The organism is Kitasatospora xanthocidica, assembly GCF_014656195.1.
Taxonomy (GTDB): Bacteria; Actinomycetota; Actinomycetes; order Streptomycetales; family Streptomycetaceae; genus Kitasatospora; species Kitasatospora xanthocidica.
In genome coordinates this window covers 124,718-176,021 of the sequence record NZ_BNBY01000018.1, presented here as the reverse complement: position 1 = coordinate 176,021, position 51,304 = coordinate 124,718, and the positions used below count along the sequence as shown (strand labels likewise).

The window sequence follows — 51,304 nt, the reverse complement described above, 5'->3', positions numbered from 1 at the left end:
CGGGGGTGGCCGCTCCGAGGGGCTGGATGATTTTCAGACTGCCGACTCTGTGGGTGGGGGTCGGGCGCCGTTGGCAGTCTGAAAATCACCCGCAACGCCCCTCTCCGCGCCCACCCCCTCCACCGCCCCCTCCCGCAGCGCGTCCCTCTCGCCTGGTGGGGTGTGGGGGAGGGTAGGTGGTGGGCGCGCGGGGCGTTGCCCGCGCGCCCACGGTGGGGGTCGGGGCAGACTGGGCGCATGCCGGAGTTGCCTGAGGTCGAGGCGTTGAGTGCGTACCTGTCCGAGCGGTTGACCGGGCGGGTGATCGCGCGGGTGCAGCCGGTGGCGATCAGTGCGTTGAAGACGTACGACCCGCCGGTGACGGCGTTGGAGGGGCGGACGGTCGGGCCGGTGACGCGGCGTGGCAAGTTCCTGGACATCGAGGCCGGCGGGTTGCACCTGGTGGTCCATCTGGCCCGGGCCGGCTGGCTGCGGTGGAAGGACGGCCTGCCTGACGAGCCGCCGCATCCGAGCCCCAAGAACCCGCTGGCGTTGCGGCTGCGCCTGGAGGGCGAGGCCGGGGACGGGTTCGATCTGACGGAGGCCGGGACGAAGAAGGGGCTCGCGGTGTACGTGGTCCGGGACCCGGCGGAGGTGCCGGGTGTGGCGAGGTTGGGGCCCGACCCCTTGGACCCGGGGTTCACGGTGGAGGCCTTCGCTGCTCTGGTGCGGGAGGACCGGCGCCGGATCAAGGGGCTGCTGAGGGACCAGAGCACGCTGGCGGGGGTGGGCAATGCCTACTCGGACGAGGTGCTGCACGCGGCCCGGATGTCGCCGTACAAGATCGCGGCCAGTCTGACGGAGGAGGAGACGGCCCGGCTGTACGGGGCGCTCGGCAGCACGCTGCGGGACGCGGTGGAGCGTTCGCGCGGGCTGGCGGCGGGGGAGCTGAAGGCGGAGAAGAAGCTCGGGTTGCGGGTGCACGGCCGGACCGGCCAGCCCTGTCCGGTCTGCGGGGACACCGTGCGGGAGGTGTCCGTCGCGGACTCCTCGCTGCAGTACTGCCCGACCTGCCAGACCGGGGGCAAGCCGCTGGCGGACCGGCGGATGTCGCGGTTGTTGAAGTGAGGCGGGGCACGGGGCCCCGCCTCGGCCGGCGGGCGTCCGGTCAGCGCTTGACGGCGACGCCGCCCCAGTAGTAGGCGGCCTTCGGGTCGGCCGGGGGTTCGCCGTCCGGGCGCCAGGCCAGGACCGGGGCGACGCCCGGCTCGATCAGTTCCCAGCCGTCGAAGAAGCGGACCACGTCGTCGTAGCCGCGCGGGACCAGGGTCATCCCGCCGGCCCTTGCGGCCTCGGCGACCTTGCCGACGGCCTCCGGGTCGAAGTCCGGGGTGGGGGTGGTGAGGGCGATGCAGCTGCCGGCGGGGAGGGCGTCGCGCAGTGCGGCGACCCGGCCCCACGGGTCGTCCTCGTCGGCGATCAGCATCAGCACGGCGATCATCAGCAGGCCGACCGGCTGGGTGAGGTCGAGGGTGGAGGTGAGCGCCGGGTCGGCGAAGAGCTCCTCGGGCTTGCGCAGGTCGGCGTGGATGTAGGTGGTCCGGCTGGCCGGGCTGGAGACCATCAGTGCCCGGGCGTGGGCGAGCACGATCGGGTCGTTGTCGACGTAGACCACCCGGGTGCCGGGGCTGACCGTCTCGGCGATCTCGTGGGTGTTGGGCGAGGTGGGGATGCCCGTGCCGAGGTCGAGGAACTGGCGGATGCCGTGCTCCCGGGCCAGGTGGCGGACGGCCCGGCCCTGGAACGCGCGGTTGGCCTTGGCCATCTCCTTGACGCTCGGCACGGCCTGCTCGATGGCCTGGCCCATGGCGCGGTCCGGCGGGAAGTTGGTCTTGCCGCCCAGCCAGTAGTCGTACACGCGCGCCGAGTGCGGGGCGGTGGTGTCGACTCCGAACCGTTCCCACTGGCTCAGCTCGGTGGCGTCGTCCTGCGGGGCGTGCTCGGGGAAGTCCTGACTTGTCGTCATGGCCACGTCCTCTGATGGCAGATCATCACACTGGGGAGGCACAGCGTAGCGGTCCTGACGGGTGGTCTGGCGTCCGGTCGGGGAAGGTGGGGGAGGGTCGGGGGCGGGGTGTGCGTACGGGGGTCCCGGGCTTCCTTTCGGGTGTGCCCTTGGGCTGTCGGAGTGGTGATCGGGGCCGTAGGGGGCGCCTCCGGGGAGCGGCGGTGACGGCCGGGGGAAGTATTCCGCATGCTGTCAGATCGTCAGATTACTTCGCGAAGATTGTTGCTGGTCGCGGCCGGGATGTCCCTGCTGGGGGCGGCCGCCGGCTGCCGGAGCCCCTGGAGCGGTGGCGGGGAGGTCGCGGCCGAGGCGGGGGTGGACGAGAGCGCCCTGCCGGTGGCGCCGCCGGCGCCGGGTGCCTTACCGGCCACGCCGCCGCCGGCCCCCTCGGCCGCCGCGCCGAGCGTGGTGCCCGTGCACAAGGTGCTCACGGCGGCGGAGGCCAAGCCGGTGTACGAGCTGGACGCCGAGCGGCGGGTGGTGGCGCTCACCATCGACGACGGCCCGGACCCCCGGCACACGCCCACCGTGCTGGCGCTGCTCCAGCAGTACGGGATCCGGGCGACGTTCTTCCTGATCGGGGAGAACGCCGTCGAGCACCCGGCGCTGGTGCGGGAGATCGCCGACCACGGCCACCACATCGCCAACCACACCTGGACCCACCCGGACCTGCGGCACATGTCCGATGCCAAGGTGCGGGACGAGCTGGAGCGCACCTCCGACCTGCTGCACAAGACCACCGGGCGGCTGCCCACCTGGTTCCGCGCGCCCGGCGGGGACTGGTCCGACGCCTCGCTCAAGGTGGCCGCGGACCTGGGGATGCGGAACATGGCCTGGTCGGTGGATCCGCGGGACTGGGCCCGGCCGGGGACCTCGGTGATCACCGACCGGATCCTCAAGGACGTCCGGCCCGGGGCGATCGTGCTCAACCACGACGGTGGCGGGGACCGCTCGCAGACGGTGGCGGCGTTGAAGACGTACCTGCCGGTGCTGATCGACTCGGGGTACTTCTTCACGGCTCCGCCCAACTGAGAGCACTCGTGCGGGCGGTGAGGTAGCGGCTTTTCCGGCTAAACCACTCGAATGGGTGGATTGGGAGAACCGTTTCTGCGGATTTTGGGCCTCTAGGGTGATCTCGCACCAATTAATCAGGTACCGCCGCGTACCACCTGAAAGGCCCTCACCCATGCGTCTCCGCAACACCTTTCTCGCCGCCGTCAGCGCCGCCGCCCTCGTCCTCGCCGTGCCGACCTCCGCCAACGCGGCCACCGGTGACTTCCTCTACAAGGTCGGCCCCCTCCCAGGCGTTCCGGCCGGGATGGCCGACCCGGAGAGCGGCAAGTGCATCGACCTGTTCGGGGCCACCGAGCAGGACCCGGCGTTCGCGCCGGAGAACTTCACCACCTCGACGGCCACGGTCTTCCTCGAGGCCGAATGCAACGGGGACGTCTACCGCGTCATGAAGCCCGGCGACAGGCTCGGCAAGACGCTGAAGCTGCGCTCCGTCGTCTTCTCCTGAGGTCGGGACCGCCGCCGACGCGCGGGCGGCCCGGTGACCGGTGGTGACCGGTCGGCGGGCCGCCCGTTCTGTTGGGGCGGCCACGGCGGCGGCGTAGCGTGAAGAGGGGAGGATGCCGCTGGTCCCGCCGACGGAGGAGGAAGCGATGTCCGTACGGGAACTGGACGCGGAGAGGCAGGAAGCCTTCGCCGGGCGCGTGGTGGACGTCCTGAACGACGCCTGTCTGGGGCTGATGACCAGCCTCGGCCACCAGACCGGGCTGTTCGACCTGATGGCGGGCCTCGCCCCGTCGAGCAGCGAGGAGATCGCGCGGGCCGCCGGGCTCAACGAGCGCTACGTGCGCGAATGGCTGGGCGGGATGGTCGTCGGCGGGTTCGTCGAGTACGACCCGGAACACGGCACCTACACGCTGCCGCCCGAGCACGCGGCGTCACTGACCACGGCGGCCGGGCCGGACAACCTGGCGGGGATGATGCCCTTCCTCGCGATGATGGGCGAGGTCGAGCAGGAACTGCTCGGCCACTTCCGTACCGGGGGCGGGATGCCGTACTCGGCGTACCCGCGCTTCCAGCAGCTGCAGGCCGAGGAGAGCGCGCGGGTGTACGACCTGGCGCTGGTGGACGCGATCGTGCCGCTGGTGCCCGGGCTCACCGAGCGGCTGCGGGCCGGCATCGACGTGCTGGACGTCGGCACCGGGGAGGGGCACGCCGTCACGGTGCTGGCGAAGGCCTTCCCGGCCAGCCGGGTCACCGGTATCGACATCGCCGAGAACGGCATCGCCGCCGCCCGTGCCTCGGCGGCCGAACTCGGGCTGGACAACGCCCGGTTCGAGGTGTCGGACTCGGCGGAGATCAGCGGTTCGTACGACCTGGTCACCGCGTTCGACGTGATCCACGACCTCGCCCGGCCGACCCGCACCCTGGCCGCCGTCGCGGGCGCGCTGCGGCCCGACGGGGTCTTCCTGATGGGCGACGTCGCCGCCAGCAGCAGGCTGGAGGAGAACGTCGAGCACCCGCTCGCCCCGGCGCTCTACGCCTTCTCGACCTTCTACTGCATGACGGTCTCGCTCGGCGAGGGCGGCGAGGGGCTCGGGACGGTCTGGGGCGAGCAGACCGCCCGGCGGATGCTGGCCGAGGCCGGGTTCCGGTCGGTCGAGGTGGAACGGGTCGAGGGGGACATCCTGAACCTGTACTACGTGGCGCGGCTCGACGGCGCCGCGGCGGCCTGACACGGCCGGGGTGGCCCGGGCCGGGCGGTCGGCGTACGTTCGAAGGGTCCGGCCCGTTCGCGGTGCGCCGGTGCGTGCGCGCCCGGAGGTCCGGTCCGTGCAGCCCTGGGCGGAGTGAAGGAGGCACGGGATGACCGGCAACGGCTACGCACACCCCGAGGCGCTGGTCCACACCGAGTGGCTGGCCCACCACCTGGACGACGGCACCGTCCGGGTGGTCGAGGTGGACGAGGACACCACCGCGTACGACCGCGACCACATCCCCGGCGCGGTCGGCTGGAACTGGACCACCGACCTGCACAGCAGGGTCGGCCGAGACTACGCCGACCGCGACGGCGTCCAGCACCTGCTGCGGGCGGCCGGGGTCGAGGACGACACCACCGTGGTGCTGTACGGCGGCAACAACAACTGGTTCGCCGCGTACGCCTACTGGCTGCTGCGGCTGCGCGGCTTCGGGCCGGTGCGGCTGCTGGACGGCGGGCGCAAGAAGTGGGAGCTGGAGGGCCGCGAACTCACCCCCGAGGTGATGGACTACCAGCACACCGGGTACCGGCTGACCGGGCCCGAGCGGCCGGAGCTGCGGGCGCTGCGGGACGAGGTGCTGGCCAAGGCCGAGGTGTTCGCCAAGCCCGGGGCGGACGCGGTGCTGGTGGACGTCCGGTCGCCGGCCGAGTTCCGGGGCGAGCTGATCGCGCCCCCGCACCTGCCGCAGGAACAGGCGCAGGTGCCCGGGCACATCCCCGGCGCGGTGAACATCCCCTGGTCGCAGGCGGCCAACGACGACGGGTCGTTCCGGTCGGCGGAGGAGCTGCGGGCGCTCTACGCGGGCAAGGGCGTGTCGACGGAGCGCGAGGTGATCGCCTACTGCCGGATCGGCGAGCGGTCCGCGCACACCTGGTTCGCGCTCACCGAGCTGCTCGGGTACCCGCACGTGAAGAACTACGACGGCTCGTGGACGGAGTACGGCTCGCTGGTGCGGGCGCCGGTGACGCTCGGGTCCTGAGGTACTGGTGGGGTGGGTGTGGTGATGTGACACCGTCGCGGCCTTGCTGCGACGGTGTCATTTCGGCGCGTTTCTTTTCATGAACATCTCACAATCAGGGAGTGGAACAGGCGCCTCCGGGACAAGGATCGATCCGACCCATCGTTCCGGTGATCCCTGGAGGACCACGTGCGCAAGAGGCTGATCGTCTCCGCCGCCAGTGCCCTGAGCCTGTTCCTGGCCGTCCCCGCCTCGGCAGCAGACTTCCAACCCGGCGCGGCCGGCGCGGGCGACTCCTACTACCCGACCTACGGCAACGGCGGATACAACGTCTCGCACTACGACATCCGGCTGAAGTACCAGCCCGCCACCGACGAACTCGAAGGCACCACCACCATCCTGGCCACCGCCACCCAGGACCTCTCCCGGTTCAACCTCGACTTCGCGCTGAACGTCTCCGAGGTCCGGGTCAACGGGCGGCCCGCGGCGTTCAAGACCAGCGGCGAGCAGGAGCTGGAGATCACCCCCGCCCGGCCGCTCGCCAAGGGCAGCCAGGCCACCGTGGTGGTCCGCTACAAGGGCGTGCCGTCCACCGTGAAGAAGTACGGCTTCACCGCGTGGCTGCGCACGCCGGACGGAGGGGTGGCGGCCGGCGAGCCCGAGGGCGCGTGGTGGTGGTTCCCGAGCAACGACCACCCCAGTGACAAGGCCACCTTCGACGTCTCGGTGCTGGTGCCGGACGGCAACCAGGTGATCAGCAACGGCATCCTGACCGGCACCTCCTCCTCGGCCGGCTGGACCCGCTACAGCTGGCGCGAGAACAAGCCCCAGGCGACATATCTGGCCACGCTCGCGGTCGGCAAGTTCGACGTCTCCACGGACACCACGGCCGGCGGGCTGCCCGTCTACACCGCGTACAGCAAGGACCTCGGCGAGAACGCGGACGCGGCCAGGGCCAGCGTCGAGCGCACCGGCGAACTGGTCGACTGGCTGAGCGGCTACTTCGGCGACTACCCGTTCAGCTCGATCGGCGGCTACGTCCCCAACGTGCCCACCGGCTACGCGCTGGAGAGCCAGACCCGGGTCTTCTACAGCCCCCGGCAGTTCGCCAAGGGCACCAACACCTCGGTGGTCGTGCACGAGCTGGCCCACCAGTGGTACGGCGACAGCGTCTCGGTCGCGCGCTGGAGCGACATCTGGCTGAACGAGGGCTTCGCCCGGTACTCGCAGCTCCTCTGGTCCGAGCACGAGAACGAGGGCACCGCTCAGGAGCTGGCCGACTACATCTACGCCTCGCACCCGGCCGACGACGCGTTCTGGACCGTCAAGCCGGGTGACCCGGGTGCCGACAACCAGTTCTCGGGCGCCGTGTACGACCGGGGCGCGGTGGCCATCCAGGCGCTGCGCAACACCGTCGGCGACGAGAAGTTCTTCCAGATCCTGAAGGGTTGGCCCACCGAGCGCCGCTACGGCAACGCCACCGTCCAGGACTTCCAGGCGTACGCGGAGAAGGTCTCCGGCAAGAAGCTCGGTGACCTCTTCCAGACCTGGCTGTTCACCCCCGCCAAGCCGGCCGTCGGACCGGTGCCGGCGGGCACCGCCGCCGCTGCGGCCTCGCTGGCGCCGGGCGCGGACCGGGCCGACGGGCAGCTGCCGGCGGAGCCCAAGTCCTGGAAGAAGATCCAGGAGACCAACTCCCTTCACGACAGCAGGCACTGACGCCCGGGCGCGGGGTGGGGTGACGTGAGGTGAGGTGAGGTCCGGGGGTGGCCCGGCGGGCCGTTCGGGAACGGGCGGGCGGCCGGGCCACGCCGTTGGTGGGCCTGGCTCCTGGCGGGCTACGCCGGGGTCGGGCCGTCCGCGGCCAGCAGCTCGGTGAGGCGGCGGACGGCGAAGGGTATGAGGTCGCGGACCGGGACCAGCCGGCAGGACGCGGCCCCGACCGGCACCGCGCGGATGCCCGCCCGCTCCTCGAACTCCCGCCCCACCACCGGGAAGTGGGTGTCGTTGTCGTCCCCCACGTCCGGCGCCTCGATCCAGACCCGCTCGCCCTGGATCGCCATCGGGAAGCGGCGGAGCTTCAGCCGGCGGTTGGGCGCGAAGGTCTCGGCGTAGTGCAGGAAGGTGTTGCGGTTGTGCCCGACACCGACCAGCAGCACATGGCCGCCCAGGTCGTGCAGGGCGCCGAACGGCGACTCCCGCCCGACCGCGAAGCCGAGCGACCGGCGGGCGGTCACCTCCCGGGCGTGCGCCCCGACGGCGGCCACCGAAACCTGCGGATGGGTGCTGCGCAGGCTCTCCGGCAGGGCGCGCAGGGCCTCCGCCACCGCGCCCGTCCGGGAGGGCAGGCCGGGATGGAACAGCGGGACGGCGGCCCGGAGTTCGGCGAGCTCGGGGCCCGGCGGGCCGCCCTGCCCGGGCGCCGGGTCGCGGACCGTGTCGGTGGTGAAGGTGGGCGCCGCGACGGTGCCGGCCGGCCCGACCGCCTCGCGCAGGCTGGCCACCACGGCCGCCGCGCCGCCCTCGACCCGGCCGAGGCTGGAGAGCGAGGAGTGCACGATCAGCGCCATGCCCGCACGGACGCCCACCCGGCGCCAGCCTTCCACGAGGTCGGCGGTGGTGAGCGGGGTGGTGCCCGGTGTGGTCATGGTGCCCCCTGATGGTGCGGGTGGTGGTGTTGGTGGCGCCGGTGGTGGTGCCGGGCCGGTGCGTTGGTGGTGCTGGATCGTTCGGGGCCGACCATAGCGGGTGGCACTGACAACGGGTCAGGAAGGGGGTGTGCCGGGTCAGTCCACGGCCGGGCTGCGCCGCTCCAGCAGGAGGACGTCACGCCAGCGGCCGTCCAGCCGGCCGATCCGCTCCCGGGTGCCGACCACCCGGAAGTCGGCCCGGCGGTGGAGCGCGAGGCTCGCGGTGTTCTCGGGGAAGACACCGGCCTGCACGGTCCAGATCCCGGCGGCGTCGGTGGAGGCCACCAGGGCTTCGAGCAGGGCGTGTCCGACACCCAGGCCCCGCGCGGCCGGGTCGACGTAGACGGAGTGCTCGACCACACCCGCGTAGGCGCGACGGCCCGAGACCGGGGAGACGGCGGCCCAGCCGAGGACGTGGTCGGGGGCGTCGGGGGCGTCGGGGGTTTCGGGGACTCCGGGGACTCCGGGGGTTCTGCGGGTTGCGGGGGTTGCGGGGCCGAGGGCCACCAGGCGGTGGTCCGGGAGCTTGGCGGCGTCGAAGGCCGCCCAGGTGGGGGCGGTGGTCTCGAAGGTGGCGTCGCCGGTGTCGATGCCGGCGCGGAAGATCGCCAGGACGGCCTCGGCGTGCTCGGGGCGCATGGCGGTGATGCGCGGGGAGAGGGGCCCGGTGGTCATCGGGCGTCCGCCTCGGCCAGGGCCCGGGCCTCCTGCTCGACGGTGAAGCCGTGGCCGAGCGGCGGCTCGCCGCGGCCCCGGTCCCAGGCGAGCACGTCGGCGACGGTGACGGCGAGCGGCGTCGCCGGCAGGCCGGCGGCCCGGGCTCTGGCCGGGTCGCGCTGCTGGCCCGGCCAGAGCGGCTCGGCCCGGACCAGCGGGAAGAACGGCGGCGGCGCCGTCTCCGGCGGCACCGGGACGACCTCCACCTCGGTGCCCGCGACCTCCGCGCAGGTGGCGATCAGCCCGCCCAGGGTGGTCGGCTCGGCCGGGCCGACGGCGTGGAAGGCGCCCGGCCGGCCGTCCTCGACCAGCCGGAGCACCAGCCGGGCCAGGTCCCGCGCGTCGACCAGCTGGACCGGCTGCTCCGGGCGGCCGGGCAGGGCGGTCCGGCCGCCCCGCGCCGCCCGGCGCGCCCAGTACGTGAGCCCGCGTTGCCCGTCGTGCGGCCCGGCCACCTTTCCGGGCCGCACGATCGTCGCCCGGTCGCCGTAGCGGGCGGTGACGGCCTCCTCGCAGGCGACCTTGAGCCGGCCGTAGGTCTCCTCGGTGAGCTCCTCGGCCTCGCGCAGCGGGGCGCGGAGCGGGGCGGACTCGTCCGAGCCCGGGGCGAGCCCGTCCTGGGCGTAGACGGCGTGGCTGGAGACGAAGAGGTAGCGGCCGACCCGGTCGCCGAGGACGGCCGCGGCCCGGTCGACCTGGTGCGGGTGGTAGCCGCTGACGTCCACCACGGCGTCCCAGTGGCCCTCGCGCAGGGCGGTGAGGTCACCGGTGTCGCGGTCGCCGAGCAGGTGGCGGGCGTCGGGGAACAGGCCGGGGTTGGTCCGGCCGCGGTTGAACAGGGTGACCTCCGCGCCGCCGCGCAGGGCGTCGTCGGCGATCGCGCGGCCGACGAAGGAGGTACCGCCGAGGACGAGGATCCGCATGGGCTCCAGGGTAGGACCGGGCGGCGGGTCTTCTGGTGGGTCTTCGGCGGGTCGGTGGGCTCCGGTCAGTCGGTGAGCTTCGGGTAGTCGGTGAAGCCGGTCGCCGTCTGGCCGTAGAGGTGTGTCGGGTCGACGGGGGTGAGTGGGGCGTGGGCGGCGAACCGTTCCGGCAGGTCGGGGTTGGCGATGAAGGCGCGGCCGTAGGAGACCAGGTCGGCCAGCCCGGCGGCCAGTACCGCCTCGCCGCGCTCCCGGTCGGTGGGGGCGCGGTTCTCCCCGACGTTGGCGATCAGTGGGCCGGACCAGCGGGGGCGCAGGTCGGCCAGCGCCGGGTAGTCGTCGTTGTCGGTGAGGTGGAGGTAGGCCAGGCCGAGGCCGTCCAGCTCGGGGAGCAGCGCCCGGTAGACCGGCGCCGGGTCGGCCTCGTGCATGCCGAACTGCGGGTTGCCGGGGGAGAGTCGCAGGCCGAGCCGGTCCGGGCCGATCGCGTCCGCGACCGCCGTGACCAGCTCGATCGGGAAGCGCAGCCGGCCGGTGAGGGTGCCGGGGCCGTACTCGTCGGTGCGCAGGTTGGTGTTGTCGGCGAGGAACTGGTGGATCAGGTAGGAGTTGGCGCCGTGCAGTTCGACGGCGTCGAAGCCGGCGTCGAGTGCGTTGCGGGCGGCGTCGACGTGGTCGGCGATCGCCTGGCGGATCTCCTCGCGGGTCATCTCGCGCGGGGTGACGGCCGCCGCCTTGGCGCCGTCCTTGACGTGCACCGGGCCCGGCGCGGGGACGGCCGAGGGGCCGGCCGGCAGGTCGCCGAGCAGCCGGTTGAGCGGGTGGCCCTGACGGCCGCCGTGCATCAGCTGGGCGACGACGCGCCCGCCGGCCGCGTGCACGGCCTGGGTGACCGTGCGCCAGCCGGCCGTGTGCGCGGGCGTCTCCAGGCCGGGCAGCCGCCAGCCGGACTGGCCCCGGCTGCTGGGCCAGATGCCCTCGGTGACGATCAGGCCGGCGCTCGCGCGCTGGGCGTAGTACTCGGCGACGACGGGCAGCGGCGTACCGTCCTCGGCGGCCCGGTAGCGCGTCATCGGGGCCATGACGACGCGGTTGGGGAGGTCGAGCGAGCCGAGGCGGTACGGGCTGAGCAGGGATTCCGTGGTGGTGGTCATGCCGGTACGGTAAAACTTGACACCGGTGTCAGGTTCAAGCCTCGGCGGCTGCTCCGGTGGCTGCCGTCGCGGCCGTGGCCGCCGTCTCCGTTCCGGCTGCCGCGCCGGCCTCGGTGAGGATCAACTCTTCCATGCCGTACAGGAATCGCTCCATCGCGGGGCGCGGGAGCACGGACGGGTCCGCCGTCATGGTGAGGCTCAGCGCCTCGGGGGACTGCAGGGCGTCCAGGGCGTAGGTCAGGCCGGGGCGCGGTTCGAACTCCACCGGCCAGCTGAGTGTGGTCCGGTCGTCGCCGGGGTCGGGGGTGGGGCCGTCGCCGGGGTCGGGGGCGGCCGGGACCAGCTCCCGGGTGTCGTTGAACACGCAGGAGCGGTCGGCGAGTTCGACCCCCTCGGCGGTCGCGGCCGCGATCTCGGCGGCCAGCGCGAGCTTGTCGTAGTAGGCGTGGCGGTAGGTGCCGATCGCGGCGGCGTGGGTGCGGCGCACCACCTCGCCGAACTCCGCGCCGGCGTCCGGGAGGTGGAACAGGCCGTCGCCGGCGACCACGCTCACCGCGTTGGTCAGCTCGGGCAGGAAGCGGTTGTTGACCACGACGTTCAGCACGGCCTCGGTCGTCCCGGCGAGCCGGGCGGTCATCGTGGCCGCCGCGGCGAGCAGGACGGAGGAAGTGCTCACCCGGTGAGCGCCGGCCACCCGCTCGACCGCCCGGGGCAGGGCGGGGGAGCGGAGCACGGCGTTCGGGAACGTGGCGGCCGGGGGTGGGGAGAGCGGGTCCTGGGCGGTCGGTGGGAACAGTCGCGGCGGTCCGAGCCGCAGCTTGCGGACGAACTGCTTGCGGGCGCCCACGTCCCGGCGGACGCCGCGCTCGGAGGTCTGGAACTCGGCCTCCTCCAGCGGCTGTCGGCCGGGTTCGCGGAGCTTCGCCAGCTCCTCCGGGGAGGTGCCGAGGCTGAGTGCGGTCAGGTCCGCGACCAGCCGGCTCATGCCGGAGCCGTCGACCGCGGTGTGGGAGAGCACCAGGCTGATGTGCCGGGCCAGTCCGTCCACTGTCACCACGCCGACCCGGATCGGCCACTGCTCGCCGGTGTCGAACGCGCGGGCCGCCAGTTCCGCGTGCAGCCGGGCGCCGAGCTCGCCCGGGTCGTCGGCTCCGGCGGCGTCCGCCAGTTCGACGGACAGGACCCCTGCCGGGTCGACGACCTGGCGCAGCCGCCCGTCCCCGTCCGGGAGCAGTCGGGTGTGCAGTGAGTCGTGCAGGTGCAGCAGCTGCTCCAGTGCGCCGAGCACGACGGGCAGCGGCAGTCCGGGGTCCAGCGGCGCCGCCGTGGTGATGTTGTAGCGCGGCGCGTCGGCCGGGGGCAGTCGGCGTACGGCGTCCCAGATGGCCTGTTGGCCCCAGGTGGCCGGTCCGGACCCGGACCGTCCGGACGAGAAGGCGATCTCCAGCAGTTGACGAGTGCTCACCGTGAGGCTCTCCGTAGGGCGGTGGTCATGACGTCGTGCCGGTGCGTTGGGAGCGCGGGGTGCTGCTGGGGAGAGTGTGGCGTACCGCCCGCCGCGCGTCGAGGGCCCGGCCCCCGGGGTGGTGGTTCGGGTGGGGGTTCCGTAGGTCTCTCGACATGAAGTATCTTGATGTCGAGATTGACGGTGATCACGCGACAGGGGCCTGCCATGCGGGGGAACGGACTGATGGCGCAGCTGCGGAAGCCACCGGGCGGGCGCGACGCGCGGATCATGCTGATGGCGCAGTGCGTCGACCGGACCGGCACCGGGGTGTGGGCAGCCGCCTCGGTGCTCTACTTCACCTACGTGTGCGGGATGGACGCCGGACGGCTCGGACTGCTGCTCGGGGTGGGCGCGGTGGCCGGGATCGCCGGATCCCCGCTGGCCGGACGGGCGGCCGAGCGGGTGCCCGTGAGGTGGCTGCTGATCGGCTGCCACCTGCTGCGGATCGGGACCATGGGCCTGCTGCTGGTCGTCGACGACTTCGCGGCGCTGCTCCCGGTGGTCGCCCTGACCTGCCTGGCCGAGCGGGCCGCCAAGACCCTGGAGATGCTGTTCGCCACCCGGGTCGCGGGCGAGCGGCGCAGCACCTACCAGGCGCTGTTCCGCAGTGTGGCCAACGCCGGGTACGCGCTCGGAGCGGGCGTCTCGGCGGTCGGCCTGGCCGTCGGCACCACGGCCGCCTACCGGACGCTGATCCTGGCCAACGCGCTCTCCTTCGTCCTGGCCGCGGCGCTGGTCTGGCGCACCCGGGAACCGGCCGGGCGCGGGCTGGTCACGGCGCCCGCCGGCCCCGGCGGGCAGCCCGCGGCCGGGCCGGACGCCGCACCCAGCCCCTGGCGGGACAAGGGCTACCTGCTGTTCGTCCTGCTGGACATGCCGCTGAACCTCGACGACTCGATCCTCAACGTGGGCCTGCCGCTCTGGCTCGTCCACCACACCGGCGCGCCGCACGCCGTCGTCCCGGTCTTCCTGGTCCTCAACACCGTGCTCGTGGTGCTGCTGCAACTGCGCGTCTCGACGCTCGCGGAGGGCCCGCGCGGAGCGGCCGCGGCCGTGCGCTGGTACGGGGCGACGCTGCTCGGCAGCTGCCTGCTGATCGTGCTCGCCACCGGCGCCGGGCCGTGGACGGCCTCGATCGCGCTGCTGGCCGCCGCGATGCTGGTCACCCTGGCCGAGCTGATGCGGTCGGTGAGCTCCTGGGAGCTGGCGGTCGTCCTGGCGCCGCCGGGCGCCCGGGCCTCCTACCTGGGGGTGGCCGGGATGTCCCAGTCGGTGCAGAAGTCGGCCGGCCCGCTGCTGCTCACCGGAGTGGTGATGGCGGCCGGCCCGGTGGGCTGGCTGGGACTCGGCGCGGCGACCGTCGGCCTCGGCGCGCTCCAGCGCCGGGCGAGCCTGCGCCGGCTGGCGGCGCTGGGGACGCCGGCGGTTCCGGCGGCCGGCCCGGTGGCCGAGCCGTCGAAGCGGGCGGGTGCGAACGCCGGCTGAGCGGGCCGGCGGCGCAGGGGTTTCCGGTCAGCGGGCGGCGGCCGTGACCGGGCGGGTGCGGAGCATCCAGGCCGCCGCCGGGGCGGCGCAGAGGACCGCCAGGAGGAGGGCCCCGGCGGTCACCAGCCCGACCGGGCGCCACGGCAGCGCCCAGGGCGCCGGTGCGCCGAGGACGGCCAACGCGGCGTGCACGGTGCCGAGTTGGGCGCCGGTCACGGCACAGCCGAGCAGCGCGCCGACCGTCACCACCAGCACCGCCTCGGCGGTCACCAGGCGGACCACCTGGGCCCGGGTGGCGCCCGCGAGCCGCAGCAGGGCGAGTTCGCGGCGGCGGTCGGCGGTGGTCGTGGCGAGCGTGTTGGCGAGCGCGATCCCGGTGTAGACGAGCGCCAGGCCGAGCACGAGGACGGTCCTGAGCCAGGCGATCCGGCCGTTGGAGGGCGCGGTCGCGGCGAGCCAGTCGGCCCGGGTGAGCACCGTCGCCCCGTACGGCCGGGCGGCGGCGCGGGCGTCGGCGAGGGCGGCCGTACGGTCCGCGCCGGGGGCGAGCCGGAGCTCGATCCGGTCGACGCGGGCGCCCGGGGCGTTGGCGGCGGTGACGTACACGCCGTTGTCGCCGAGGCCGTCGCCGAGCACCGCGGCCACCCGCAGGGCCGTCCGGCTGCCGTCGGCGCGGACCACCGGCACCTGCTCGCCGACCGTACGGCCCCACTCGGCGGGCAGCACCAGGGAACCGTCGTCCAGGGCGGCGGGGTCGCCGGCGAGCAGGGGGAGGCGGGCGAGCGCGGTCAGGCCCGCCGGGTCGGCGGCGCGGGCCCCGGTACGGACCGTGACGCCGTCCGGTTCGGTCAGGGCCAGCCGGGTGGGTGCGGTCGCCGAGAGCGCCGCCAGGCCCGGGACGGCGCGCAGGGCCGCGGTCAGTCGGGCGTCGACCGGTTGGGGTGTTTCCGGCTGGTCCGTGACCTGCTGGGCGTCGACCGGCCGGGCCGAGGGGGTGGCGGGGACGACGACCAGGTCCGCCGCCGTCCGCGAGCCGGCCTCGGCGGCGCGGGCGGCGCTCACCGTGCCCAGCGCGCCCGCCAGCGAACCGGTCAGCGCCACCGCCACCAGCACCGGCGCGGCCACCGCACCCGTACGGCGCAGCGCGGAGCCGGCGTTGGCCCGCACCAGCCGGCCCGCGTACCCGGCGAGCCGGGCGGGCAGCAGCCGGCCGAGCACCCGCACCAGCAGCGGCGCGAGCAGCGGTGACAGCAGGCCGCACGCGCAGATCAGCCACATCGGCTGGGTGGTGTACGTCTTGCGGTGCAGCAGGTCGGCGGGGTCGGTGGCGAGCGCGGTGCCGGCCAGGACGGCGGCGGTGAGCAGCAGCCCGAGACCGAGCAGGAGGCGGCCGCGGGTCAGCACCCCGGTGTCGAGGTCGGCCGCGCTCAGGGCGTCCAGCGGACCGACCCGGCCGGCCCGGCGGGCGGCCACCGCCACCCCGGCCACGGCGACCAGCAGCCCGGTCCAGAACGCGGCGTGCAGCGGCCAGGCGGAACCGCTCGGGGCGAATCCCGGCGGAGCCATGCCGACCCCGGCCAGCCACCGCACCAGCGCCGGCGCGCCCAGCCGGCCGAGTCCGCAGCCGACCGCCGAGGCGGCCGTGCCGAGCAGCAACGCCTCGGCGAGCACCGTCCGGCGCACCTGCGCGCGGGTGGCGCCGGCCAGCCGGAGCAGACCGAACTCGCGGCGGCGCCGGACGACGGCGTACGAGTACGTGGAGGCGACCACGAACGCCGAGACGAACGCGCTCACCCCGCCCGCCGTGCCCAGCGCGGCCACCAGAGAGACCAGATCCCCGCCGCCGGGCGGCGCGTCGACCGCGGCGGCGAGGCCGAGCAGCATCACGGCGGTCATCGCGACGCCGAGGGCCAGGGCGAGGAAGGCGCCGAGCAGGGAGGGCCAGCGCGTGGCCAGGGAGGAGAGGGCGATCCGCAGCATTCTCATGGCGTCCAGCGAACCGGCCGGGGGCGGCCGCGGTCAGCGGGCCAGGGTCTACTGCGGAGGGTAGGGAGGGCTCTACCGGCGTTGCCCGTAAGGGGCGGGCGGGGGCCGGACGGGCGTCTGACCGGGGCCTGCCAGGGGCGGCCTTGGGCCGAAGGTAGGCCAGGCCCTACCGACGGCGCGCCGGCCCGCTGCCTAGGGTGGGTGGGCAGCGGGCGGTTCGAGGACGGGGGCACGATGAGCGGGCGGACGGCGGTCTCGGCGGTCGCGGGGGACGGGGCGGACGTGGGGAGGGTCCGGTGGCCGGCGGCGCGGGTGGACTTCCTGCGCTCCGGCGCCCCCTGGCGGGCGGCCGGGTACCTGCTGGCCACCGGGCTGAGCGGCCTGCTGCTCTGTGCCGGCCTGCTGGTGTCGGGGGTGGTCGCCGGGGTCCTGGCGGTGGTGCTGGTCGGGCTGCCGCTGGCGGCGGCGCTCGCCCTGGCCGGGGTGCCGACCGCGGCCTGGGAGCGCCGGCTGGTCCGCTTCCTGGACGGCGGCCGCGTCCCGGACCCGCACCTCCTCCCCGAACGCCCGGGCCTGGAGGCCTGGTTGCGGCTGCGCTACCGCGAACAGGCGACCTGGCGGGAGCTGGGCTTCACCCTGCTCGCCGCATTCGTGCTGTGGCCGATCGACCTGGCGGTGGTCGGCTGCGCCCTCACCGTGCCCGGCTACCTGATCGCCGCGCTGCCGCTGCTCCTGCTGGACGGCGAGCAGGTGAACGTGCTCAAGCTGGCCGAGGTGCACTCGCCCGCGCTGGCCGCCCTGCTCGGGCTGGCCGGGCTGCTGCTGCTCCCGCTGCTGGCCTACCCGCTGGCGGCGGTGGCCGCCGCGCGGGCGGCGCTGGCCCGGCTGGTGCTGGCACCGGGCGCGCAGGAACAGCGGATCGGCGAACTGGTGCGCTCCCGCGCCCGGTTGGTGGACGCCTTCGAGGCGGAGCGGCGCCGGATCGAGCGCGATCTGCACGACGGCGCCCAACAGCGCCTGGTGGCCCTGGCGATGACGCTCGGCCTGGCCCGGCTGGACGCGCCGGCCGACGGCCCGCTGGCCGCCCGGCTGGCCGACGCCCAGCGCGAGGCGGGCGAAGTCCTGGCCGAACTACGGGAGTTGATCAACGGTATCCATCCGCAGGTGCTCACCGACCAGGGCCTGCCGGAGGCCTGCGCGGACGCCGCCGACCGCTCGCCGATCCCGGTCGCCACCCGCTTCGACCTGCCCGGCCGACTGCCCGCGCCGGTCGAGTCGGCCGGCTACTTCGCCGTCACCGAGGCGCTCGCGAACCTGGCCAGACACAGCGGCGCGAGCGCCGCGACGGTCGACGGCCGGTACGCCGACGGGCGGCTGACCGTCGAGGTGCTGGACGACGGCCGCGGCGGCGCCGACCCGGAGCGCGGCACCGGCCTGACCGGGCTGGCCGACCGGATCGCCGTCCTGGACGGCACCCTGACGGTCAGCAGTCCGCCCGGCGGACCGACCCTGGTGCGGGTGGAGATCCCCTGTGCCCCGATCGACCGAGGAGCAGCGCGACGATGAGTGGAGCGGTGGTGGACGGGCCGGTGACGGACGGGACAGGCGCGGCGGTGGGCCTGCGGGTGGTGGTCGCGGAGGACGGCGTGCTGCTGCGGGAGGGCCTGGTCGGCCTGTTCGCCCGGTTCGGGCACGAGGTGGTGGCGGCCGTCGGCGACGCCGAGGCACTGGTCGCCGCCGTCGAGGAGCACCGGCCGGACCTCGTCGTCACGGACGTCCGGATGCCGCCGGGCCAGACCGACGAGGGCCTGCGGGCCGCCCTCGCGCTGCGCGAGCGGCTCCCCGCGCTGCCGGTCCTGGTGCTCAGCCAGTACGTCCAACGTTCGTACGCGGCCCGGCTGTTGGACGCCGGGGACGGTCGCGGCGTCGGCTACCTGCTGAAGGACCGGATCGGGCAGATCGAGGAGTTCGTGGCGGCCGTCGCCGCGGTGGCCGCCGGTGGCACGGTGGTGGACCCGGAGGTGGTGCGGCAGCTGCTGCGCCGCCGCCGGGACCCGCTGGAGCGGCTCACCCCGCGCGAACGCGAGGTGCTGGCGCTGATGGCGGAAGGCCGGTCGAACGCGGCGATCTGCCGGGAGCTGGTGGTCTCGGAGGCGGCGGTGAGCAAGCACATCGGCAACATCCTGCTGAAGCTGGACCTGCCACCGGCCGAGGAGACCCACCGCCGGGTGCTGGCGGTCCTGGAGTTCCTCCGGGCCTGAGCGCCCGGTCCCGGCGCCCTGGGGTTCTAAGACGGGCCCCAGGCGGGCGGGATTCAGAGCCGGTCGTAGACGGCGGACAGCCGGTGCAGGACCTCGGCGGCGCGGTCGAGCGCCTCGGCGTCGTAGTCGGCCAGGTCGGCGTGCAGGGCGTCGGTGAGCGCCTCCTGGCGCTGCCGGTGCCGTTCGCGCCCGGCGTCGGTGAGGGTGACCACGACGGAACGCTTGTCCTCGGGCGGCCGGGTGCGGGTGACGTACCCCGCCGCGACCAGGCCGTTGACCAGCTGGGTGGTGGCGGCTCCGGTGGTCTCGGTGCCCGCGGCGAGCCCGCTGATGGTCAGCGGCCCCTGGTCGGCCAGGGTGCGCAGGGCGCGGGCGTGGGTGAGGGAGAGGGCGCCGGGGGTGCGGGTGGCGCGGCCGCGCAGGCGGGCGTCGGCTGCGCTGAGGCGGTAGGCGGCGCGGGACAGGCGGTCCAACGCCTGGGCGCGGTCGGGGGTGGGCGGCTGCTCGGCCATGGTCGGCGCTCCTCGGTGGGGTGGCGGCGGGCGGTCGGGGCGGGCGGGTTGACAGCAGCCTAGTCTAAGTACTTAATGACTAAGTACTTATTCATTAAGTACTTAGCCAACTTCGGGGCGGCTCGACCCCGCCCCCGATCTCAGGAGGAGACCGTCATGACCGTCCGTTCGACCGGCCAGAGCTGGGCCCTGGACATCGCCCTCGCCCAGGGCGGCTTCGACGCGCTGCACCCCGAGGCCGTCGGAACCATGGAGCAGCTCGGCCACGACCACACCGACTTCGCGAAGGTGTTCGCCCTCGTCCGCAGCGGCGCGATGCTGCCCAAGGCGTGGGCGACCGTCGCCGGCCAGGCCGAGGAGCGCGCCGCCCACCACGAGCGCGGCGGCTTCGCGCAGACCGCCGCCGACCTCTACCTGCGGGCCGCGGTGATGTGGGGCCGGGCCCAGTACTCGATCTTCGACGCCGCCGACCCGCGCAAGGCGGCCATGCGCGCGCACGCCGACCACTGCGTGGCCCGCCTCGGCGCCCTGCGCGACGGGCGGGTGCGCAGGGTGGAGCTGGACTTCGAGGGCGGGCGGATCCACGCCCTGCTGCACCTGCCCGCCGGACCCGTCCGGAACGCGCCGGCCGTCATCCTCGGCCCCGGGATGGACATGATCAAGGAGGACTACATCTGGGCCGCCGAGCGGTACTACACCTCCCGCGGGATGGTCGCGCTCTCCGTCGAAGGCCCCGGCCAGGGCGAGACCCGGGCCGGCGGACTCACCGTCGACCTCACCAACTACGAGCGGGCGATCGGCCGTTACCTCGACCACCTGGCCGCGCTGCCGGAGGTCGACGCCGACCGGATCGGCATGTTCGGCATCTCGATGAGCGGCTACTGGGGCTCCCGGGCGGCCGCCACCGACGGACGGCTGGCCGCCCTTGCCGCCTTCGAGGCCGTCACCGGCGACTTCGCGACCATCTTCGAGCGTGCCCAGCCGACCTTCAAGAACAACTACATGTACATGGCCGGGTACACCGACGAGGCGGCCTTCGACCGCGACCTCGCCCACCGGATGCCGCTCGGCGACCTGGTGGCCGACATCACCTGCCCGGTCCTGTACGGCATCGGCGAGTTCGACGAGCTCACCGACCTCGGCCAGGCCCTGGAGAGCTTCGAGCGGATCCGGGCGCCGAAGGAACTGCGGGTCTACGAGGACGAGTTCCACCCGCTCGGCGGCGTGGCCGCCGAGGCGTTCCGGTTCGGCGCCGAGTGGCTGGAGCGGGCCCTGAACGGTGAACTCGCCGAGCCGGGCCGCGATGTCCGCCACTACGTCCACCGCGACGGCCGCACCACCGACGGCACCGCCGACCCCGCCTGGTGGCTCGGCGCCACCCCCGCCCGCCTGGCGGCGGTCCGGGCGTAGGGCGCGTCTTGCGGATCTTTGCCGGGTCCGCGACGACAAGATCCGCAGGACGCGCCCCAGGCGCGGGACTGAGCCCGCGGGAACGGCGCCCGGCGCGCGGGCGGGGCCGTCCCGCGCGCCGGGCTGCCGCTTCCAGGGCGTGTCCTGGCGGCTCAGGAGCGGGTGGCGGTGACGAGGTGGTAGTCGAGGAGGCGGTCGCGCCAGGCGGGGAGGAAGTTGCGGGTCCAGTGGCCGGGTGGGACGGTGTCGACGAGGTAGCGGTCGAGGCCGGGCCAGACGTCGGGGCCGATCGACTCGGTGCGGAGGTCGGTGAAGCCGGCGTCGGCGAGGTCGGCGGTGAAGCCGGCGAGGGGGTGCGGGACGTCGAGGCCGTCGGCGAAGCTGGCGAGGAGGATCTTCAGGCGTTCGGCGACCTCGGGGCCCTCGGCGGTGAAGAAGGTGGTGACGGCGAGGCGGCCGCCGGGGCGCAGGACGCGGGCGGCCTCGTGGGCGAAGCCGGTGAGCTCGCGGAAGTGCTGGGCGGCTTCCACGGAGTAGACGCCGTCCAGGGTGGCGGCGGCGAAGGGGAGTTGGTCGGCCGAGCCGATGGTGTAGGCGAGCCGGTCGGGGTAGGTGGCCAGCGCCTTGGCGTTGACGGCGCGGGCGCGTTCGACCTGGTCGGGGTGGATGTCGACCCCGGTGACGGCGGCGAAGCGGAACTCCCGGAGCGCGAGGGCGGCGCCGAGGCCGCGGCCGCTGCCGACCTCGGCCAGCCGGAGCCGCTCGGGTGGTTCGGGGAAGGTCCGCAGGACGCGGCGGTACAGCTGCTCCTGGCTGTGGATCCGGTCCTCGGGGGTGAGTGAGGTGAGGTCGATGCCGTGCCAGTCGCCGAAGTTGATGAAACCTCCGGCGAAGCTGGCCGCTTTGGAGAGATCGCCCGCGCCGTAAGTCTGGCGCACGGTCGGGGGGATGCGGTTGTGGTCCATGGGCCGCTGGGTCTCCTGCTCGGTGGGCGCCCGGCCGTCGGGCGCGCCGAGGTACGTACCCAAACCGGTGGTCGTCCGAACACGGTACGTGATGGGCCGGTGTGCTCGGTGGGAAAAGGGCGCGGCGGTGTTCCGAGGGGGCTCGGAACACCGCCGCGCGACCGGGGGCGGCTACCGGCGCGGTCGGCCGGCGGCCCTGCGGCCCTGGGGGGCTACCGGGTGAGGGCGGCGGGCACGTCGAGCCGGGTCAGCTTCTGCGGGTTGCGGACGATGTAGACCCGGGTGACCAGGCCGTCCGCCACCGCGAGGCTGATCACCGACAGCTCGCCGCCGAGGTCGATCCGGCCGGCCGGCGCGCCGTTCAGCCACAGCGTCCCGGTGTCGAACGCGACCGGCGCGCGCTGGGCGCGGGCGAGCAGCGCCGCCACCGCGTCGGCGCCGTGCAGCGGGGCGAGCAGGGCCGCCGCGATCCCGCCGCCGTCGGCGATCAGGACCACGTCCGGTGCCAGGACCTCCATCAGGTCCTGCAACCGCCCGGTGCGCAGGGTCGCGAGGAAGCGTTCCACCACCCGCTCCTGCTCGGAGCGGGTCACCCGGACCCGGGGCCGGCGGGCCGCCACGTGCCCGCGCGCCCGCCGGGCGACCTGCCGGACCGCGGCCGGGGTCTTGCCGAGGGCCTCGGCGATCTCCTCGTACGGCAGCTCGAAGACCTCGCGCAGCACGAAGACGGCCCGTTCGGTCGGCCCGAGGGTCTCCAGCACGGTGAGCATCGCGAACGAGACGCTCTCCGCGAGCTCGACGTCCTCGGCGACGTCGGGGCTGGTGAGCAGCGGCTCGGGCAGCCACTCGCCGACGTACTGTTCGCGCCGGCGGGACAGCGTCCGCAGGCGGTTGAGCGACTGGCGGGTGACGATCCGGATGAGGTAGGCCCGCGCGTCCCGGACCCGTGCCGGGTCGACGTCGGCCCACCGCAGCCAGGACTCCTGCAGCACGTCCTCGGCGTCGGCGGCCGAGCCGAGCAGCTCGTAGGCGACGGTGAAGAGCAGACTGCGATGGGTGACGAAGGGGTCGGTGCCCGTCTCGGCGGCCGGGGCGGTCGTCATGCCGGCCGCACCCCGGTGGCGGGGCGCGCGGCCAGCGGGATCTCGCAGGACTCGGAGAACCCCTGGGAGGAGACGCCGTTGGCGATGTTGTTCCGGGCGGCCATGTTGACGAAGGCGACGTAGGCGGTGAGTTCGACCATCGCCGCCGCTCCGAGGACGTCGAGCAGGTCCCCGTACTGCTCGTCGGTGACGGTCGGCGGCGTGACGGACACGGCCTCGGCGTACGCCATCACGTCCCGCTCCAGCGGCGTGAACAGCTCCGAGGCGCGCCAGTTCGGCACCTGGCTGGCCTTGGCGAGGTCCAGGCCCTTGTGCTGGGCCTGGAAGTAGTTGATGTCCAGGCACCAGCTGCAGCCGACCAGTGCGGCCACGGCCATGTGGGCGTAGGACTTGAGGCTGTCGTCGAGCGCGTCCCAGGCGGCGATCCGGCCGGCGAACTCCGTGTTCGCGGTGGCGACCCCGGGGTTGTGCCAGATCACCTCGGTGGGCTCGAAGACGGCGCCGAACGCCGCGATCATGGACTCGCTGAGCTCGGCGGGCAGCTGGGCCTTGGGCAGGCGGAGTGCCATGGGGGTCCTCCTCGTGTGGTGGTCCGTTCGGACATGAAGACACCGGAGGGCGGGCGGCTGTGACAGCCGGGGGACGATCGGGAGGGAGACCCGGGAGGAAGTCCGGGAGAAAAATCACCGCCGGGCGGGGCGGCCGGTTCGCTACAGTCCGCGAGGATCCCGAGACCTGACGAGATCCGATGCAGGCCGGCGAGATCTGCTGACGAGACCTGACGAGACCGTGACGAACACCCCGAGGAGAGCGATGAACACCCCCGACGAACGCCCCGCCCCGCCGCTGACCGGCGGCGAGCGCGAGATGCTGCGCGGCTTCCTGGACTTCCACCGGGCGACCCTCGCGATGAAGTGCGAGGGCCTGAGCGACGAGCAGCTGCGGCAGCGTTCCAGCCCGCCGTCCACCCTGTCCCTGCTCGGGCTGGTCCGGCACATGGCGGAGGTGGAGCGGACCTGGTTCCGCCGGGTGATCGACGGGGAGTCCGTCCCGCTGGTCTGGTCCGCCGAGGGCGACTACCAGGTGGCGTACGACGACGCCGGCAGCACCCGGGCCGAGGCCTTCGCCGCCTGGCAGACCGAGGTCGAGCGCTCCCGCCGCATCGAGCTCGCCGCCGAGAGCCTCGACGTCACCGGCTACCAGGCCCGCTGGGAGGCCGACGTGTCCCTGCGGCTGGTGATGCTGCACCTGATCCACGAGTACGCCCGCCACAACGGGCACGCCGACTTCCTGCGCGAGGCGATCGACGGCGTGGTGGGGGCCTGACCCGACGGGCTACCAGCCGAGGAGGTGGGTGCGGCGGGTGAGCGCGGTGAGGACGGTCTTGGCGGTGGTCTCGACGGTGAGGCCGCTGGTGTCGAGCGTGTGGGAGGCGTCCGAAGCGGCCGGGTCGGCCTGGAGGACGACGTAGTGGAGCGCGGCGCCGGTGGCGCGGCTCTCGCGGCGGAAGGTGTCGAGCGCGGCCGGCACGGCCGGGGACTCCACGACGACCTGGTAGCCGCGGGTGGCGTAGGCGAAGGCGGCCTGGGCGGCGGCGGCCAGCGCGGTGGCGTTCTGGCGGCCGGCCTCCGGCAGGTGGGGCGGGAGCTGGCCGCTGCGGATGACCCGCAGGAAGTCGTCCGTCCGCAGGTGGACGCTCGGGTTCAGCTCCCGGGCGAGCAGCTCCGCGACCGGGCTGTTCCCGGCCCCGGAAGGGTCGACGAGGACGAGGACGCCCCCGGCGCCCCGGCCGCCCCCGAGCTCCGGCCCACCTACGGTCGTACGGTTCACAGCTGCGGATCCCTTCGCGGGCCGGGGACGGTGGGGTAGCCGGGGCGAGACGGTCGGAGTGCGAAGGGGCTGGTCGGCACAGATCCGGACAGCCGACCGCCTCGTCCCTACGACTGATGCGCTTCGGGGATCAACCTAGTCCAAACGGGTGCCCCGAGTCGTCCCCCACCCGGTGCGCGGACGGGTCGCCGGAACCGGCCGGTGACCTCGCGGTGAGCGTTCGGTGACCGGCCGGTGGCCGCGGGCGGGGCCGGTTCAGTGCTCCTCGGTGCGCAGGACGATCGGATTGGTCAGTGCCGCCATCGGCCCCCAGGGCAGGTCCGGGCCCATCGCGTTGCCCTTGCCCGGGGTGCCGTCCGGCTTCGGGTGGCGGACCTCGGCCCGGACGTACGCGGCGAGCGAGGCGGTGGTGCGCCACACCACCGTGCCGGAGCCGCCGGCGGGCAGGGACTCCTGGTGCATCTGCCCCTCGTCGGTGATCAGCCGGACGGTGCCGCCGGGCACCCCGGAGACGTCGAGCCGGACGTCCAGCGGCGCGTCGGCCGGGACGGTCAGCTCCTCGCCGATGCCCGCCTGCCGACCGTGCCCGGTGACGGTGAACTCCAGCCGGACCGCGCTGGACTCGGCGAGCCAGCTGCGCCCGTCGCGCAGCCCGTCGAGGACCGCGTCCCGGGTGAGGTCCTCGGCCAGCACCACGTTGTGCGGGGAGCCGATCACCTGCGGCTCGCTGTGCGCGTCGCTGTTGCCCATGGCGGGCAGCCAGGAGCGGCCCTCGCGCAGGGCGACGGCGAGCCGGCCGTCCCAGGTGTCGACGGCGGACTCGTCGTCGTACGTCCAGGGGCCGTTCCACACCTCGACCGCGTCGGCCTGGTCGTAGCCGAACTTCCACTGGCAGGCGACGTACGGGCAGTACGGGTGCGCGGGCACCACCAGGCCGCCGGAGCGGTGGACCTGGCGGACGAACCGCGGGAACTCCTCGTCGCGCGAGCGGTAGCGCCAGTCGACGAACTGGCCGCCCTCCAGGCCGAGGGCGAGCCAGTGGCCGTTGCGGGTGGTGATCTCCTCGCCCGGGACGATCAGCAGGTCCGGGCCGGCCAGCGGGCCCCAGACGGCGTGCGAGGAGCTGGTGTTGTGGTCGGTGGAGACGATGAAGTCGAGGCCGGCCGCGCGGGCGCCGGCCGCGACCTCCTCGGGCCGGCGCCGCCCGTCGGAGTGCACGGTGTGCAGGTGGCAGTCGCCCCGGTACCAGGCCCGGCCGCGGCCGCGGGCCCGCTCCGCCGGGTAGTGCGGGGTGAACTGCGGCCCGGGCGCGCCGAACCGCAGGGTGACCTCGACGTGGTAGTCCAGGCCCTGCGGGGCGATCTGGTACGGGCCCAGCACGATGTGCCAGGTGCCGGGGTCGACCGGGCCGGGGAGGTAGCCGGGGGTCGCGGCCGAGCGGGAGAGGCTGAACTCGGTGCGGAAGCCGCCGGACCAGCCGCGGAAGCCGGGCCCGCCGAGGTCGGTGCCGCGCTCGTCGAAGATGCCGATGTCGCAGGAGTTGCCGGGGGTGCCGGCCGGGACCGGGGGCTTGTCGTAGCCGTAGGAGACGGCGATCTCGCGGACGCCCTCGGGGACTTCGACCGGGAGGTAGACGAAGTCGGCGGTGCCGGTGGGGAGATGGCCGGTGAGGGTGAGGGTGCGGTCGGGGTCCGTGGCGGGGGCGGCGACGGCCTCACCGGCGCCGGCGGCTCCGGCGGCGAGGCCGAGGGCGGTGACGGCGCCGGTGGCCAGGCCGGTGCGGAGCAGGTCGCGGCGGGCGGGGCGCGGGGAGGCGGGGTCGGGGGTGGCGGGGCTCGGGGTGTCGGGGTGCGGGGTCGCCGGGTGCGGGGTGGTGGGCTCGGTCGGCATCGAGGTCTCCGGTTCGGGGGCGGGCGGGTCGCTCGCGTGCCTACCCGGGGGAGTGAACCCGGGGTGATTCGGGGCCCACGGGGGTGGGGCGGGTCGGTGAAGAGGGGCCGAGCGGGGGCGGGGGCGAGTTGCGGGGAGTGACGAATGGTCGGTTCATAGTCATGTAATCAGTTGATTCGAGTGCAGATGGGTTGGAGGCGGGCGTGGCGGTGAGTCGGCGGGCGCTGCTCGTGGTACTGGCCGGGGGCGTACTGGCGGGGTGCCGGACCGAGGCGGCGTCGACGTCGCTCGCGGGCTCGGCCTCGTCGTCGGGCTCGTCGCCGCTCTCCGCGGCGGCGACGCCGTCCGGCATATCCGGGGCGGCCGCCGCGCCGACCGCGACCGGGACGCCCAGTGCCGCTCCCTCACCCGCTCCGACCCCGGCCCCGACCGCGGCACCGGCGAAGGCGAAGGAGCCGACGCGGGCGGAGGTGGTCGAACGGTACGCCGCCGAGGCCCCGGCCGACTGGGGGCTGGAGGTCGCCGGGGTGATCACCGAGCTGCCCGAGGGCGAACGCGCGACGGCGCTCACCTTCGACGCCTGCGGGGGCCCCGGCGGCAACGGCTACGACGCCCCGCTGATCGACTTCCTGCGGGCGCACGCCGTCCCGGCCACGCTCTTCCTGAACGCCCGGTGGATCGACGCCAACCCGGACGAGTTCGAGCAGCTCGCCGCCGACCCGCTGTTCGAGATCGGCAACCACGGCACCGTCCACCGCCCGCTCTCGGTCACCGGCCGCGCCGCCTACGGCATCGCCGGCACCCGCGACGTCGGCGAGGTCTACGACGAGGTGGCCGGCAACGCGCGGAAGCTCACCGAGCTGCTCGGGCACCCGCCCCGGTTCTTCCGCTCCGGCACCGCGCACTACGACGACGTCGCCACCCGGGTGGTCGCCGACCTGGGCGAACGGGTGGCGGGCTTCAGCGTCAACGGGGACGGCGGCGCCACGCTCGGCGCCTCCGAGGTGCGGCGGGAGGTCGGCTCGGCGGCGCCGGGCGCGATCGTCATCGGCCACCTGAACCACCCCGGCGGCGGCACCGCCGCCGGGGTGGCCGCGGCGGTGCCGGGGATGCTGGCGGCGGGGCGGCGCTTCGTCCGGCTCTCGGACGTGCTGTAGCCCCTGCCCCGTGGGGCAGTGGGCAGGGGCAGGGCCGGGCGCGCTCAGGCGAGCCGGAGGCCGCCCGGGTGCTCCTCCTCGATGATCCGCACCAGCCAGTCGAAGACCGTCGGCCCCTTGCCCGCCCGGGCGGCGGCCAGCTCGGCGGCGACCCGCTCCCGGTTGGTGGGGTGGCAGCGGCCCAGTCGCAGCTCCAGCTGGCGGACCGTCTCCGGGTAGCCGAGGGCGCGGCGGGACGCCTCGTGGTCGCGCCACTCGATGACCCAGTCCCCGTCGTCGGGCGTGCCGTAGCCGCCGCGCAGGCAGTCGGCGAAGGCGTCGAGGTTGCGTCCGAAGTAGCCGTCGGCGCCGATCTCCCGCCCGACGACGTCCCAGAACTCCTCCAGGGAGCCGACCCTGCTGCCGTCGATCACGTAAGTCACCGTCACGGGGTCGAGGATATGCCCGTCAGGTGAACGGCCGGAGGCGGCGCCGGTGGGCGCGGGAGCGGCCGCAGCAGCCACGTCGGCTACGGCGCCACGGCGATCGCGGTGGCGAGCAGCCCGTCCCGGACAGTCCAGCGGCCCTCGAAGCCGTCGAGCCGGCGCCCGCCGACCACCGGGCCGGGGACCAGCAGGCGGGCGGTGAAGGTGCCGTCCGGGGAGAGGTCCAGCTCGGCCTCGCTGAACTCCAGGAACAGCCCGGTCAGCGGGAACCACGCCTTGTACACCGACTCCTTGGCGCTGAACAGCATGCGGTCCCACGGGGTGTCCGGGTGCTCGCCGGCCAGGTCGGCGAGCCGCTTCCGCTCGACGGGCAGCGCGACGACGTCCAGGACGCCCTCCGGCAGCGGCAGCGCCGGCTCGGCGTCGATGCCCACGGAGGCGAGGGTGCCGGCCCGGGCCACGGCGGCGGCGCGGAAGCCGTCGCAGTGGGTGAGGCTGCCCACCACGCCGTCCGGCCAGCTCGGCGCGCCGCGCAGGCCCGGCACGAGCGGGCGGTAGGGCACGCCGAGCCGGGCCAGGGCGGCCCGGGCGCAGTGGCGGACGGTGGTGAACTCGCGGCGCCGCTTGTCGACGGCCCGGGCCAGCACCGCCTCCTCGGCCGGCTCCAGCCGGGCCTCCGGCGGGTCGTCGTACGCCACCTCGGTCGCCACGACGTCCGGCAGCAGCTCCCCGATCACCCGTTCCCCCTTCGGTCGGTCGCGCGGCCGTCGCCGCGCCGGACGAGGGTAACCCGGGCGGGGGTTCCCGGTGGGCGGAACGGGGAGCACCGCCGGAGGTCCGCCGGCCCCGGGGCCTACTCGAAGGCGGCCGCCGCCTCGCGCAGCGCCCGGGCGACCGTCTCCGGGTCGTACGGCGCCGGCTCGCCGGGCAGGTAGGTGACGGAGCGCAGCGCGCCGGCGTAGCGGAAGGCGCGGTGGCGCTGGTGGACCGGCCAGGACACCGGGGACTTGCGGTCGATGCCGACGCTGATGCCCTGGAACGGCGCCATGCCGATCAGCTGGTGGACCGGGCCGAGCCGGCCGCCCCGGTCCGGGGCCTCGGCGCCGTCGACGAGCAGCCGGAACTCCCACTTGAGGTCGGCGACCGCCGTGGCCGCCAGGGTGACCAGCGTGGCACCGGGCGGTACCGGGCCGCCGTCGGCCTCCAGCAGTTCGCCGTACTGGTTGTAGGCGAGGCGCAGCCGGCCGTCCTCGACGTAGAGGCTGTAGCCGCCGCCCTGGTCGCCGTGCGAGACCAGGACGCCCTGGTCGCCCGCCCGGTAGCCGTCGAGCGCGACCTCGACGGTGAAGGAACGGAAGGAGATCAGCCGGGAGGAGCGGTAGCGCTCCAGCTCGGGGGTGCCGGGCAGCAGGGTGACCGGGCGGCGCAGCCGCTCCGCCTCGGGGCCGCGCAGGGCGAGGGCGCCGCTGCCGTCGGCGAGCGGGAAGACGCCGTTGCGCCAGGCGGCGTCCTCCCAGGCGGCGGACAACTCCTTGACCAGCTCGGGGTGTTCGGCGGCGACGTCGTGGATCTCGGTCGGGTCGGTGCGCACGTCGTACAGCGCCCACTCGCCGTCGTCGTACGCGGTGCCGGGGCGGTGCAGGGTGACCAGCTTCCAGCCGTCGCGGTAGTAGCTGCGGTTGCCGGTCATTTCGCAGTACTGCTCGTGGTGGGTGCCGGGGGCGGCGCCGTCGCGCAGTACGGAGGCGAAGCTGATGCCGTCGAGTTCCTGGACGGGGCGCTCCCGGCGCTCCGACGGCCGTTCCACGCCGGCGAGTTCGAGCAGGGTGGGGAGGATGTCGGTGACGTACTGGTACTGGGCGCGGACTCCGCTGTCGCCCTCGGCGCGCGGCAGGCCGGCGGGCCAGGAGAGCACGAAGGGGACGCGGACGCCGCCCGCGTAGGTCTGGCCCTTGTAGAGGCGGAAGGGGGTGTTGGAGGCCATGCCCCAGCCGCGCGGGTAGTGGACCAGGCTCTGCGGGCCGCCGATGAGGTCGATCTCGCGCTGGACGTCCGGGGTCCAGTCGGCCGGGAGGTTCGGGTGGTGGACGAAGCGGCTGAAGTAGCTGCGGGTGCCCTCGGCGCCGCCCTCGCCGGTGCCGCCGTTGTCGCTGGTGAACACGATGAGGGTGTTGTCGAGTTCGCCGAGCGCGGCCAGGGTGTCGGTGAGCCGGCCGAGGTTCTGGTCGACGTTGTCGACCATCGCCGCGTACACCTCCATGTAGCGGGCGTACAACTTCTGCTGTACGTCGCCGAGTTCGTCCCAGGGGCCGACCTCGTAGCCGGCCTCGGAGTTGCGCTCGGGCAGCTCGGTGCCGGGCGGGAAGTGGCCGGCGGCGAGCTGGCGGGCGAAGCGGGTGCGGCGCAGTTCGTCCCAGCCGTCGTCGTAGCGGCCCCGGTGGCGGGCGAGGTCCGCGGGCTTGGCCTGCAGCGGGCCGTGCACGGCGTTGTGGGCGAGGTAGAGGAAGAAGGGCTTGTCGGCGTCGTGGGCGCGCAGCGACTTGACCATCTTGATCGCCTGGTCGGTGATGTCGTCGGTGTAGTAGTAGTCGTCGGGGAACTCGTCGATGTCCAGGGGGCTGTTGTCGCGGACGAGTTGGTGCGGGTGGAAGAGGCTGGTCAGGCCCTCCAGGACGCCGTAGTACTGGTCGAAGCCCTTCTGCAGCGGCCAGTTGGCGCGGTCGTCGGCGGCGTTGGAGGCGGAGTCGCGGGTGAGGTGCCACTTGCCGACGGCGTACGTGGCGTAGCCGGCGTCGTGCAGCAGCTCGGCGAGGGTGGGGATGTCCCCGGCGACCTCCATTCCGTAACCCGGGAAGCCCGGGTCGGCGTTGGCGACGAAGGAGTAGCCCACCCGGTGCGGGTTGAGGCCGGTGAGCAGGGCCGCCCGGGCGGGGGAGCAGAGCGGCATGGTGTGGTAGTTGGCGAGCCGGACGCCGGTGGCGGCGAGGCGGTCCAGGGTGGGGGTGGGGATCTCGGCGCCGAACGGGCCGATGTCGCTGTAGCCCATGTCGTCGATCAGGACGACGACGATGTTGGGCGCGCCCTCGCGCGGGCGGACCCGGCGGGGCCAGGCGGGGGTGGACTCGCGGAAGGTGCGGCCGACGGTGCCGGGGAAGCCGGCGTACGGGTCGCGGCGGTGCGGGTGCTCTTCGGGCGCGGTGGTCATGCGGTGCTCCGGGTGGTGGCGCGGGCGGGAGGGGCGGTGGCTTCGCCAGGGGTGGTGGCGCGGGCCGGTTCCAGGTGCGGGGCGGCGGGCAGGTGCGGGACGGCGGCCAGTCGCGGCACGGCGGCCAGGAGTTCGGCGGTGTACGGGTGTTCGGGCGCGGTGACGACGCGGTCGGCCGGGCCGGTCTCCACGATCCGGCCGCGGTGCATCACGGCGATCCGGTGGCTGACCCGGCGGACGACGGCCAGGTCGTGGGCGATGAACAGGACGGCCAGGCCGAGTTCGCGCTGCAGCCGGGCGAGCAGGTCGATCACCTGGGCCTGGACCGAGACGTCCAGCGCGGAGACCGGCTCGTCGCAGATCAGCACGCTCGGCTCGGGCGCCAACGCGCGCGCGATGCCGATGCGTTGGCGCTGGCCACCGGAGAAGGCGCGCGGGTGGCGGTCGGCCGTGGCCGGGTCCAGCCCGACCTGGGTCAGCAACTCGGCGACCCGGGCCTCGCGCCGGGCGCGGTCACCGAGACCGTGGGCGATCAGCGGTTCGGCGATGATCTGCCCGGCGGTCATCCGCGGGTTGAGCGAGGAGTACGGGTCCTGGAAGACCAGCTGGATCTCGCGGTGCGGCGCGCCGTGCCGGGCCGGTCGGGCCTGCTCCTCGCCGCGGAAGCGGATGCTGCCCGCCGAGGGCGCGTGCGCCCGGACCAGCGCCCGGGCGAGGGTGGACTTGCCGGAGCCGGACTCGCCGACCAGGCCGAGCGTCTCGCCGGGGTACAGGTCGAGGTCGACCTCGTGGAGCGCGGTGACGGCGCGCCGCCGGGAACCGTACGTCTTGCTCAAACCCCGTACGGTCAGCAGGGGTTCGGCGCCCGGGGTGCTGTTGGCGGCGGCCCGGGAGGGCTCCTCCAGGCGCGGGACGGCGGCCAGCAGTTCGCGGGTGTACGGGTGCCGGGGCTCAGCCGTCAGCTCGGAGGTGACGCCGCGCTCGACCACCCGGCCGTGGCGCATCACCAGCAGCCGGCGGCAGGTCTGGGCGATCACCCCGAGGTCGTGGCTGATCACCACCAGCGCGGTGCCGGTCTCCCGGTTGATCCGGGTGAGCAGGCGCAGGATCTGCTGCTGGACGGTCGGGTCGAGGGCGGTGGTCGGCTCGTCGGCGACCAGCACCTCGGCGTCGTGGGCCAGCGCGAGGGCGATCATGATGCGCTGGCGCTGGCCGCCGGAGAACTGGTGCGGGTGGTCGCGCAGCCGCCCGGCGGCGTCCGGGATGCCGACCAGGTCGAGCAACTCGGCCGCACGGACCTGGCGTTCGGCCTTCCGCAGCGAGCCGCCGTGGGCGCGGAGCGCCTCGTCCAGCTGGGTGCCGATGGTGAGGACCGGGTTGAGCGAGGACATCGGGTCCTGGAAGATCATCGCGATCCGCCGGCCGCGCAGGGCGCGCAGCGCCTCCTCGGGGAGGGCGGCGAGGTCCTGTCCGGCGAGCTCGACCGAGCCGGCGGTGATCCGGCCGCCGGGCGGTAGCATCCGCAGCAGGGCGAGTGCCGTGGTGGACTTGCCGGAGCCGGACTCGCCGACGATGCCCAGGGTGTCACCCGCCGCGAGCTCGAAGTCGACGCCGTCGACGGCGGTGGTGCCGCCGAACCGTACGGTGAGGCCGGAGACCCGGAGCACAGGGCGGGTGTCGGGCGCGTGGGGCAGGCCAGGTGTGTGGGGCGCGTCGGGCACGGTGGTCATCGGCGGATCCCCCGGTTCAGGGCCTCGGCGATCAGCGTGAAGCCGAGCACCAGCGCGGTGGTGGCAGCCAGCGGGGCGGCCGCGAAGGTCGGGTCGGTGGCCAGGTAGGCGACGGACTGGCTGAGGATGCTGCCCAGGGTGGGCTCCGGCGGGCGGACCCCGAGGCCCAGGAAGCTCATCGCGCCCTCGATGAACACGCCGAGCGACAGCGCGACGGCGGTCTGCACGATCAGCGGGTCGACCGCGTTGGGCACCACGTGCCGCAGCAGCACCCGGGCCCGGGAGGCACCCCCGACGCGGGCCGCCAGGGCGTACTCGCGCTCCCGCTGGACCAGGATCCCGGCGCGCAACTGCCGTCCGAAGCCCGGTACTTCGGCCAGCGCGATGACGATCACCACCGGCCAGCGGCCCGGGCCGAGGACGGCGGTCACGGCGAGGGCGAGGATCAGCCCGGGGAAGGCGAGCAGCAGGTCGAAGGCCCGCTGGACGGCGAGGTCGGCCCACCGGGAGGTGGCCGCGAGCAGCGCGGCCGAGCAGCCGAGCAGCGCGCCGACCGGGACGGCGGTGACGATCAGGGCGAGGTCGGTGCCGATGCCGTGCAGCACCCGGCTGAACAGGTCGCGGCCCAGGTCGTCGGTGCCGAAGGGGTGTTCGGCGCTCGGGCCGGCCAGCGCGAGCGCGCTCTGGGCGTTCGGGTCGGTGCCGGTGAGCAGGGGTGCGAGCAGCCCGGCGAGGGCGGCCGCACCGACCAGGGCGAGGCCGGTCAGGCCGCGCCAGCTGCGCAGGGCGGACAGGTAGCGGTTCCGGTCCGTCCGGTCCGTCCGGGGCTCGGGGGGAAGGGTGGTGGAGGTCATCGGGTCACTCCCAGCGGATCCGGGGGTCGAGCCACGCGTACGCGAGGTCGGTGAGCAGCTGGACGGCGACGTAGACCGCCACCACGAGCAGCAGCAGGTCCTGCACCACCGGGTAGTCCCGGCGGGCGACGCCCTGCTCGATCAGCTGGCCGAGGCCCGGCCAGGCGAAGATCCGCTCCACCAGCACGGCCCCGGCGATGAGGTGGCCGATCTGCAGGCCGAGCACGGTGACGGCGGAGGGCAGGGCGTTGGGCAGCGCGTGCCGCCAGACGATCCGCCGCCGGGAGACGCCGAGCGCGGTCGCGGTGCGGACGTAGTCCTCGGCGAGGGCGCGCTCGATGCCGTCCTTGAGGTAGCGGGCGAGCACGGCGGCGCTGGGCAGGGCCAGGCAGAGCGCGGGCATCGCCAGGTACTGGAGGGCCAGGTCCGGTGCGGCCAGCAGGGATTCGTGACCGCCGGCCGGGAGCAGCCGCAGCGAGACGGCGAGGACCAGGACCAGCAGCACGCCGGTGACGAAGGGCGGCACGGCCAGGACGGCGGTGGTGACCGCCTGGATCACGGCGGCGAGCGGACGGCTCCGGGTGGTCGCCCCCGCCACCGCCAGCGGCAGTGCGATCAGGACCACCAGGAGCAGGGCGCCGAGGGCGAGTTGGGCGGTGGCGCCGAGGCCGTTGCCGATCAGGTCGGCGACCTGGCCGCCGATCGCGTAGCTCGGCCCGAGGTCGCCGCTCAGCAGCCGGCCGAGCCAGCCCAGGTACTGGCCGAACAGCGGCTGGTCGAGGCCGAGTTGGGCGCGGATCGCCTCGACGGCGGCGGGGGAGGCGTCCGGTCCGGCCAGCGAGGTGGCCGGGTCGCCGGGGATCAGCCGCAGGATGAGGAAGACCAGGAAGGAGGCGAGGGCCAGGACCAGCAGTCCGCTGGGGAGGCGTTTGAGGAGGAAGGTGCGCATGGGGTCGGGTACCGGGCCGTCCTGCTCAGGCCGTCAGACGGGCGTCGTCGAGGTTGAGGTAGCCGAACTTGTTGAGCGTGGCGCCCTGGACCTTGCGGCCCGCGACCTCGACCAGCCCGGCGATGGCGAGGTCGATCACGAACTCCTCGTCCAGCAGCACGTCGGTGATCTGCTGGTACAGGGCCTTCGCCTCGGGGCTGTCGCTGTCGCCGCGGTTCCAGGCCCGCTGGACGACGTCGGTGTAGGCGGGGGAGGTGAAGTGCGAGCTGTTCCTGGCCTCGTTGAAGGGGTAGGCGCTCACCGCGAGGGTGGCCGGGTGCAGTTGGGCGAAGCCGTGGCTGAGCGTCCAGAGCGCGGGCATGGACTGGGAGATGAGCTGCTTCTGCATGGTCGGCGAGTCGGTGGGCTGGAGCACCGTGTCGATGCCCACCTGCTGGAGGTCGTACTGCAGGATCTGGGCGGTCGCCGTCGCGCCGGGGTCGTTGGAGTGCGCGAACGGCAGGGTGATCCGGTCCAGGCCGGCCTCCTTGAGCAGGGCGCGCGCCTTCTCCGGGTCGTGGCGGTAGTGGCCGGCGCCGGCCTCGGTGAAGGCGGGGGAGGACTTGGGCCAGGGGACGGAGGAGACGCTGCCGTAACCGCCGAGGGCCTGCTGGACGAAGCGCTCGCGGTCGACCGCCCAGGCGATGGCCTGGCGCACCCGCTTGTCGCCGACGTGCTCGGCGGTGACGTTCACGCCGATGTAGTAGGCGCCGGCGCCGGTGTCGTACTGCTTGATCCGGAACTGCGGGTCGCTGCGGAGCGTCGCGACGTCCTTGCCGCGGACGTTGTACGACAGGTGGGTCTGGCCGGTCCTGAGCGAGGAGAGCAGCGACTCGGCCTGCGGGACGATCCGGATCTCCACGCCGTCGAGGTACGGGCGGCCCGGGTTCCAGTACCGGTCGTTGCGGGTGAAGGTGAGCGAGGAGCCGGGCTTGCGGTCGGTGAAGGTGAACGGGCCGGTGCCGATCAGCCGGGTGCCGGCGACGGCGTCCTCGACGCTGTCGGAATCCGGGACGATCATGAACTCGAAGAGGTCGAAGAGGTTGCTGACCGGGTGGGCGAACAGCAGGGTCAGCTCGAAGTCGCCGTTCTTGCGGAAGTCGGTGACGGCCGCGGCGGTGGAGCGCAACTGGGCGGATCGGGCCGGGTTCTGGAGGTTCTTGACCGCGAAGACCACGTCGTCGGCGGTGAACCGGCGGCCGCTGTGGAAGAGCACGTCCTCGCGGAGCTTGAGCGTGACGCCGGTGCCGTCCGGCGCGACCTCCCAGGCGGTGGCCAGCTCGGGCTGCGGCCGGAGCCGGTCGTCGTACCGGGTGAGGGTGTTGAAGACCAGGCGCTGGACCAGGGTGTTGGCACTCTGGGCGAACAGCAGGCTCGGGGTGAAGTCGACGCCGGTGGCGACGGAGAGCACGCCGCCCTTCCGGGGGGTGTCCGAACTCTCGGCGGTGGCCGAGGTGTTGGCGACCTCGTCGACGGCGGACCGGCAGGCCGCGAGCGTCAGCAGGCCGGCACCGGCGAGGCCAGCGCGCAGCAGGGCGCGGCGGCTCGGAGCGGGGGGACGGATGAGCGCGGTCATGGCGGTCCTTCGGGAGGAGGGATGAGGGGGGTGGTCGGGGGGCCTGCGCTCAGTGGCGGTGCTCAGTGCCTGCGCTCAGTGGCGGTGCTCAGTGGCAATGGGCCAGGGCGTGCACCGGCCGGGCGTACAGCTCGCCGAGCACCGGGGTGCCGGCGGCCACCGCGAGCACGTCGGCACCGCGCCGCTGGGCGATCAGCAGCTCGGCGTCCCGGCGCAGGTGCGAGCGGAGGGCGAACTCGGCCCGGACGACGTTGAGGTAGCGGGGGTCGAACAGGGCGAAGGTCTCGGTGAGGACCAGCAGATCGGGGTTGACCACGTCGGCGAGCAGGGCGAGGGCGCGGCCGATGATCCGGGCGCGGTTGCGCACCAGCCGGTCCGCGACCGGGTCGCCGCGCTTCACCGCGGCGATCAGCGCGGCCCGGTCCGGCTCGGGGGTGACCCCCGCGGCGGCCGCCGCCTCGAACAGCGTGGTGTCGGAGGCGGCCACCGACAGGCAGCCGAGCCGGCCGCAGTGGCAGCGCGCGTCGCTCCGCGCGTCCGGGTCGGTGACGGTGCCGGTGACCGGGAGGTGGCCGAGGTCGCCGGTGGCCGAGGGCGGGCCCTGGTGGACCGTGCCCGCGACCGCCAGCGCCGCGTCCACCACGTGGCCGACGAACAGCTGGACCATGCTGCGGCGCGCCGCCGGGTGGCCGAACAGGATCTCGGCCTGGGTCAGCGCCCGGGCGTGGTTGTCCACCCGGACCGGCAGCCCGGTGGCGTCCTGCAGCAGCCCGCGCAGCGGCAGGTCCCGCCAGTCCAGCGGTCCGTGGCGGAGCACCAGCCCGCGCTCCGGATCGACCGAACCGCCGCAGACGGCGCCCAGCCCGACCACCGTACGACCGGCGCGCAGCGCGTCGATCAGCCGGGGCAGCCGGGCCGCGAGCGGCTTCAGCACGTCCGGCCCGGTCAGGCCCCGGTTGGCGATCTCCTTGCGGCGCAGCACCCGGCCGCGCAGGTCGAGCAGCGCGACCGTGGTGTACGGGACGCCGAAGTGCACCCCCGCGACCGCGAGTTGCTCGGTGTCCACGGCGAGCGGGAGCTGCGGACGGCCGACCGTTCCGGCCGGGACGCCCGCCAACTCCGGCCGCTCACTGAGGAGTCCGAGCCGGACCAGGTCCACGGTCTGCCGGGAGACCGCCGAGGCGCTGAGCCCGGTGAGCGAGGCGACCCGGCTGCGGGCGACCGGCCCGTGGTCGAGCACCGCGCGCAGGACGGCGGCGGCGTTGGCGTCCCGGCGGTCGTCGCCGGTGCGGAGGGGCGTGGACGTGGACATGGTCTCGGCCGCGGTCGTCTCGTCGGTGGCTGTCTCGTCGGTCGTCGGCGCGTCAGTTGGCGGTTCGGTCGGCGGCGGTTCGGTCGTCGGCGGCTCGGTCGTCGGCGGTTTCGAGCTCCTCGGCGGGCACCAGACCGGCCACCCGCGGCGGCTCGGCGGGCTCCAGCAGGCGGCTCGGGGTGCCGTCCACGCCGACCGGCAGATCGCCGTCCAGGGTGATCCGGCGCACCAGGCGCGGCTCGTCGCCGTAGTCCGCGACCGCGTAGTGCTGGGTGGCGCGGTTGTCCCAGATCGCCACGTCGCCGACCTGCCAGTCCCAGCGGACGGTGTTCTCCGGCCGCTCGACGTAGCGCTGGAAGAGGTCGATCAGCGCCTTGCCGTCGTCGCCCGAGAGGTGCTGGAGGCGCTGGGCGAAGGCGCCCAGCAGAAGGGTCTTCTCGCCCGTCACCGGGTGCACCCGGACCACCGGGTGCTCGGTCTTGAAGGCGGTGGAGACGAAGACGTCCCGGAACAGCTTGGCGACCTCGGGGTTGTTCGCCAGCTCCGGGCGCAGCGCGAGCCGGGCGGCGTAGTCGTAGTCGTTGGTGTGGACGGCGCGCAGGCTCTCGGCGAGCGTCTTCAGCGGCGCGGGCAGGTCCTGGTAGGCGGCCGCGGTGTTGGCCCAGAGGGTGCTGCCGCCGGCCGGCGGGACCTCCAGGGCGCGCAGGATCGAGGCCTTCGGGTAGGACGGGACGAAGGTGACGTCGGTGTGCCAGTTGTTGGCGCGCACGCCCTTGGTGGCGTCCAGCTCGAAGATGTAACGGCCGTCCGCGCTGGGCACGGTGGGGTGGCCCACCGGGTGGCCGAGGAGCCGGGCGAAGGCCTCCTGCCCGGCGTCGTCCAGGTGCTGCTGGCCGCGGAAGAAGAGCACCTTGTGCTCGTACAGGGCGGCCTCGACGGCGGCGACGGTCTCGGCGGAGAGGTCGCCGCCGAGGCGTATGTCGTGCACGACGGCGCCGATGCGGCCGGCGGCGGGGGTGAGGCGGAGGACGGTGGGGGAGGCGGTCGTGGTCATGGCGGAGCCCTTTCGGGAGCGTGGTGACGATGAGTGACGAGGTGTGGGTGCGCGACGGCGGGTGCGTGACGGCGTGCGGGCGCGTCAGGCGCAGGCCCGCGGCGTGTGCCCGGCGAGTGGCGCGGGAGGGACGGCCCGGTCCGGCGGACGGTCAGAACGCGAGCGCGCCGCGACAACAGCGGCGCGGGCAGCGGCGGGGAACGGGGCGGACGACGGTGTGCATCGACCCTCCTTCCGGCTCGCTGCGACTGGGTTCGGAGCTCATGGTGCTGAACCACGCGGGCTGCTGTCAATCACCATCTTGGCTGGTGGGAAAGGGTGTTGCCGCTTCGTTTCGGCCGTTTGCGGATTCTTGCGGCCCGTTGCGGCCGGTTGCGACGGATGGCGCCGGTGTGACGGCGGGATGGCGGGCGTGCTGCGGCCGGCGCCCGGCCTTGTGGCGCGGGAGCGGGGGTTACTAACGTGCGGAGCGGAAGTAATCCGGGCCGGTGCGGGAGGTTCCCGCACCGGGGCCGAGGCCTGCCCGGAGTCGTGCTGGGCGGCGGCGGTGGCTACCTACGGTGACGGTGCCAGCTCGCTGTTCGACTACCGTCCCTTCACTGCCCGAGCAGGCGGGCGAAGTCCAGGCCGAGGCTGCCGAGGACGGGCAGCGCGCCGAGGTCCGTCACGCCGCCGACCGGGATGCTGTAGCCCTGGTTCACCTCGCGGGGCGCGGCCGCGCGCGGCGCGGGTGCGGCCGTGGCGGGGGCGGCGACCGCCGGAACGAGGGCGGCGCCGAGGAGCAGGGCGGCGAGAGCGGTGCGCATGTGAGGTGACCTCCGGGACAGGCCTGCGGGTGACGGTCTGTCAACACCCTCCGTGGCGGCGCGGTCACGCATCTTCGCCCCTTCGGCCGCATTGGTAAAGATTCTTGCCTTGTGTTCATGCCAACATCGCGGAGGTCTGGACCATCCGGAGGTTGAGCGCATACGTTCCCTTTCCAAGGGTGGACATCGAGTCGCCGAACTGCCTTGCGGATTTGCCGACTTGTATCTGTCATGCCCATGACCAGCAATTCCCGGCATGTTCAGCCGGCACTGCAACCGGAGGGAACGAACCATGCGCGCCATCGGCAAGAACCTCAGGATCCTCGCGGGCGCCCCGCTCGCCGCAGCCGCTCTCATCGCCTTCACGGCCGGCACCGCCAGTGCCGCGATCCCGATCAACAAGCCCATGACCGGCAAGGCCACCTACTACACCGACTCGGGCTACGGCGCCTGCGGCACCCAGATCAACGCCTCCTCGCAGATGCTGGTCGCCGTGTCGCACACCTGGTGGACCACCGCCAACCCGAACAACGACCCGGTCTGCAAGGGCATTTCGGTCAAGGTGACCTACCAGGGCAAGACCATCACCGTCCCGGTGAAGGACCAGTGTCCCTCCTGTGACTCCACCCACATCGACCTCAGCCAGCCGGCCTTCGCCAAGCTGGCCCCGCTCGACAAGGGCGTCATCAGCGGCCTCACCTGGCAGTTCGTCAAGGCCGGCCTGAAGGGCGAGACCGTCGAACTCTCCGCCCCGATCACCGGCTCCACCATCGGCTGACACCGGCGGTGCCCAACCGGCCGTGCCCGCCCCCGTGATACGTCGGGGGCGGGCACGGCCGGTGGCCGTCGAGGGGTGAACCCGGCCTCCCGTGGCCGGTGATGCGCTGTCAGGGGCGTGACAGTCCGGTGACACGGAACGCGCCATTCCGTCGACTGTTCGTACTACCGTCGATCGTGCGCACCGCCCCGTCAGCCACTCCGGTCCCCGTACGAGAAGGGGCGGGCAAGGCGCTTGCCCTCACCCGAAGTTGGCTCACCGGCTCACCGGCTCAGGAGAAACCGCATGTCCCTCTCGACGATCCGTCGCACGACCCGCACCCGCACGCTGGCCGGCACCGTCCTGGCGGCCGCCCTGCTGCTGCCCGCCGCGACGGCCTGCTCCTCCGGTTCCTCCGGCTCCACCGCCGCCGCCGGCAGCACGACGGCCCCGGCCGCCACGGCCGGTACCACCGCTCCCGCCTCCCCGGCCGCAACCCCGGTCGCCACGCCGGGCGCGAGCGGCGCCGCCACCCCGCCCGCGGCCGGCAGCACGCCCCCGGCCGCCGCCACGCCCAGCGCGCGCCGCACCAGCACCCCGCCGCCCGCCGGCAAGGCGACCTCCCCGGCCCGCACCCAGACCCTGCCCGACGGCAGCACCGCCGAGATCCGGGAAGTCGCCCCCCAGCACTTCGTCGCCAAGATCGTCCACGGCGGAGACGTCCTCGCCACGCTGGAAGCCAAGGAGCACGACGCCGGACTCGACGCCAACGACATGTTCATCGTGCTCTCGCTGGACGGCACGGTCCACGCCTGGATGGGCGGCGCGCACGAGGGCACCGGCACCTTCAAGGTCGCGGGCGACTGGACGGTCAAGGTCACCAAGCTCGGCGAGCTCAAGTACCGCGCGGACATCCTCGGCATGGACAACGCGGTGTACGCCACGCTGGAGACCAACGGGCACGACGTCGGCGTCGACGCCAACGGCGTCTACATCGTGCTCTCGGCCGGCGGCCGGGTCAGCGCCCACGCGTGAACGACTCCCCGGCGCCGCCGGGCCGTCGGAGTGTCCAGCCGACTCAGAACCAGTGCAGACAGTGCGGCGCGCGATCGCCACGGAACAGCGCGTCGGCCAGGGCGGCCGCGCCCGGACGGTGAGCCAGCACGTGCCCGGCCCGCACCAGCGTGCCCGGGGTCGTCCCACCCAGGTAGACCGCACCCAAGTCGCGGATGTCCAAGGACAGATCGGGCTCCCGCTCGGTCACGACGCACTCGGCCTTGCCGTCCCGGACGGTCAGCAGGTAGCGGCCGTGCTCCCCGAGGAACGGGTCGTCCACGTCCAGCACGAGCTCCCCGTCGGCGAACCACCCGCGCGAGGTCAGCGCACGCGGCACGTCCAGCAGCCGCACCCAGAGCCAGTCGGTGTCGCCGCTCAGCTGGCCGGCACGGAAGTCCGAGAGCTGCCAGCGCAGCGGATGCTCGGGCGCGACATGCTTGAACACCACCTTCGTGACCAGGTCGTGGTCGAGCAGGAACCGGGCCAGAGCCGTGGCGACCGCGTCGTCCGTGGTGATCGTCTCGTCGACCGACAGGGTGTCATCGCCGACCGAGTAGCTGGCGTACCCGTCCGCGACACCGTCCGCATCCCGGTGCACGGCCACGTAACGCGGCGCCCGGGCGACCGGCGGCTGCCCCGCGCCCAAGGCCCACCACCGGTGCGGCCGCGACAACGCGCCCGGCTGCGCCCGGCGGTACCGGTCGTAGACCTCCTCCAGGACCTCCCCGCACTCCGACCGCCGTAGTACCTCGACCGAACCCGTCGCGGCAGCCCCAGCCGCTCCGCGCGCCGCCCGGGGGACGGCGAAGTCACCCTCCCGGCGCGACACCGTCAGCCGTTGCGTGGTGTACGTCGCCGGCCCGTAGCCGAACCGCCCGTAGATCCCCGCCTCGGAAGCCAGCAGGACGGACAGGAACTCCCCCCGCTCCCGCAGCTCCGCGAGCTGATGCCGCATCATCGCCGTGAGCACGCCCCGACGCCGGTGCGACGGCAGCACACCGACACAACTGATGCCCGCCACCGGGACGACGACCTCCCCGGGCAGGGTGAGCTCGAAGGAGTACGCGGAGGCGGTACCCACCGGCTTCCCGCCCGGCGCGACGGCCAGCAGCGCACGGTCCATCTCCAGCGCCGACCACCACAACCCACCGCCGTCCTCGGCCGGAGTCTCCGGGAAACGCCCGAACGCGGCATGGACGGTGTCGACGAAGACCCCGAGATCCTGGTCGGTGGTGGAACGAATCTCCATCGCTTGTGCCGCCTCCCCTGCAACCCGGCACCACGACCTGCGGCACCTGCGCCACAGTCCAGCCCTGCGCCCGCCCCGGTCAACCGATTTACGGCCGGGGACCGGTTCTCCGTGCTCGCCCCTGCGGAGCCGCAGGGGCGAGCACGGAGAACCGCCTCAGACCTGCCGCTCGATGGTTTCGAAGATGTCGGCGTCAGTCTCCTGCTGCCACTTGGGCAGGTCGTCCCAGTCGGCGACGTAGCCGGGCTTGGGGTCGTCGATGTGCTTGTGGATCTGGGCGATCCAGCAGGTGGCGACGAAGCGGCCCTTCTGCTCCCGGGTCAGCTTCGCGGTGGCGCCGGCACTGACGGCCACGAAGTCTCGGACCTGCCCGAACACGGCGGCTGCGGAAGCCCGTTCCCAGTCGGGCGTGTCCGACCAGGGGGCGACGTAGCCGGGCTTCGGCTCGCCCGGGAAGTGTTTGAGCACCCCGGCGATCCACGCCTCACGGAAGATCCGGCCGTCCTCGGTCATGACTGTCACCCTTCGGTCGGGAGGTACACCTTCTGCCACTCCAACGACGTCATCGTCAAGGCGGCTTCGGCCAGTTGGCGGGCGGACTCGGTCTTCAGCCCGGCCAGGCTGCTGTCGATCCACGGCTGGATGTTGCGGTAGCCCTGCTCGCGGTACTCGACGGCCTGGAGCAGGCACTCCAGCTTGTCGGCGTCGTGCGCGACGACGACCTCGAGGGAGTCGGCGTTCTCGTACTCCGCGACGACCCGCTGGACGCCCTCGGCGACGGCCGGGTGCGCGGCGCTGACCTGGTCGGCGGTCACCCGCTCGTTGGAGGCGGCGGTGAGGTAGCGGCGCCCGATGTGCGGGATGTCGCCGATCCGGGTCTCCTGGGTGTCATGGAAGAGGCAGAGCAGCGCGACCTTGGCCGGGTCGGCGCCCTCCATCATCGCGAGCACCGCCCCGACGACGCCGGCACGGAACGAGTGTTCGGCAATCGTCTCCGGATCCTTCACCCCGGCTATCCACCAGCCGGACCGCTTCGCGCGCTTGAGCATCCCCATTTCGAGGAGATAGCCGGCGGTGCCCTTCGCCTGAGTGTCGTCGTCGGATCGGTTCAAATCTGCCACGGCTCTGCTCCGTTGTGTAGATAGCGGGTCTGGCCGTCGGCGAGTGCTCGCAGCGCGGCCTGGAGGCGGGCGCGTTGGCGGGGCCGGAGTCGGGCGGCTGCCTCGGGGCCCGGGAGGAAGAGGGCTTCGGAGAGTTCGTCGTCGTGCGGGCGGAGGGTGGCGGCGATCGTGGGGGAGAGGGTGCCGGCGTCGAAGATGAAGGCGAGCTGGTCGTCCCAAGGCCCGTGCGGCGCAACCCAGTCCACGACGAGGAGGTGGCGGACGGTGATGGTGAGACCCAGTTCCTCTCTCAGCTCGCGAACGGCGGCACGGTCGGGCGGCTCGTCGGCTTCGGCCATGCCGCCGGGTAGGTCCCAGCCCTCCTTGTAGGTCGGGTTGACGGTGAGGACGCGGCCGCGATCGTCACGCAGGATGACGTCGGCGGAGACGCGCTTGCGGGCCTGTTTCGCGTTGCCCTCGGCGAGGTAGGCGTTCCAGGCATCGGCGTCGGTGGGTACGGGCCTCACGATGAACCTCCCCGTGGCTCCGGGATGATGTCGGCGAGCAGGAGCAGTCGCGTCCTGCTCGCTTCATCGAATCGTGCCAGGTATCCCCGCACGGGGGCGTAGTCATGGTGCCTGCGGAGTAGTCCGGCGAGATCGGCGAGTTGGTCGACGACCCGTACGGATCCGAGGGTGGGGCTGGTGGCGAGGAGGTCGGTGCCGACCGACACCGCAGCGTCCAGGTTGCCGCACTGGACGTGGGCGCGGGCAAGGGAGATCCGACTGAAGGCCAGCGAACGCGTGCGGCCCTCCTCGCGGAGGGCTACTGCCTGCTCGGCAGATCGGAGGGCGTCGGCGTGCCGTCCGAGGTCTGCGAAGACCAGCGTTGAATCGCCGGCGAGGGTTGCGAGGTCGAACGGGCTCAACCACGGGTGCGACTCGTCGGCCCGGACGGTGAGGGCTGCTCGGGCGAGATCGAGTGAGCGGACGGCGGAGCCGGATTGGCCGGAGGCGGCGAGCGCCCGGGCCAGTGCGGCGTGCAGGCGGGCCACCAGATTCGGCAGGTGAGGGCCTTGGCGGGCAAGGCCGATGCCGGCCGTCGCCCAGTGGGCGGCCGTGGACGGATCGCCGTCCTGGAGGGCCAGGTGGCTGGTGCTGGCGGCGACGTGGGCAGCCAGCGACGGGTCGCCCGCTGCTTTCGCGAGCGCGAACGCCCTGGTGAAGTGGTGCGCGGCGATCTCGTCACGGCCCGAGTCGTGCGCCATCCACCCGGCCATCTCGGTGAGCGCTGCGGCGGTGGCGAACACCCGAGGACTACTGCCGACGTCGACCAGGCGGGGGGCCACGTGACCGGACAGGTGTCGGAGGACTGCGGAATAGAGCCGACCGCCTCCGGTCTGCCGGTCGGCGGCGCGGAAGGCCTCCAGAGCGGTGAGGTCGTCGGCCGCAGGGTGGCAGGAGACGGGCGCTGGTGGCCCGGACGGGGAGATCGGTGGTTCCCAGGGCCGTCGGGCGAGGCCGAGGAGACGGCCGGGGATGTGGAGCGCGTCGGAGATCTGCTCGAACATCGCAAGCTTCTCCACACGGGTCTTGCCGTTCAGGTAGTCGTAGAGCCTGCCTTGGGTGATGTCGACGGTCGCGGCCAGACGACGGGTGCTGACGCCGCGGGAGTTCAGGAGGCGGAATACGGTTCCCATGTCGCGAGCCGCACACGCTGCCAGGAAGCGCTGGTTGTCGAGGAGGCCCGCGATGATCTGACGCGGGTCCGGATGACGGTCCACTGCTCGCTCCCTCGGATGCGGGACTCGATCCTACGGCCACGGAGAGTCCGGTGACTCCGACTCGGAGTCACCGGATCGGAGTCCTTGGAGTGGGGCGGCAGTGGGTTGGGTGAGCGGCGAGGCCCCCGATCCCACTGAGGAGCAACCTGTGACGAGTCAACCCGTCGAGCCGAAACGTGTAGTGGCCCGCTGTCCCCTGCGGGTCCTGCCGGTTGCACCTCCAGGCCGGAAGCCCCTCCCGGCTACGGCTCTCCTGCCGTATCTGCCCTCGTCGGCGGCTGCGGCCCGGCGGGTGGTGCGGGAGAAGTTGAGTGAATGGGAACTGCCGGAGCTGGTGGACACGGCGGAACTGATTGTCAGTGAGCTGGTGGCGAACGCGGTGAAGACGGGGTGTCTGACGCGGATGACCGTCTCCGTCCGCCGTGTCACGGACCGGACGGTGCGGGTGGCGGTGCGGGACGGCTCTCGGACGTTGCCGGTGCTGATGGTTGCGGGGTGTGACGAGGAGGGGCATCGGGGGTTGGCGTTGATCCACGCGCTCACCCGGGGGCGTTGGGGGGTGGCGGTGGAGTCCTTCGGGAAGGTGGTGCACGCCGATCTCGGGGTGGGGCGGCTGTGACGGTCTACGGTGTGGCGGCGGTGAGGAGGTCGGCGAGGGTGGTGAGGGAGTCGACGGTCCAATCCGCTTCGGGGGCCTGGGCGGTGAGGCCGATGTGGCCTCGGCGGAGGTGGGCGGTGCGGAGACCCATTTTGCGGGCGGGGGTGATGTCGTTGGCGGGGTGGTCGCCGACGTAGAGGATCTCGTGCGGTGCGCCGGGGGCCCAGGTGAGGATGCGGTCGAAGAAGCCCGCCGACGGTTTGGAGACGCCCCACTCGGCGGAGGTGGCGATGGCGTCGGCGGGTACCGCCAGGCCGGTGAGCAGGCCGGAGACGGCGGCGGGCTGGTTGCCCGCGATGCCGACCCACAGACCCGCCTCGCGCAGGCGGCGGAGGGCGGGGCGGACGTCGGGGTAGAGGTCGGTCTCGTCGAGGTGTTCGCCGTGGCCGGCGGCCCGGCGGGCGCGCCATTCGGCGGCGATGTCGGCGCCCGGGCGGAGGATGCGGATGGCGTCGGCGTTGTCGCGGCCCTGGGCCACCACGGCACCGACGAGGGCGGACATGAGGTGGGGTGAGACGCCGAGCCAGCGAGCCCAGTCGGACCAGTAGCGGTCGTCGGAGATGAGCGTCTCGCCGATGTCGAAGACCACGGAGCGCACCATGCGGGCAGCTTACTGTTCTGGGATCCGCAGGTGGGTCGGGAGAGGGGAATCCAGGGGTGTCGGAAGTGCGGAAGCCGGTGCTGTACGTCGTGGTGTGCGCGGCCGGAGTGGCCGGTGGGGTGGGGGAGTTGGTCGCGGCCGCGCAGGAGCGGGGCTGGGACGTGGGGGTGGTGGCGACGCCGAACGCGATGGGGTTCATCGACGCCGATGCGATCACGGCGCAGACGGGGTTTCCGATCCGGTCCGCGTGGCGGAAGCCGGGCGACCCGCGGCCGCTGCCGGATCCGGACGCGATCGTGGTCTCCCCGGCGACGTTCAACACGATCAACAAGTGGGTCCTGGGCATCTCGGACACGCTCGCGCTCGGCATCCTCTGCGAGTCGTACGGCTGGGGCGTCCCGGTGGCGGTGCAGCCCTGCCTGAGCCCGGCGCAGGCGGCGCACCCCGCGTACGAGGAGAGCCTGGCGAAGCTGCGGCGGATGGGGGTGCGGGTCGCGGACTTCGTGCCGGGGTCGTACAGCTGGACGCGGGCGCTGGACCTGCTGGGGGCTGAGAGGGACTGACGGGGACTGACAGGGTGGCTGGTCGCGGCCGGCGATCCTGGCAGTGTGGAGGGTGGTTCGGGCCGATCGGCCGGGGTAGCGTCCGGGCAGGTCAGCGAGGGTGTGGGAGGTTCCGGTGGCGGCGGTCAACGGCGAGGTGTCGTTCTGGTACGCGGCGAGTGGGGTGCCGGAGCCGGGCCCCGCGCTGCCGGGAGACCGGGACGTCGACGTCTGTGTCGTCGGCGGCGGGTACACCGGCCTCTGGGCCGCCTACTACCTGAAGAAGGCCGACCCCTCGCTGCGGATCGCCCTGCTGGAACAGCGGTTCTGCGGCTACGGCGCCTCCGGGCGCAACGGCGGCTGGCTGTACAACGGCTTCGCGGGCCGCGGGGCGTTCGCCAAGCGGTACGGGCAGGGGCGTGCGGCGGCGATGCAGCGGATGATGGACGACGCGGTCGGGGAGGTCGTGGACATCGCCGCGGCCGAGCGGATCGACGCGGACGTGGTGCGCGGCGGCGTCCTCGAAGTGGCGCGCAGCAAGCCGCAGTTGGAGCGGCTGCGGGCCTTCGTCGAGGGCGAGCGGGCGTACGGCGAGGGCCGGGTGGAGCTGCTGGGAGCCGGGGAGGCGGGCGACCGGATCGCCGTGGCCGGCACCCTCGGCGGCTGCTGGAGCCCGTACGGCGCCCGCGTCCAGCCGGCGAAGCTGGTCCGCGGCCTGGCCCGGGTGGTGCGGGAGCTCGGCGTCGAGGTGTACGAGGGCACGACCGTCACCGCGATCCTCCCGGGCAGCGCCTACCGCAAGCCGCGGGCCGTGACCCCGCTCGGCACCGTCACCGCCGACCGGGTGCTGCGCGCCACCGAGGGGTTCACCGCCGGGCTGCGCGGGGAGAAGCGCACCTGGCTGCCGATGAACTCCGCGATGGTCGCCACCGAGCCGCTGCCCGCCGGGTTCTGGGCGGACGCGGGCTGGCAGGGCCGGGAGGTGCTGGGCGACTTCGCGCACGCCTACATGTACGCGCAGCGCACCGCCGACGACCGGATCGCGCTCGGCGGGCGGGGCGTGCCGTACCGCTTCGGCTCGCGGACGGACTCGGACGGCTCCACCCAGGTGGAGACGGTGCGCCAGCTGCGCGCGATCCTGAACCGCTTCTTCCCCGCCGCCGCGCACGCCCGGATCGACCACGCCTGGGCGGGCGTGCTCGGCGTCCCCCGGGACTGGTGCGCCACCGTGGAGCTGGACCGGGTGACCGGGCTCGGCTGGGCGGGCGGGTACGTCGGCAGCGGGGTGACCACGACCAACCTGGCCGGGCGGACCTTGCGCGACCTGGTCCTCGGCCACGACACCGAGCTGACCCGGCTGCCCTGGGTGGGGCACACCGTACGGCGCTGGGAGCCGGAACCGCTGCGCTGGCTCGGGGTGCAGGCGATGTACGCCGCGTACCACGCCGCCGACCGGCAGGAGGCGGCCGGGCGGGCGACCACCTCGCCGATCGCCCGGGTCGCGGACCTGGTGGCCGGGCGGTAGGCGCGCGGGCCCGGGGGGTCCGTCGCACGTCCGGACCACCCCCCGGACGGAGCGCGGCCGTTCGGCGGTGCCGTCGTGCGGGGGCGCCCCGCGGCCCGCACCGTGGGGGCGTGATGCGGAGAACCCTGCCGGCCCTGTGCCTCGCCCTGCTGCTCTGCGCGCCCGCCGCCCTGGCGGAGGCGCGCTCGCCCGGCCGGCAGGTCGCCGTCGTCGACCAGGCCTCCCGCCGGGTGCTGGTGCTGCAGAGCGCCGAGGGGCTGACGGCCTACCGCGGCCCGGACCGGTTGCCGGTGATCTGGAGCTGGAGTGCCGACCGGGCACCGGAGTTGGCGGACCTCGCGCCCGCGCGCAGCTGGACGGACCCGGACGAGGTGAAGAGCCGGATCCGGCAGGGCCGCCGCTACCTGCTGACGACCGCCACCGGCGGGCTGGCCGCCGTGGTGGAGACCGCCACCGGCCGGGCCCGCTGGGCGGCGGACCTGGGGCCGGCCGCCAACCCGCACAGCATCGAGCTGCTGCCGGACGGCAACGTCGCCGTCGCCGCGAGCACCGGCGGCTGGGTGCGGCTGTACGCGGCCTCGCAGGGCCCGCGCGCCGCCGGGTACGCGGAGGTCCTGCTGCCGGACGCGCACGGCGTGCACTGGGACGCGCGGACCGGGCTGCTCTGGGCGCTCGGCGCCACCACGCTGACCGCGCTGCGGGTCGGCGGCACCCCGGCCGCGCCCACCCTGACCGTCGCCCGGAGCACCTCGCTGCCGGACCGGGGCGGCCACGACCTGGCGCCCGTGCTGGCCTCGCCCGGGCGGTTCTGGGTGAGCACGCTGGCCGGCCTGTGGAGCTACGACCCGTCCGAGGACCGCTTCACCCGCGTCCGGCTGGCCGACCGGGCGGCCGAACGGGACGTCAAGAGCGTCGGCGACGAACCCGGCCGCACCGGCCGCCTGCTCACCGTGACCCCCGCACACACCGCCCCCTGCGACTGGTGCACTGGGGCGATCACCCTGCACCGGCCGGAGGGCACCCGGGCGCTGCCCGGGACGCACCTGTACAAGGCGCGCTGGTGGGGAGCCTTCTAGGGCCGGTCCTCGCGGCCCGCGGCCGCCGAGCGGGTCCCCGGACGGCCGATACCAGATCCGGGCCCGCCGGTAGTTGATCTTGGGCGTCGAGTCGGTGATATCACCCGAATTGCGGACAGCGTTCGGCTGATGGGGCATATTGTGTACCCCGGCAAACTACTCCGATGGAAGTCAGTTTCCCGTCGCGGTCCGAAAACGATCTGCCGACCCCCGTCGACTGGGATAGCGTCGAAGGCGTCGGGGGGCCGACACCGATCCGGTGTATTCGAACGCTAGCTACCTGGCCGTAAAGGCCGATTGAGTCCTGGAGAAAAACATGCGGAATTTCCCCGAGGAAAACCGACCGGACACCCTGGACGATCTGCAGCTCGCGGTGGACTCGCTGGCCGCGTTCCCGTCCCGGAACGCGGCCGGCGGGGCGGTCGTGACCGAGCGGCTCGCGGCCGTCGCCGAGCTGTGCCGGTCGGTCGACGCGGTGCTCGACAGCCTGGTCGTCCAGGCGGCGGCGGAGGCCGCCGAGGAGGGCTGGACCGCGGCCCGGATGGCGGCCGAACACTCCGCCTACTACGCCAGGTTGCAGCGTGCGCTGCTCCCCGCGGTGGCCGGCGCCGGGCTGACGCAGCAGTGAGCGCGGCCTACCTGGGCGCGCACGTGCTGGCCTGCCCGACCCGGTGGAGCGACGTCGACGAGAACGGGCACATCAACAACGTCCGGCTGGTCGGCTACGTCCAGGAGGGGATTTACGACCTGTTCCGCCACCACGCGACCGCCGTCCGGGAATCGCTGTTTTCCGCCGGATTCATTATCGCGCGGCACGAGATCGATTATCTGGAGCAGTTGCACCACCACCCCGACCCATTGTCGGTACGGCTCACCGTGGAACGGCTCGGACGGAGTTCCGCGCATGTCGAGGTGAATGTCTGCCGGGACGCGCTGACGTTTATGCGGGCGCGGACCGTGGTGGTCGCCCGGGACCGCGAATCCGGGCGTTCGCGCGCCCTCAGCCCGGACGAGCGGAGCTTTCTCTCGGCGTTTATGCCGGACCCGGCGCGGGCCGAGGGCTCCCGGACCACCGCGACGGCGACGGCGCCGGCGCAGCGGGTGGTGCCCGGAGTGGTCGGCAGGGGCGCGCCCTCGCGGCGCCCGCGCCGGCGGTGCCGCGCCTCGGTGGGCTGAGCGCCCCCGTACGGCGGGAGCGCCCGAGCGGCGCCCGTTCCCGGGGCGGTGCCCCCGGGCCGGCGGCGTGATCGACAACGGCGTCGATCCGCCAGGCCGGATCCCCGGCGCCCGGCCGGGCCCGATGGCATCGGGCCGGTTCCCGGGGCGCCGGGCCGAGTTACGCTGAGCAGCACGGGCACCGACACGTCCCACGCCGGTCACGGGCTGCGGACGTCACCTCCCGGCCCAGGGGGTGCGGGCCGCCGACGGTCCTGCCGGGCCCCGGCGACCCTGAGGAGGACGCGATGACCATCTCCTGGGAGGACTTCCGCGCCCGCGTCGTGGAGCGCGGCGAGTACCGGGGCGAGGCGGAGGCGGACCACGCCACCCGGGTCGTGCTCGCCCTGCTCGGGGAGCACCTGGTGGGGGCCGACCGGGGCGAGATCGCGGACGCGCTGCCCGAGACGTACGCCTCGCTGCTGC

The 51,304-nt window shown here is 73.9% G+C and carries 50 protein-coding genes (1 of these 50 only partly in view); 21 read left to right on the top strand and 29 right to left on the bottom strand.

Annotation, left to right across the window (positions count from 1 at the left end; all coding sequences use genetic code 11):
- Positions 1 to 237: 237 nt before the first annotated feature.
- On the top strand, positions 238 to 1,107 hold the full coding sequence (locus tag IE332_RS27415; protein WP_189921374.1) for an Fpg/Nei family DNA glycosylase: 870 nt from the start codon (positions 238 to 240) through the stop codon (positions 1,105 to 1,107).
- Positions 1,108 to 1,147: 40 nt separating this feature from the next.
- On the opposite strand, the gene IE332_RS27410 is transcribed toward IE332_RS27415, so the two are convergent.
- On the bottom strand, positions 1,148 to 2,005 hold the full coding sequence (locus IE332_RS27410; RefSeq protein ID WP_189921372.1) for an SAM-dependent methyltransferase: 858 nt from the start codon (positions 2,003 to 2,005) through the stop codon (positions 1,148 to 1,150).
- A gap of 228 nt (positions 2,006 to 2,233) precedes the next feature.
- On the opposite strand from IE332_RS27410, the gene IE332_RS27405 reads away from it, so the two are divergent.
- From IE332_RS27405 to IE332_RS27385, 5 genes are all read left to right on the top strand, one after another.
- On the top strand, positions 2,234 to 3,079 hold the full coding sequence (locus IE332_RS27405; protein ID WP_189921370.1) for a polysaccharide deacetylase family protein: 846 nt from the start codon (positions 2,234 to 2,236) through the stop codon (positions 3,077 to 3,079).
- Between the two features lie 154 nt (positions 3,080 to 3,233).
- Positions 3,234 to 3,566 carry a hypothetical protein gene (locus tag IE332_RS27400; protein ID WP_189921368.1) on the top strand — a complete coding sequence of 111 codons (333 nt, stop codon included), beginning with the start codon at positions 3,234 to 3,236 and terminating at the stop codon, positions 3,564 to 3,566.
- A gap of 145 nt (positions 3,567 to 3,711) precedes the next feature.
- Complete coding sequence (locus IE332_RS27395; RefSeq protein WP_189921366.1) at positions 3,712 to 4,794, top strand: class I SAM-dependent methyltransferase; 1,083 nt, start codon at positions 3,712 to 3,714, stop codon at positions 4,792 to 4,794.
- Between the two features lie 130 nt (positions 4,795 to 4,924).
- Positions 4,925 to 5,797, top strand: a complete 873-nt coding sequence (locus IE332_RS27390; protein ID WP_189921364.1) for a sulfurtransferase — start codon at positions 4,925 to 4,927, stop codon at positions 5,795 to 5,797.
- A gap of 168 nt (positions 5,798 to 5,965) precedes the next feature.
- A complete protein-coding gene (locus tag IE332_RS27385; protein ID WP_189921362.1) occupies positions 5,966 to 7,495 on the top strand; it encodes a M1 family metallopeptidase in 1,530 nt (509 codons plus the stop codon).
- 119 nt (positions 7,496 to 7,614) lie between these two features.
- On the opposite strand, the gene IE332_RS27380 is transcribed toward IE332_RS27385, so the two are convergent.
- The 5 genes from IE332_RS27380 to IE332_RS27360 all read right to left on the bottom strand — a co-directional run bounded on the left by IE332_RS27380 (position 7,615) and on the right by IE332_RS27360 (position 12,725).
- On the bottom strand, positions 7,615 to 8,424 hold the full coding sequence (locus tag IE332_RS27380) for an AAC(3) family N-acetyltransferase (RefSeq protein WP_189921360.1): 810 nt from the start codon (positions 8,422 to 8,424) through the stop codon (positions 7,615 to 7,617).
- A 138-nt stretch (positions 8,425 to 8,562) separates the two neighbouring features.
- Positions 8,563 to 9,141, bottom strand: a complete 579-nt coding sequence (locus tag IE332_RS27375; protein ID WP_229928948.1) for a GNAT family N-acetyltransferase — start codon at positions 9,139 to 9,141, stop codon at positions 8,563 to 8,565.
- Positions 9,138 to 10,106, bottom strand: a complete 969-nt coding sequence (locus IE332_RS27370) for an NAD-dependent epimerase/dehydratase family protein (protein WP_189921358.1) — start codon at positions 10,104 to 10,106, stop codon at positions 9,138 to 9,140. The genes IE332_RS27375 and IE332_RS27370 overlap by 4 nt, the downstream gene beginning before the upstream one ends.
- A gap of 65 nt (positions 10,107 to 10,171) precedes the next feature.
- Positions 10,172 to 11,260, bottom strand: coding sequence for an alkene reductase (locus IE332_RS27365; RefSeq protein WP_189921356.1), 1,089 nt, complete (start codon positions 11,258 to 11,260; stop codon positions 10,172 to 10,174).
- Positions 11,261 to 11,294: 34 nt separating this feature from the next.
- A complete protein-coding gene (locus tag IE332_RS27360; RefSeq protein ID WP_189921354.1) occupies positions 11,295 to 12,725 on the bottom strand; it encodes a condensation domain-containing protein in 1,431 nt (476 codons plus the stop codon).
- Positions 12,726 to 12,950: 225 nt separating this feature from the next.
- On the opposite strand from IE332_RS27360, the gene IE332_RS27355 reads away from it, so the two are divergent.
- The gene (locus tag IE332_RS27355) at positions 12,951 to 14,252 is read left to right on the top strand and encodes an MFS transporter (RefSeq protein ID WP_229928947.1); all 1,302 of its coding nucleotides are present in this window, start codon (positions 12,951 to 12,953) and stop codon (positions 14,250 to 14,252) included.
- Positions 14,253 to 14,279: 27 nt separating this feature from the next.
- On the opposite strand, the gene IE332_RS42005 is transcribed toward IE332_RS27355, so the two are convergent.
- The gene (locus IE332_RS42005) at positions 14,280 to 16,238 is read right to left on the bottom strand and encodes an ABC transporter permease (RefSeq protein WP_189921351.1); all 1,959 of its coding nucleotides are present in this window, start codon (positions 16,236 to 16,238) and stop codon (positions 14,280 to 14,282) included.
- A 234-nt stretch (positions 16,239 to 16,472) separates the two neighbouring features.
- Here IE332_RS42005 and IE332_RS27345 point away from each other — a divergent pair, with 234 nt between their 5' ends.
- Together IE332_RS27345 and IE332_RS27340 are read left to right on the top strand one after the other, a co-directional pair.
- Positions 16,473 to 17,804 carry a sensor histidine kinase gene (locus IE332_RS27345; protein ID WP_189921349.1) on the top strand — a complete coding sequence of 444 codons (1,332 nt, stop codon included), beginning with the start codon at positions 16,473 to 16,475 and terminating at the stop codon, positions 17,802 to 17,804.
- A gap of 62 nt (positions 17,805 to 17,866) precedes the next feature.
- On the top strand, positions 17,867 to 18,499 hold the full coding sequence (locus IE332_RS27340) for a response regulator (protein WP_308437607.1): 633 nt from the start codon (positions 17,867 to 17,869) through the stop codon (positions 18,497 to 18,499).
- A 53-nt stretch (positions 18,500 to 18,552) separates the two neighbouring features.
- Here IE332_RS27340 and IE332_RS27335 read toward each other — a convergent pair whose 3' ends face one another.
- Positions 18,553 to 19,011, bottom strand: a complete 459-nt coding sequence (locus IE332_RS27335) for a MarR family winged helix-turn-helix transcriptional regulator (RefSeq protein WP_189921345.1) — start codon at positions 19,009 to 19,011, stop codon at positions 18,553 to 18,555.
- A 156-nt stretch (positions 19,012 to 19,167) separates the two neighbouring features.
- On the opposite strand from IE332_RS27335, the gene IE332_RS27330 reads away from it, so the two are divergent.
- Positions 19,168 to 20,421 (top strand): alpha/beta hydrolase, encoded by a 1,254-nt coding sequence (locus IE332_RS27330; RefSeq protein WP_189921343.1) that lies wholly within the window; start codon positions 19,168 to 19,170, stop codon positions 20,419 to 20,421.
- Positions 20,422 to 20,573: 152 nt separating this feature from the next.
- On the opposite strand, the gene IE332_RS27325 is transcribed toward IE332_RS27330, so the two are convergent.
- From IE332_RS27325 to IE332_RS27315, 3 genes are all read right to left on the bottom strand, one after another.
- The gene (locus IE332_RS27325) at positions 20,574 to 21,449 is read right to left on the bottom strand and encodes a class I SAM-dependent methyltransferase (RefSeq protein WP_229928946.1); all 876 of its coding nucleotides are present in this window, start codon (positions 21,447 to 21,449) and stop codon (positions 20,574 to 20,576) included.
- Between the two features lie 149 nt (positions 21,450 to 21,598).
- Positions 21,599 to 22,489: an RNA polymerase sigma-70 factor gene (locus IE332_RS27320; RefSeq protein WP_189921341.1), complete on the bottom strand. Its 891-nt coding sequence runs from the start codon at positions 22,487 to 22,489 to the stop codon at positions 21,599 to 21,601.
- Positions 22,486 to 23,058 (bottom strand): carboxymuconolactone decarboxylase family protein, encoded by a 573-nt coding sequence (locus IE332_RS27315; RefSeq protein WP_189921339.1) that lies wholly within the window; start codon positions 23,056 to 23,058, stop codon positions 22,486 to 22,488. Before IE332_RS27315 ends, IE332_RS27320 begins: the two co-directional genes overlap by 4 nt.
- 244 nt (positions 23,059 to 23,302) lie before the next feature.
- Between IE332_RS27315 and IE332_RS27310 the strand changes: the two genes are divergently transcribed.
- Complete coding sequence (locus IE332_RS27310; RefSeq protein WP_189921337.1) at positions 23,303 to 23,815, top strand: DinB family protein; 513 nt, start codon at positions 23,303 to 23,305, stop codon at positions 23,813 to 23,815.
- Positions 23,816 to 23,824: 9 nt separating this feature from the next.
- Here the strand turns inward: IE332_RS27310 and IE332_RS27305 are convergent, their stop codons facing one another.
- Positions 23,825 to 24,319: a P-loop nucleotide/nucleoside kinase family protein gene (locus IE332_RS27305; protein WP_189921335.1), complete on the bottom strand. Its 495-nt coding sequence runs from the start codon at positions 24,317 to 24,319 to the stop codon at positions 23,825 to 23,827.
- Between the two features lie 255 nt (positions 24,320 to 24,574).
- Positions 24,575 to 26,209, bottom strand: coding sequence for a CehA/McbA family metallohydrolase (locus tag IE332_RS27300; protein WP_189921333.1), 1,635 nt, complete (start codon positions 26,207 to 26,209; stop codon positions 24,575 to 24,577).
- A gap of 203 nt (positions 26,210 to 26,412) precedes the next feature.
- On the opposite strand from IE332_RS27300, the gene IE332_RS27295 reads away from it, so the two are divergent.
- Positions 26,413 to 27,366, top strand: a complete 954-nt coding sequence (locus tag IE332_RS27295; protein WP_189921331.1) for a polysaccharide deacetylase family protein — start codon at positions 26,413 to 26,415, stop codon at positions 27,364 to 27,366.
- A 44-nt stretch (positions 27,367 to 27,410) separates the two neighbouring features.
- On the opposite strand, the gene IE332_RS27290 is transcribed toward IE332_RS27295, so the two are convergent.
- From IE332_RS27290 to IE332_RS27245, 10 genes are all read right to left on the bottom strand, one after another.
- Positions 27,411 to 27,794: a barstar family protein gene (locus IE332_RS27290; RefSeq protein WP_189921329.1), complete on the bottom strand. Its 384-nt coding sequence runs from the start codon at positions 27,792 to 27,794 to the stop codon at positions 27,411 to 27,413.
- Positions 27,795 to 27,874: 80 nt separating this feature from the next.
- Positions 27,875 to 28,528, bottom strand: a complete 654-nt coding sequence (locus IE332_RS27285; RefSeq protein ID WP_189921326.1) for a 4'-phosphopantetheinyl transferase family protein — start codon at positions 28,526 to 28,528, stop codon at positions 27,875 to 27,877.
- A 116-nt stretch (positions 28,529 to 28,644) separates the two neighbouring features.
- Positions 28,645 to 30,996 carry an arylsulfatase gene (locus IE332_RS27280; RefSeq protein ID WP_189921324.1) on the bottom strand — a complete coding sequence of 784 codons (2,352 nt, stop codon included), beginning with the start codon at positions 30,994 to 30,996 and terminating at the stop codon, positions 28,645 to 28,647.
- Positions 30,993 to 32,726, bottom strand: a complete 1,734-nt coding sequence (locus IE332_RS27275) for an ABC transporter ATP-binding protein (protein ID WP_189921322.1) — start codon at positions 32,724 to 32,726, stop codon at positions 30,993 to 30,995. Before IE332_RS27275 ends, IE332_RS27280 begins: the two co-directional genes overlap by 4 nt.
- Complete coding sequence (locus IE332_RS27270; protein ID WP_189921320.1) at positions 32,723 to 33,580, bottom strand: ABC transporter permease; 858 nt, start codon at positions 33,578 to 33,580, stop codon at positions 32,723 to 32,725. Before IE332_RS27270 ends, IE332_RS27275 begins: the two co-directional genes overlap by 4 nt.
- 4 nt (positions 33,581 to 33,584) lie before the next feature.
- Positions 33,585 to 34,529 (bottom strand): ABC transporter permease, encoded by a 945-nt coding sequence (locus tag IE332_RS27265; RefSeq protein WP_189921318.1) that lies wholly within the window; start codon positions 34,527 to 34,529, stop codon positions 33,585 to 33,587.
- A gap of 25 nt (positions 34,530 to 34,554) precedes the next feature.
- Positions 34,555 to 36,144 (bottom strand): ABC transporter substrate-binding protein, encoded by a 1,590-nt coding sequence (locus IE332_RS27260; RefSeq protein WP_189921316.1) that lies wholly within the window; start codon positions 36,142 to 36,144, stop codon positions 34,555 to 34,557.
- An 88-nt stretch (positions 36,145 to 36,232) separates the two neighbouring features.
- On the bottom strand, positions 36,233 to 37,456 hold the full coding sequence (locus IE332_RS27255; RefSeq protein WP_189921314.1) for an ROK family transcriptional regulator: 1,224 nt from the start codon (positions 37,454 to 37,456) through the stop codon (positions 36,233 to 36,235).
- A 52-nt stretch (positions 37,457 to 37,508) separates the two neighbouring features.
- On the bottom strand, positions 37,509 to 38,510 hold the full coding sequence (locus IE332_RS27250; RefSeq protein ID WP_189921312.1) for a TauD/TfdA dioxygenase family protein: 1,002 nt from the start codon (positions 38,508 to 38,510) through the stop codon (positions 37,509 to 37,511).
- Positions 38,511 to 39,106: 596 nt separating this feature from the next.
- Positions 39,107 to 39,316 (bottom strand): hypothetical protein, encoded by a 210-nt coding sequence (locus tag IE332_RS27245; protein ID WP_189921310.1) that lies wholly within the window; start codon positions 39,314 to 39,316, stop codon positions 39,107 to 39,109.
- Between the two features lie 292 nt (positions 39,317 to 39,608).
- Here IE332_RS27245 and IE332_RS27240 point away from each other — a divergent pair, with 292 nt between their 5' ends.
- Positions 39,609 to 40,094: a cysteine/serine endopeptidase inhibitor gene (locus IE332_RS27240; RefSeq protein ID WP_189921308.1), complete on the top strand. Its 486-nt coding sequence runs from the start codon at positions 39,609 to 39,611 to the stop codon at positions 40,092 to 40,094.
- 285 nt (positions 40,095 to 40,379) lie between these two features.
- On the top strand, positions 40,380 to 41,108 hold the full coding sequence (locus IE332_RS27235) for a hypothetical protein (RefSeq protein ID WP_189921306.1): 729 nt from the start codon (positions 40,380 to 40,382) through the stop codon (positions 41,106 to 41,108).
- A gap of 43 nt (positions 41,109 to 41,151) precedes the next feature.
- On the opposite strand, the gene IE332_RS27230 is transcribed toward IE332_RS27235, so the two are convergent.
- The 5 genes from IE332_RS27230 to IE332_RS27210 form a co-directional block, all read right to left on the bottom strand.
- Entirely contained in the window at positions 41,152 to 42,378 is a 1,227-nt protein-coding gene (locus IE332_RS27230; protein ID WP_189921304.1) for a GNAT family N-acetyltransferase, read from the bottom strand.
- Between the two features lie 156 nt (positions 42,379 to 42,534).
- Positions 42,535 to 42,891, bottom strand: coding sequence for a hypothetical protein (locus IE332_RS27225; RefSeq protein WP_189921302.1), 357 nt, complete (start codon positions 42,889 to 42,891; stop codon positions 42,535 to 42,537).
- A 5-nt stretch (positions 42,892 to 42,896) separates the two neighbouring features.
- On the bottom strand, positions 42,897 to 43,433 hold the full coding sequence (locus IE332_RS27220) for an HD domain-containing protein (RefSeq protein ID WP_189921405.1): 537 nt from the start codon (positions 43,431 to 43,433) through the stop codon (positions 42,897 to 42,899).
- A 53-nt stretch (positions 43,434 to 43,486) separates the two neighbouring features.
- Positions 43,487 to 44,005 (bottom strand): NUDIX domain-containing protein, encoded by a 519-nt coding sequence (locus IE332_RS27215; RefSeq protein ID WP_189921300.1) that lies wholly within the window; start codon positions 44,003 to 44,005, stop codon positions 43,487 to 43,489.
- On the bottom strand, positions 44,002 to 45,261 hold the full coding sequence (locus tag IE332_RS27210; RefSeq protein WP_229928945.1) for a helix-turn-helix domain-containing protein: 1,260 nt from the start codon (positions 45,259 to 45,261) through the stop codon (positions 44,002 to 44,004). Before IE332_RS27210 ends, IE332_RS27215 begins: the two co-directional genes overlap by 4 nt.
- Positions 45,262 to 45,568: 307 nt before the next feature.
- Here IE332_RS27210 and IE332_RS42465 point away from each other — a divergent pair, with 307 nt between their 5' ends.
- The gene (locus IE332_RS42465) at positions 45,569 to 45,880 is read left to right on the top strand and encodes an ATP-binding protein (RefSeq protein WP_229928944.1); all 312 of its coding nucleotides are present in this window, start codon (positions 45,569 to 45,571) and stop codon (positions 45,878 to 45,880) included.
- A 4-nt stretch (positions 45,881 to 45,884) separates the two neighbouring features.
- On the opposite strand, the gene IE332_RS27200 is transcribed toward IE332_RS42465, so the two are convergent.
- On the bottom strand, positions 45,885 to 46,520 hold the full coding sequence (locus IE332_RS27200; RefSeq protein WP_189921298.1) for an HAD family hydrolase: 636 nt from the start codon (positions 46,518 to 46,520) through the stop codon (positions 45,885 to 45,887).
- A 56-nt stretch (positions 46,521 to 46,576) separates the two neighbouring features.
- Here IE332_RS27200 and IE332_RS27195 point away from each other — a divergent pair, with 56 nt between their 5' ends.
- The 6 genes from IE332_RS27195 to IE332_RS27170 form a co-directional block, all read left to right on the top strand.
- The gene (locus IE332_RS27195; protein ID WP_189921296.1) at positions 46,577 to 47,083 is read left to right on the top strand and encodes a flavoprotein; all 507 of its coding nucleotides are present in this window, start codon (positions 46,577 to 46,579) and stop codon (positions 47,081 to 47,083) included.
- Between the two features lie 115 nt (positions 47,084 to 47,198).
- Entirely contained in the window at positions 47,199 to 48,587 is a 1,389-nt protein-coding gene (locus IE332_RS27190) for an NAD(P)/FAD-dependent oxidoreductase (protein ID WP_189921294.1), read from the top strand.
- A gap of 113 nt (positions 48,588 to 48,700) precedes the next feature.
- Positions 48,701 to 49,663 carry a DUF6528 family protein gene (locus IE332_RS27185; protein ID WP_189921399.1) on the top strand — a complete coding sequence of 321 codons (963 nt, stop codon included), beginning with the start codon at positions 48,701 to 48,703 and terminating at the stop codon, positions 49,661 to 49,663.
- A gap of 316 nt (positions 49,664 to 49,979) precedes the next feature.
- Positions 49,980 to 50,291, top strand: coding sequence for a hypothetical protein (locus IE332_RS27180; protein ID WP_189921292.1), 312 nt, complete (start codon positions 49,980 to 49,982; stop codon positions 50,289 to 50,291).
- A complete protein-coding gene (locus tag IE332_RS27175) occupies positions 50,288 to 50,839 on the top strand; it encodes an acyl-CoA thioesterase (protein ID WP_189921290.1) in 552 nt (183 codons plus the stop codon). The genes IE332_RS27180 and IE332_RS27175 overlap by 4 nt, the downstream gene beginning before the upstream one ends.
- A gap of 287 nt (positions 50,840 to 51,126) precedes the next feature.
- Positions 51,127 to 51,304, top strand: partial view of a DUF2267 domain-containing protein gene (locus IE332_RS27170; protein ID WP_189921288.1) — the 5' portion only. 218 nt of this gene lie beyond the right edge of the window; only the first 178 of its 396 coding nucleotides appear in the window; the start codon lies at positions 51,127 to 51,129; its stop codon lies beyond the right edge, outside the window.

Coding starts and splice junctions, on each gene's coding strand:
- IE332_RS27415 (WP_189921374.1), top strand. CDS start 238: ATGCCGGAGTTGCCTGAGGTCGAGGCGTTGAGTGCGTACCTGTCCGAG.
- IE332_RS27410 (WP_189921372.1), bottom strand. CDS start 2,005: ATGACGACAAGTCAGGACTTCCCCGAGCACGCCCCGCAGGACGACGCC.
- IE332_RS27405 (WP_189921370.1), top strand. CDS start 2,234: ATGCTGTCAGATCGTCAGATTACTTCGCGAAGATTGTTGCTGGTCGCG.
- IE332_RS27400 (WP_189921368.1), top strand. CDS start 3,234: ATGCGTCTCCGCAACACCTTTCTCGCCGCCGTCAGCGCCGCCGCCCTC.
- IE332_RS27395 (WP_189921366.1), top strand. CDS start 3,712: ATGTCCGTACGGGAACTGGACGCGGAGAGGCAGGAAGCCTTCGCCGGG.
- IE332_RS27390 (WP_189921364.1), top strand. CDS start 4,925: ATGACCGGCAACGGCTACGCACACCCCGAGGCGCTGGTCCACACCGAG.
- IE332_RS27380 (WP_189921360.1), bottom strand. CDS start 8,424: ATGACCACACCGGGCACCACCCCGCTCACCACCGCCGACCTCGTGGAA.
- IE332_RS27375 (WP_229928948.1), bottom strand. CDS start 9,141: ATGACCACCGGGCCCCTCTCCCCGCGCATCACCGCCATGCGCCCCGAG.
- IE332_RS27370 (WP_189921358.1), bottom strand. CDS start 10,106: ATGCGGATCCTCGTCCTCGGCGGTACCTCCTTCGTCGGCCGCGCGATC.
- IE332_RS27365 (WP_189921356.1), bottom strand. CDS start 11,260: ATGACCACCACCACGGAATCCCTGCTCAGCCCGTACCGCCTCGGCTCG.
- IE332_RS27355 (WP_229928947.1), top strand. CDS start 12,951: ATGGCGCAGCTGCGGAAGCCACCGGGCGGGCGCGACGCGCGGATCATG.
- IE332_RS42005 (WP_189921351.1), bottom strand. CDS start 16,238: ATGAGAATGCTGCGGATCGCCCTCTCCTCCCTGGCCACGCGCTGGCCC.
- IE332_RS27345 (WP_189921349.1), top strand. CDS start 16,473: ATGAGCGGGCGGACGGCGGTCTCGGCGGTCGCGGGGGACGGGGCGGAC.
- IE332_RS27335 (WP_189921345.1), bottom strand. CDS start 19,011: ATGGCCGAGCAGCCGCCCACCCCCGACCGCGCCCAGGCGTTGGACCGC.
- IE332_RS27330 (WP_189921343.1), top strand. CDS start 19,168: ATGACCGTCCGTTCGACCGGCCAGAGCTGGGCCCTGGACATCGCCCTC.
- IE332_RS27320 (WP_189921341.1), bottom strand. CDS start 22,489: ATGACGACCGCCCCGGCCGCCGAGACGGGCACCGACCCCTTCGTCACC.
- IE332_RS27315 (WP_189921339.1), bottom strand. CDS start 23,058: ATGGCACTCCGCCTGCCCAAGGCCCAGCTGCCCGCCGAGCTCAGCGAG.
- IE332_RS27310 (WP_189921337.1), top strand. CDS start 23,303: ATGAACACCCCCGACGAACGCCCCGCCCCGCCGCTGACCGGCGGCGAG.
- IE332_RS27300 (WP_189921333.1), bottom strand. CDS start 26,209: ATGCCGACCGAGCCCACCACCCCGCACCCGGCGACCCCGCACCCCGAC.
- IE332_RS27280 (WP_189921324.1), bottom strand. CDS start 30,996: ATGACCACCGCGCCCGAAGAGCACCCGCACCGCCGCGACCCGTACGCC.
- IE332_RS27275 (WP_189921322.1), bottom strand. CDS start 32,726: ATGACCACCGTGCCCGACGCGCCCCACACACCTGGCCTGCCCCACGCG.
- IE332_RS27270 (WP_189921320.1), bottom strand. CDS start 33,580: ATGACCTCCACCACCCTTCCCCCCGAGCCCCGGACGGACCGGACGGAC.
- IE332_RS27265 (WP_189921318.1), bottom strand. CDS start 34,529: ATGCGCACCTTCCTCCTCAAACGCCTCCCCAGCGGACTGCTGGTCCTG.
- IE332_RS27260 (WP_189921316.1), bottom strand. CDS start 36,144: ATGACCGCGCTCATCCGTCCCCCCGCTCCGAGCCGCCGCGCCCTGCTG.
- IE332_RS27255 (WP_189921314.1), bottom strand. CDS start 37,456: ATGTCCACGTCCACGCCCCTCCGCACCGGCGACGACCGCCGGGACGCC.
- IE332_RS27250 (WP_189921312.1), bottom strand. CDS start 38,510: ATGACCACGACCGCCTCCCCCACCGTCCTCCGCCTCACCCCCGCCGCC.
- IE332_RS27245 (WP_189921310.1), bottom strand. CDS start 39,316: ATGCGCACCGCTCTCGCCGCCCTGCTCCTCGGCGCCGCCCTCGTTCCG.
- IE332_RS27240 (WP_189921308.1), top strand. CDS start 39,609: ATGCGCGCCATCGGCAAGAACCTCAGGATCCTCGCGGGCGCCCCGCTC.
- IE332_RS27235 (WP_189921306.1), top strand. CDS start 40,380: ATGTCCCTCTCGACGATCCGTCGCACGACCCGCACCCGCACGCTGGCC.
- IE332_RS27230 (WP_189921304.1), bottom strand. CDS start 42,378: ATGGAGATTCGTTCCACCACCGACCAGGATCTCGGGGTCTTCGTCGAC.
- IE332_RS27225 (WP_189921302.1), bottom strand. CDS start 42,891: ATGACCGAGGACGGCCGGATCTTCCGTGAGGCGTGGATCGCCGGGGTG.
- IE332_RS27220 (WP_189921405.1), bottom strand. CDS start 43,433: ATGGGGATGCTCAAGCGCGCGAAGCGGTCCGGCTGGTGGATAGCCGGG.
- IE332_RS27200 (WP_189921298.1), bottom strand. CDS start 46,520: ATGGTGCGCTCCGTGGTCTTCGACATCGGCGAGACGCTCATCTCCGAC.
- IE332_RS27185 (WP_189921399.1), top strand. CDS start 48,701: ATGCGGAGAACCCTGCCGGCCCTGTGCCTCGCCCTGCTGCTCTGCGCG.
- IE332_RS27180 (WP_189921292.1), top strand. CDS start 49,980: ATGCGGAATTTCCCCGAGGAAAACCGACCGGACACCCTGGACGATCTG.